Raw genomic sequence first — 55,712 nt, forward strand, 5'->3', positions numbered from 1 at the left:
GACAGAAACTGCCCGTTACAGCGCTGATACGGGCAGTTTCTGTCATCTCGATGGGGCGTTTTGGTCAGGCCACAGGGTTGCTCGTACCGTTGTCCTGCGAACGTACGGGGCTTGTCCTCGGGAGAGGACACCGAAGACATGGGCAATACCCCCACCGCAGGACAGACCCTGGAGCGCACGGCACCGGAGCAGGCACCAACCCGGCGGACGGCATCCGTCCTGTTGGCTGTCTGCATTGTGCTCATTGGCCTGAATCTCCGCACCGTCTTTTCGAGCTTCTCCGCGATTCTTCCGGAGATCACCGCCGCTTCGGGAATGCCTGCCGTCCTGGTGACAGCCCTGACTACCGGGCCGGTTCTCCTGCTCGGGCTGGTGGCCCCCGCAGCACCCGCGCTGGCTCGGAGACTGGGCATCGAACGGACCATACTCGCCGCCATGACCGTCCTGGCCGCCGGCCTGGCAGTCCGGGGCACCGGCGATTTCGCCGCGATGGCCGCCGGAACCGTCGCCGCCGGGGCGGGCATCGGCGTCGTGAACGTCCTGCTCCCAACGCTGGTGAAGCGCGACTTCCAGCACCGCCTGGGCCTCATGAGCGGCCTGTACACAGGCTCCATTTGCGCTGCCGCCGCGCTGGGCGCCGGGTTCACCCAGCCGCTGCTGCAGGCCACCGGTTCCTGGCAGGACGCGCTCGCGTTCTGGACTCTCCCGGCCGCCCTGGTGGTGCTGCTCTTCGCCCCGCTGGCGCTGCGGCGCGGCCGGACGCCGGGGACAGCGCAGGAGGACGCCGGCCCCTCGGTCTGGCGCTCGCCGTTGGCCTGGCAGATCACCGGCTTCATGGCCCTGCAGGCCATGATGTCCTTCAGCGTCTTCGCGTGGCTGGCGCCGATTCTGCGGGAACGGGGGATCGACGGCGCCGTGGCCGGCTACGTGGTGGCCGGATCGATCGTGGTGCAGGTGCTCGGGTCTTTCCTGGCACCGCCGCTGGCGGCCCGGCTGCGCAGCCAGGGCTGGCTGAACGCCGGAATTGCGCTGCTGACCGGTGCGGGGTTCGCGCTCACGATCCTCGGACCGCTGGACCTCATCTGGGTGTGGGCAGGAATGCTCGGCGTGGGGCAGGGCAGCCTGACCGCGCTGGCCCTGACCATGATCGTCCTGCGCACCCGCGACGCCGCCACCGCCGCCCGGGTATCCGGAATGATGCAGTGCCTCGGGTACGGAATCGGCTCCTCCGGCACGCTCCTGGTCGGAGTGCTCTACACGGCCACGGGATCCTTTACGCCCGCTGCGCTGATGTTCCTGGTGATCGGCGCGGCCGCGGCGGGGATGGGGTTCCTCGCCGGACGCAGCCGGTTCGTCGGCAGCTAGGGCTTACGCCACGAAGCCGGGCAGTACCTGGGACAGCGGCGCGCTGAGCGTGAAGCCGTCCAGCGCTCCCGGTTCCTTCAGCCCTGTCAGCGCGCTGGTGACCAGCAGCAGGGGATCCGGGTCCGCCGTGAGGAGCACGCTGGTTGGCTGGCTCACCGGCAGCGGGACAGACCCCAGCAATTGAGCGTCTTCGGCGTACACGTCGATGCGGGCGGCTCCCCACACCGCATTCCAGATCCGCCCGCGGGCGTCCATGTGCATGCCGTCGGGAGACCCGCCGGCCACATCCGCGAACGGCGTGACGGCCGCCGGATCGGCCACTGTGGTGTGCAGGATCCGGCCGGCGTCCGAGTCCGCGACCAGCACACCGGCACCGTTGGGAAGGAATGCCGGGCCGTTGGGTGTGCTGATGCCGTCAAGCAGCTTGACGACGTCGTTGCTCGCCGGGTCCCAGCGCCAGACGGCACCGCAGGGCTCCGATCCGTCGTGCACCATCGTGCCGAACCAAAAGGAGCCGTCCGGGGCGAAAGCGCCGTCGTTCACGCGGTGGCGGACAGGATCCAGTCCGGTATCGGCCAGGACACGCTCCCCGCCGCCGTCGAGAAGCTCGGTGATGCCGGTGCCGGCGGCGGCGATGAGCCGGCCCGCACGGTCCAGTTCAGTGACGCCGAGGGGCCGGTCCAGCTTATGGGTGAGCACCGGCGCGCCACTTCCCGGCGTCCAGGCATAGAGCTCCCCGAACATCAGGTCCACCCAGCGGACTCCGCCCGGCCCGGCGCGCAGTCCTTCGCCCAGTTCCAGGGCGTGGGTGCTGACAGGCGTCCATGCGTCGTGGGGCATGCTGTTCCTTTCGGTGGTCGAATCTGCGACAAACTAACACGCCAACCGAAGCGGGCACACGCCGGGATGTTAGTCTGATCACTGCGAAGGCGGGCACGAACAGGTGCTAACAACCTGGCATTTTCCCGTGCGGAAAGACCGCCGGGGCTTTGACCGCAGGGGGCAGTACCCATGAGAACTGATGCCGATTACCTGGCCCGGGCCATCGACCTGGCCACCGCAAACGTCGCCGACAGCGGCGGACCGTTCGGGGCCGTTATCCTCACGGCGGACGGACAGGCCTTCGACGGCGTGAACCGCGTGACCTCCAGCAACGACCCCACCGCCCACGCCGAAGTCACGGCGATCCGCAACGCCTGCGCTGCGCTGGAGACCTTCGACCTCAGCGGCGCCGTGCTCTACACCAGCTGCGAGCCGTGCCCCATGTGCCTCGCGTCCGCCCTGTGGGCCCGGATCAGCCGCGTCGTTTTCGCCGCGGACCGGCACGACGCCGCGCGCGCCGGATTTGATGACGCAGTCTTCTACGAATACTTCGAGACTCCGATCGAGGAGCGCTCCATGCCGGTGGTCCAGGTCTCCGGAGACACCCGCACCGCGCCCTTCGACGCGTGGAACGCTGCGGTCACCCGGGTCGAGTACTAGGCGGGGTCTTTCCGGGCAGGCGCTCCGGGGAGCGGATCGGCTCCGGCCAGCCACCGGCTGTTGTGCACGGTCATGATCCTCACCTCCTCATCGGTAAAACCCTCCCGGAGCAGCAGGTCCGCGGCGATCGCCAGTCCGTCCTCTACCGGAGGATTGAAGGGCTGGCCCAGATCGCTGCTGATCACGGAGTGCTCAGGCCCGGCGGTGCGGATGTTGGAGAACCACAGGTCCCAGTCGACCTTGCCGGTGAGGGGAGTGGTCAGGCAGCGCTCCAGCAGTGCACCCTGGGCGGCCAGCTCGATCTGCCGGTCCAGGGCCATGCGCTGGGACGTGAATTCCGGGTGGGTAATGACGATGCGCCGCACCCCGCGCTCAAGGGCAGCGGGAACGACCGCCGCCGACTCCGCCGAATGCAGATGTCCGGTGGCCAGGGTGAGGTCATGCTTGGCGATCAGGTCCAGCACCTGCAGCGTTTCGGTCCGCAGGGACCCGTCTTCGGCCAGCGGTTCCACCGCGTCAGCGGCCATGCCGGCGTTCCGCAGGTCCTCCTGGAGCTGCGCCCACATGGGCGGGGTGGCGCCGTCGGGCTCCTCGGCCAGGCAGCTGCGCTGGTTGGAACTGTCCACGGTGGGCAGCCAGACAAACTGCGCTCCGCTCCGCGCTGCTACTTCCACGGCGATCGGATTCATCCCGCCCACCGAGGCGTTGAGGGTGATGGCGCCCAGCACGTCGACACCAGGGCTGACCTTGCGGACCACCGCCGCCCGCTCCGCCGTCGGCACGTAGTGGGACTTCAGGACAAAGCCGGCCATCCCGAGACCGCGGAATCTCAGGGCCAGATCCACATCATCGATCCGCCGCTTCATCACATCCGGGGCAATGTGGACGTGGACGTCGTAACCGCCCTTCACCAGCTCCCGGGCGCGGGTCGACGGTTCAGTAATCTCACGGCGCATCGTTCGTTCCTTCCTGTCCGCCAACCGGAAGCCCGTTCGCTTCGATCCAGGCCAGCCAGTCCAGCGTCCCCTCGGCCATCGGAGACCTGGCACCCACCTCCCGCGCGTAGTCCAGCGCGTCCTGCACCTCGTGCCTGCGGCGCGGGGCATGGGCAGCCGTACCGGAAAACAGCCGCTCCAGCAGGGCCTCGCCGTCGGGCCCCAGTTCGGCTGCCATCTGTTTCCGGATCCAGTCCCCGACGCCGGCGGTGTCCCCTACCTGCGCGGTTTCGATGACCAGGGCCGCCAGCCCTTTCATGAAGATGCTGCGAACCAGCTTCCGGGCGGCGGCGTCGCCGGCCTCGGCCCCGATGAACTCGATGGGGACACCAAGGCGGGAAAAGAGCTCGACGGCGGCTTCCGCACCGTCACCGCTGGCCAGCAGGGGAGTGCGGATCCCGCTGCGGGGAACGGGAGCCAGTACCGCGACGTCGGCGAACCGGATGCCGAGTACCTGAGCGGCGGCAGCCATGGCCTTCTTGGCGAGGGGGGAGGCGGTGTTGAAGTCCGCATAGACGGCAGACGGCGGGGCGAGCTCCAGTGCGTCGGCAGCTACGGCTTCGGCGGCAGCGGCACCCACCAGGCTGATGACGACGTCGGAGCCCGCGAGGGCCTCGTGCAGGGTGCTGCGCTGGTCCACGCCTTCGGCCCGTGCGTCGGCATAGGGGTCGTAGCCCAACACCCGGAATCCCGCCGCAGCGAGACCAGCCGCATAGATCCGCCCGGCTTCGCCGAGACCCAGAACAGTAGCCGTTGTCATAGATGGTCCTTCACAAGGTTCAGAGTGTTTCCGAATACTCCACCGGATTCCGGCGGAGTGCAACGACCCGCGCCCCTCGCAGGACCACCGTTTTCCCCGGATGCTACCTTTTTGTCAACAAGATAGTTGTGAAACTGGGAGAGTGATGGCTCGTACTACGGCGGTATCCACGGACATCGGAGCGGTGGTCGCCGCGATCCGCTCTGCCATCCGCGGGGGTGAGCTCGCACCCAACCAGCGCCTCGTGGAGGCGGACCTCTGCGGCGACTACAACGCCAGCCGGTCCACGGTGCGCTCGGCGCTGGCCGAGCTGACGGTCGAGGGACTGGTGGAACGGATCCAGAACCGCGGAGCACGCGTCCGGGCTGTCTCCAAGGAAGAAGCCATCGAGATCGTCGAGGTGCGTTCCGCCGTCGAAGCGCTGTGCGCGGGCAAGGCGGCCGAGAGGATTACCGGGGAGGGTATCTCCGAGCTCCGCGGTCTGGCACGCCGGATGGAAGAATCCGTGGCTGCCGGGGATCTGTTCGGCTACTCGAAGGCCAACCAGGAACTGCACCAGAGGATCATCGACATCAGCGGCCAGCGCACCGCCGCGGCCACGATCGAGCGCCTGCGCGGACAGAGTGTGCGCTACCAGTTCCGGCTTGCCATGCAGCCCGGGCGCCCGGCCGTCTCGCTGCCCGAACACCTCGCCGTCGTCGATGCCATTTGCTCCCGGAACCGCCCGAGGGCGGAGGAAGCGATGGCAGCCCACCTGGCCAGCGTCGCCCGGGCTATCGAAGGCTCTGACGACGCCGCACGGATGTAGCGCCAACAACGGCGGAAGGCCGGCAAAGCCTGCCACCGGTGCCGGTCCCGCCGTATTCTCCAAGGATGGACCCGGTTCGTGTCTGTCTCTGGATCTTTGCCGCAACCGCACTGGCTACCTGGGTGCTGTCGCTGATCACCCGCGAGTACTCCTGGACCGACCGCATCTGGTCGCTGACGCCCGTGGCCTACGCCTGGGTCTTCGCCGCGGCGTCCGGCTGGGATGCGCGGCTGGTGCTGATGGCCGTGCTGGTGAGCTTGTGGGGTACCAGGCTGACCTTCAACTTCGCGCGCAAGGGCGGGTACGCGCAGGGCGGGGAAGACTACCGCTGGGGCATCCTGCGCCGACGGATGCGTTCCTGGCAGTTCCAGCTGTTCAACCTGGGCTTCATCAGCCTCTACCAGAATCTCATCATCTGGCTGATGACGCTGCCGGCGCTGACAGCGTACGAGCACCCTCGCCCGCTGGGTCCCTGGGACTGGGTCCTGGCTTTCCTCTTTCTTGCTGCCCTGGCGGGAGAGGCGACGGCAGACCAGCAGCAGTGGAACTTCCAGCAGTGGAAGAAAGCGGAGAAGGCCGCCGGAAGAACACCGGAAACAGGTTTCGTGCAGACTGGCCTCTTCCACTTTTCCAGGCATCCCAATTTTTTCTTCGAACAGGCCCAGTGGTGGCTGTTCTACGGCTTCGCGATTGCGGCTTCCGGAACCTGGCTGCACGCCACGATCGCCGGCCCGCTGCTGCTCACGCTGCTCTTTGCCGGGTCCACGGTCTTTACCGAGAGCATTTCGAGGAGCCGCTACCCGGCGTACGCGCAGTACCAGCAGCGGACGTCCCCGATTATTCCCCTGCCGCCGCGCGGGCACGCCCGCCCGCTCGAGGCCAGCTAGAACGCGTCCGGCGAAATCCGCCGCGACGGCCCGACGCCAGGGAAAGAGGTGCTCAGTGCGGTCTGCCGCAGTCCGGGCTCAATCACCTTGGCATAGCAGGTGGAATGCGGCAGGCCGGCGTACGGACCGAAGTTCGGAACCACCAGGTAACCGGCATGCTCGTAGAACTTCCTGCCGTCGGACTGCGCTGATCCGGCCTCCGCGGTGATGACCCCGTAGCCCGCTGCCCGGGCACGGAATTCCAGTGCCGACAGCACAGTCGTCGCGACGCCGGAGCCCCGGGCGTAGGGCAGGACATAGATCCGCTTGACCTCGGCGGTGGACTCGTCGAGCCGCCGCAGCCCGCCGCAGCCCAGCGGTTGTCCGGAGCTGCGTTCGTAGGCAATCACGAAGACCGCCGTATCCGCTTCCGTGGGTGGAGCAGGATCGTGGTCGATTCCACGGAACCGGGCATCCAACTCAGCCTGCTGTGCCCGCCGCAGGTCGGCACCCACCGGGTTGGACCACGGCACTTCTCGGATGCTCAGGCTCGGGGTTAGCGGGAACTGCACATGAACCTCCTGGGGGCTGGTTCACCTCAATCTACGAAGCGCCGGTTTCCTGCGTGTTTCCGCTGTGTGAGAACTGGGCTAAGCCAAAAACGGGATTCCGCGAGGCATGCAAAAATGGAAGGGATGACTTCCCCCAAGAATTTTCCCGCTGCCCCGAGCGCCGGCGCCGTGCCGCAGGTGCGTCCCGCAACTGAAGGCTGGGAGCAGGCCAAAGAACCCGACGGCCGGCCCCTGCTGCAGTTCAAGTCGCCCCGGGTATCCCAGCCGCCGGAACACCTCGCGGACCTGACCCTGGCGGAGCGCCAGGAGAAGCTGAAGTCCCTCGGCCTGCCCGCGTTCCGCGCCAAGCAGCTTTCGGTGCACTATTTCCAGCACTACACCACCGACCCCGAGAAGATGAGCGACCTCCCCAAGGAACGCCGTGATGAGCTGGTCAAGGAAATGTTCCCCACCCTGCTCACCGAGGTAAAGCGCCTGACCACGGACAAGGGGGACACCATCAAGTTCCTCTGGCGGCTCTTCGACGGCTCGCTCGTGGAGTCTGTGCTGATGCGCTACCCGGGCCGGATCACGCTGTGCGTTTCCAGCCAGTGCGGCTGCGGCATGAACTGTCCGTTCTGCGCCACCGGCCAGGCCGGCCTCACCCGCAACATGTCGGCCGCGGAAATCCTGGACCAGATTGTCCAGGCCAACCGGGTCATCGCCGAAGGCGGACTGGGCGGCAAGCGGCGCGACGGCGGCCACGACGCCGAGCGCGTCACCAACATTGTCTTCATGGGCATGGGTGAACCCCTGGCCAACTACAAGCGGGTCATGAACGCGGTCCACAGGATGGCTGCCGAAGCCCCCGAGGGCCTGGGCATGAGCGCCCGCAACATCACCGTGTCCACGGTGGGCCTGGTTCCGGCCATTAAGAAGCTGGCCGACGAGAACATCCCGGTCACCTTCGCGCTGAGCCTGCACGCCCCGGATGACGAGCTGCGTGATGACCTGATTCCGGTCAACAGCCGCTGGAAGGTCGACGAAGCGCTCGACGCCGCGTACCACTACTACCGCACCACCGGCCGCCGCGTCTCGATCGAATATGCACTGATCAAGGACATGAACGACCACCCGTGGCGTGCGGCGCTGCTGGCCAAGAAGCTGAACTCCCGCGGCCGCGGCTGGGTGCACGTGAACCCGATTCCGCTGAACCCCACCCCCGGCTCGATCTGGACCTCCCCGGAACCCGAGGTGATCCAGGAATTCATTGACACCCTGGTCGACGCCGGTGTGCCCACCACGGTCCGCGACACCCGCGGCAAGGAGATCGACGGCGCCTGCGGCCAGCTGGCCGCTGCGGACTAGCCTTCGGCTGTCGCCGCCTCAGGCAACAAAGATGCAGAACGGATGCCCGGCAGGATCGGCGTAGACGTAGAGGGGCTCATCGGGATCGTCCGTGCGGTCCACGAGCAGTTTCGCCCCCAGGGCCAGCGCCCTGGCGTGCTGGTTTGCCAGGGCCTGCCGGTCGGGAACGGTGAGGTCGAGGTGCATCTGCATGGGCACCTCCGGGCTGGGCCAGGTAGTCCGCCGGAGCTGCTCAGCCTCCTGGAAAGCCAGCTTGCTGTTGCCCTGGCGATCCGTGAGGACGAGCCAGTCAGCAGTGTCCTCAGTGCCCTGCGGGACGGGCTCGTCTCCCGCGCGGTACCGGAGGCCGAGGAGCCGGCGGTAAAACTCCGCCAGCCCCCGCACATCGGGAGTGTCCAGAACCGGCTGGAGCAGCTGGGGGAACTCGGTCATGGGCCCACCCTAACGTTCCCGGGCCGGCAGGACGATGGCCACCTAAAGATGACCACATAATAACGACGGGGGGGGGGGGGGGGGGGTACCCCCCCCGGCCCCCCCGCCGTCGTGCCTTGAGGCCTACTTCTTCAGGTGATCCACCAGCGCGTCGGCAATGCCCGTGTACGTGGCCGGGGTGAGCGCGAGCAGGCGTGCCTCGGCTTCGGCGGGCAGGCCCAGGCCGGAGACGAACTCCTTCATCCGCTCTGCATCCACCCGGTGGCCGCGGGTCAGTTCCTTGAGCCGTTCGTAGGGGTTCTCCATGCCCGGGGCGCCGGCAATCGCTTCAGCGCGCATGACCATCTGGATGGCTTCGCCCAGGACTTCCCAGTTGGTGTCCAGGTCCGCTGCCAGGACGTCCTCGGCAACCTTGAGCCGGCCCAGGCCCTTGGCCACATTGGAAATCGCGAGCAGGGAATGGCCGAAGGCGACGCCGATGTTCCGCTGGGAAGAGGAATCCGTCAGGTCACGCTGCCAGCGGGAGGTCACCAGGGTGGACGCCAGCGTGTCCAGCAGCCCGTTGGAGATCTCCAGGTTGGCCTCGGCGTTTTCGAAGCGGATCGGGTTCACCTTGTGCGGCATGGTGGAGGAACCGGTGGCTCCGGCCACGGGGACCTGCGCGAAATAGCCGATGGAGATGTAGCTCCAGACATCCGTGCAGAAGTTGTGCAGGATCCGGTTGAACCGCGCCATGTCGGCGTACAGCTCAGCCTGCCAGTCGTGGGATTCGATCTGGGTGGTGAGCGGGTTCCAGGTCAGGCCCAGGCCCTCGACGAAGGACTTGGCGACCTGCTGCCAGTCTGCGCCGGGAACAGAGGCGTAGTGCGCGGCGAACGTGCCGGTGGCGCCGTTGATCTTGCCCAGGAATTCGGTGCCGGCAACGCGGTCCAGCTGCCGGGTCAGGCGGTGGACGGTGACGGCCAGTTCCTTGCCCAGCGTGGTGGGGGTGGCAGGCTGTCCGTGGGTGCGGGAAAGCATCGGCACCGAGCGGGTGTCCTCAGCCATGGCTGCGATCTGGGCCACCATCTCGCGGGCTGCAGGCAGCCAGACGTCCTCCACCGCACCCTTGACGCCGAGGGCATAGGAAAGGTTGTTGATGTCCTCCGAGGTGCAGCCGAAGTGCACCAGGCTGGTCAGGTCTTCGATGCCGATCGCGGCCAGGCGGCGGCCGATGAAGTACTCCACTGCCTTCACGTCGTGAACGGTGACCTGCTCGATTTCGGCCAGCTCCTGGACGGAAGTGCCGTCGAACCCGGCCACGATTTCGCGCAGCTGTGCCTGCTGTTCTGCCGTGAGCGGTGAGGTACCCGGGAGGACCGAGTTGGAGGTGAGGTGGATCAGCCACTCGACCTCGACGTGGGTGCGGTCGCGGTTCAGGGCGGCTTCGGAGAGATAGTCAACCAGCGGTGCGGTCGCGGAGCGGTAGCGTCCGTCCAGCGGGCCCAGCGCGATCGCTGGGGTTACGGAGGCAAGGGAAACGCGCGGAGCGGGAACAGAATCGGCCATACGGCAATTCTTCCACGTCCGTGCAGTTGCCCTGCTCTGTGACGGCGGGCCGGGTGTTCCCCCACAGCACCGTGCTGCCGGGCTTTCTTTCCACACCTGGTGGTTCCGGCGGTTTGTTCCACGGTACCCGCCCGTAGTTTTGCCTTCGGGACCAGGATGCGGGCGCCTGCCGGGCGCCGGCCGGGCGGGCGCCGGCGGCGCGAGGAGGAAGGCAAGCACGATGGGCGAACCGTGGGAAAAGTGCCTTCCCGGACAGGGGGAGGAAATCCGGCGTGGTGCCCTGCGGCTGGACGGGCTGGCAGAAGAGCTGCGGGACATACAGCGCACCCTGGTCTCCGCAGACGAGGAAGACTGGCGCTCGCCGACCGCCCGGCAATTTGAGGAGTGCGTGCAGCAGGGGTCTCGGGCGCTGGCCTTGTGCCTTGAATCGCTGGCACTTTCGGTGCAGGCCCGCCGGGAAGCGGCCGCTGCAGCCGAGGAGGAGGCGTGGGCATGGAAGTAGGCATGCAGGGCAGCGCCCCGGTCGCGGAATTCCAGGTACGGGGCGGTGCCGGGTCGGTCATGGTGGAATTCGAGTCCCTTGAATCCCGGGCAGCGGTCCTCCGGGGCGCAGTTGAACGGATGGAGGGGATCTCGCGGGAGCTCCGGCGAAGCCAGTTCGCGGAGGACGGATATATCCGGAACAGTGCCACTCCGGCCGCTGCTGCTGCCGTGGAGGAACTCTCCGAGGCCGCCGCACAGCTGGAGCGGTGCCGGCTCACGATCGACGAGGCTGCACAGGATCTGGGAACCGCGGTTGAGCGCTACCGCGAGGTTGAGGGCCAGCTGGAGCGGACGGACCGGCTTCCCTTGATCACCTCGCTTAGCCTGCTCGCCCTGGGGCGGGGAGTCGCAGGATTCCCTGAACGCGCCGTCGCCGAAACCTTGCCTCTGCGCTTCTTCGACGAGGGGGTCCTCAAAGTGCTGGCGGGAGCGGCTTCCCCGGGACGGAGGGGGCTGCGCAGGATCGAGGTCGAAAAATCCAGCCGGTCCGGTGAACAGGTGTACGTGGAAGCGACCGCCGCCGGACTGCTTGAGCGGAGCACCGTCCTCCTGGAGGAGGATGATCCGGGCGTGATCGAGGTGCTGCGGCTGGACGGCCCGGAGGGCCCGGTCTTCGTCGTGACGATCCCGGGGAGCCAGGCCGGCGGACTGACTGCCGGAGAAAACCCCTTCGACGCTTACGGCGTTGTTGAGAGCCGCGCCCATCAGAGCAGGTATGTTGCGGCAGCCGTCGCGGAAGCACTGCGCCAGGCGGAACTTGAGGCCGGGGATGCCGTGGTCCTGGTCGGTTACAGCCAGGGCGGAATCCATGCCGTCAATGCTGCCGGGCCGATCCAGGACGCCACGGGTGCGGAGGTCCGGTATATCCTCACAGCCGCCGCTCCGGCCGGAGATGCCGAGATCCCCGCCGGTGCCCAGGCACTGCATCTGGAGCATGTGCTGGATTGGGTTCCCGGAGCTGACGGCACGTCCAACCCGGACCGGTCCAACCGTGTCACCATGACCCTGGCTGGCCCCGTTCCGGGAGTGGCCGCCGAGGACCAGGGGCTTGGGCCGGCGCACAAGCTCCCGGTCTATGCTGCGGGCGCCTCGGCCGCTGATGCCAGCACGGATCCGTCCCTGCGGGGATCCCTGGACGGGCTGGCGTCAGTGATGGGAGCTGGCGGCGCGGCAACGCGGCAGTTGTACCGGCTCAGCCGGTCGACGCCTCCCGCTGCGGCGGTGGTTCCGAAAGGGACGGTTGGAAAAGCTGCAGGGAGGAAAGACTAGCGGCGTGATCCGGTGAGGGAACCCGCCACCATGGAGACGATGCTGATGATGATCGAGGCGAGTATTGCGGTCCAGAAGAAGGAATCGACCTCGAAATGCACCGGCGTGAAACTGGTGAGCCAGGCGGTGAGCATCAGCATGCCGGCATTGATGATGATGGAGAAAAGCCCGAGGGTCAGGATCGTCAGCGGCAAGGCCAGCAGACGGACGATGGGGCGGACCAGAGCGTTCACCACGCCGAAGACCAGGCCGATGAACAGGTACGCCAGCACCACGTCCAGCGTCTCGTTTCCGGTCATGGTTCCTGATTCACTGACGGTGATTCCGGGCAGGATCCAGCCGGCTACCCAGAGGGCCAGGCCGTTAACGAGGATTTGCAGCAGCAGGCGCATGCCCCCATGCTGGCACAGCCGGTGTTCTGTTCCCAAGACCGGGGAGCAGGGGGCTGTGGAGCACGTCACATTGGCACACCCGTTTGAGCATTAGTCTTAAGCCATGACCACTACCGAGAATGACATCAACACTGCGTCCGTTCCGGCGCCCGGTATCCGTCCGCGCCCTGTCGTGGACCGGTTGCCGCGCTACGCTGCCGGGAAGCCGCCCGTGGTGATTGAAGGGCTCGAGAGCTACAAGCTCTCCTCCAACGAGAATCCCTTCCCGCCGCTGCCGTCCGTGCTTGAGGCCATCAGTGCCCACCCGAACGTCAACCGCTATCCGGATCCGCTGGCCACTGCGCTCCGCACCGAGCTTGCGTCCTTCCTTGATGTTCCCGCAGAAGACATCGTCACCGGCGGTGGCAGTCTTGGCGCCCTGAACCAGCTGCTGGCCACCTTCGCGGGCCAGAACGAGGACGGGGTCCAGGATGAAGTGGTCTATCCCTGGCGCTCCTTCGAGGCCTATCCCATTTCCGTCGGTCTCTCCGGAGCCCGGGATGTCCAGGTTCCGCTGCGCAGCGACGGGCACCACGACCTTGACGCCATGGCGGCAGCGGTGACCGACCGGACCAAGATGGTTCTCCTGTGCACCCCGAACAATCCCACAGGGCCGGTGCTGACCCGGGATGAAGTGGAAGGTTTCCTGGCGAAGGTCCCAGAGGACGTCATCGTCGTGATCGACGAGGCGTACGAGGACTTCGTCCGTGATCCGGAGGCGGTCAACGGTGTCGATGTGTACCGAAGGCACCAGAACGTCGTGGTCCTGCGTACCTTCTCCAAGGGTGCCGGACTGGCAGGGCTGCGGGTGGGGTATTCCATCTCGCATCCCCACCTGACCCAATACCTGCGGGTCGCAGCCGTGCCGTTTGCCGTGTCGCAGATCGCTGAACAGGCCGCCATCGCTTCCTTGCGCCACCACGGCGAACTTGTGGAAAGAATACAAGCACTCGTCGCGGAACGGACCCGGGTCGTGGAGGGACTGAAGGCTCTGGGATGGGACATCCCGCAGGCTGAAGGCAACTTCGTGTGGCTGGCCCTCGGCGAGAATACTCCCGAGTTTGCAGTGCTGGCGGAGCAGCAGGCACTGTCCGTCCGGGCCTTCGGGACCGAAGGTGTCCGGGTGACGATCGGCGAAGCGGAAGCCAACTCCCGATTCCTCGCTTTATGTGCAACCTATACAAAAGGCCCCGGGGTTTCCTAGCGTGTCTTAAGTGCTTGTTGAGGCGCCGCCCTCGTTAGGCTGTGGGAAGTAACTTCCACGTATATGTCATGGCGGGTATGTATTCCTGCTGTGGCATATTTCTAGCGGGGGCAGGGCCTCGGCCCGGCCCGGCGAGGAGAAGTATGGCCCTGGAGCACCTGCCCGCCAGCGAATTCGATTCGGCGGAGCTGGACGAAACCCTCATGCGTGCTGCCGGCAGCGCGCCTGAAGGAATGGTCCAGCTCCTCACACCAGACGGCGAACGGGTTGGCCACCAGCTGTATGAGCAGTACGTCCTGGACGTCGACGCCGAGGTGCTCCGGTCCTTCTACCGGGACATGTTCCTCATCCGGCGCTTCGACGTCGAGGCAACAGCGCTCCAGCGCCAGGGCGAACTGGTGATGTGGGTTCCCCTGACCGGGCAGGAAGGGGCGCAGATCGGTTCCGGCCGTGCCCTGGCCGTCCAGGACTACGTCTTCCCCACCTACCGCGAGCACGGGGTTGCCCTGACCCGCGGGCTTGAGCTCTCCCACCTCCTGCGACGCTTCCGCGGTATCTCCCACGGCGGCTGGGACCCCAGGGAATCCAACTTCCACCTGTACACACTGGTCCTCGCCGCACAGGTGCCGCACGCAGTGGGCTACGCCATGGGCATGGCCCGGGACCAGGCGGCGGACCCCTCGGTCCCCGCCGGAGCCACGGTTGCCTACTTCGGCGACGGCGCCAGCTCGGAGGGCGACGTCCACGAAGGCATGGTCTTCGCCGCCTCCTATGACGCTCCGGTGGTGTTCTTCTGCCAGAACAACCACTGGGCGATTTCCGTTCCGACGGAAGTCCAGTCACGGATCCCGCTGGCAAACCGTGCCCAGGGTTACGGATTCCCGGGTATTCGAGTGGACGGCAATGACGTCCTGGCCGTGCATGCCGTAACCCGCTGGGCGCTTGAACACGCCCGCTCCGGCAAGGGCCCTGTGCTGATCGAAGCGTTTACCTACCGGATGAGCGCCCACACAACAGCTGACGACCCCACCAAGTACCGTCTCTCCGCGGATGAGCAGGCGTGGACCTCGCGTGACCCGCTGATCCGGCTGGAAAAGTACCTCCGTTCCAGCGGTGGCGGTGACGACGCTTTCTTCTCCGCGCTGGCTGCGGAGGGCGACGAGCTTGCGGTAAAGCTTCGCGCGGACGTCCAGGCGATGGAACCGCCGGTGTTCGAGGATTCCTTTACGGACGTCTACGCGGACCCCCACCCCTTGATCCGTGAGGAGCTGGCGTTCCACCAGGCCTACGAAGACGGATTTGCCGACGATGACGAGGAAGACGCAGAGGAAGCCGGCGCATGAGCACCATGACCATGGCGAAGGCCATCAATGCCGGGCTGCGCGCCGGCCTGGCTGACAACCCGAAGGCGCTGCTCATGGGGGAGGACATTGGTTCCCTGGGCGGGGTCTACCGGATCACTGAAGGACTCAAGGCGGAGTTTGGCGCCGACCGCGTGGTTGACACGCCGCTCGCTGAATCCGGCATCATCGGCACGGCGATCGGCTTGGCGCTGCGGGGCTACCGGCCCGTCTGCGAGATCCAGTTCGACGGCTTCGTCTTCCCGGGCTTCAACCAGATCACCACGCAGCTGGCCAAGATGCGCTCCCGCAGCGAAGGGGCGCTGAGCGCTCCCGTGGTCATCCGCATTCCCTACGGCGGCGGCATCGGATCGATCGAGCACCATTCCGAATCTCCGGAGGCGCTTTTCGCGCACACCGCGGGGATCCGGATCCTCACGCCGTCCAACCCGCAGGACGGCTACTGGATGATTCAGCAGGCGATGTCCGGCCAGGATCCGGTCATCGTCTTCGAGCCCAAGCGCCGCTACTGGCTCAAGGGTGAAGTGGATACCGCAGCCCCGGCGGGCGATCCCTTCTCCGCGCACGTGGTGCGCCCGGGCACCGACGCCACCATCGTCGCCTATGGGCCGCTGGTGCCAGTTGCCCTGGCAGCCGCAGAGGCAGCGGCGGAGGACGGCCGCAGCATCGAGGTGATCGACCTGCGGTCCATCTCGCCGATCGACTTTGACACCGTCACGGACTCTGTCCGCCGCACCGGACGCCTGATCGTCACCCACGAAGCCCCCACCTTCGGCGGGATCGGCGGAGAGATCGCGGCCCGCGTGAGTGAACGGGCCTTCCTGCACCTGGAGGCACCGGTGATCCGGGTGGGAGGCTTCCACATGCCCTACCCGGTGGCTGCCGTGGAGGAACACTACCTTCCGGATATCGACCGGCTCCTGGACGCCGTCGACACCGTGTTCTCCTACTGACCGCGTCCCTGACAGATTCCCGCCCGCCGGTCCGCCGGCCATCGCCAGATCGAGATCTTCCATGACAGAGAAAACATTCAAACTGCCCGACGTCGGTGAAGGACTCACTGAGGCCGAAATCGTCCAGTGGAGGGTCAAAGAGGGCGACACTGTCGCTGTGAACGACGTGATTGTCGAGATCGAGACGGCGAAATCACTCGTAGAGCTTCCCTCACCGTTCGCCGGGACGGTCAGCAGCATCCTGGTTGAGGAGGGCCGGACCGTCGAAGTTGGGACGCCTATCTTCCAGGTTGCGGTGGGCGCCGGGGGCAAGGCGCCGGCGAAAAAGGCTGCCAAGGCCACCAAGCGAAACCAGGGGGCAGAGCAGGCTGCTGAATCGGACGGCCCGCCGGCGTCGTCCCTGACCGGGACCGGGCCGAAGGCCGACGCCGTTAAGCGCCGTCCGCGGCGCAGCGGGCTGCGTGCCTCCGCGGGACAGTCGCCCGCCCCCGGCGCGTCCGCGATCCCCAGCGCGCCAGCGGCCCCCAGCGCGCCCGCGGCTTCCGCTTCGCCTGCCCGGCCGGAACCGGTGCCCGTGCCCCCGCGGCACGATCCCCGCAGCCAGGCAGTCGCCGCGGCGGGTGCAGCCGTCCAGGACCGCTTCAACCAGCTGCTTCAGCGGGTTCTGGCCAAGCCTCCCGTGCGGAAGGCAGCCAAGGATCTTGGCATCAACCTCGCAGACGTACCGGCCACCGGTGCCGGCGGCGAAGTGACCAAGCAGGACCTCATCAGCTACCAGGCCCAGCGTGAGTCCGAAGTGGACTCCGCGGACACGTTCTGGACTCCGGCTGCGGGCCCCGAAGACACCCGGATTGAACGGATCCCCGTGAAGGGCGTCCGGAAAGCCACCGCCAAAGCCATGGTGGACAGCGCGTTCAGCGCCCCGCACGTGAGCATTTTCGTGGACGTGGACGCTTCCCGGACCATGGAGTTCGTCAAGCGGCTCAAGGCCTCCCGCGACTTTGAGGGCATCAAGGTTTCCCCACTGCTGATCCTGGCCAAGGCAGTCATTTGGGCAGCCGCCCGCAACCCTTCGGTCAACGCCACCTGGGCGGGCGACGAAATCCACGTCAAGCACTTCATGAACCTGGGCATTGCCGCGGCAACGCCCCGGGGACTGATGGTTCCCAATATCAAGGACGCGCAGGACCTGTCCCTCAAGGAGCTTGCGCTTGCGCTGAATAACCTGGCGGGCACGGCCCGGGCAGGGAAGACGCCGCCGGCTGACATGCGCGGAGGGACGCTGACGATCACCAACATCGGCGCCCTGGGCATCGACACCGGAACGCCGATCATCAACCCCGGCGAAGTCGCGATCGTGGCGTTTGGAACTATCAAGCAAAAGCCGTGGGTGCTCGACGGCGAGGTCATCCCGCGGTGGATCACCACCCTCGGCGGGTCATTTGACCACCGGGTGGTCGACGGCGACCTTTCGGCCCGTTTCATGGCCGATGTTGCCGCCATCCTGGAAGAACCCGCACTGCTTCTGGACTAGTCTCGAAGGAGGACAACGATCGGAGAAGCATGGCTATGAATCCCGGACCGGGCAACGGCGGCGGCGGCCCCCAGATTGACTGGAAGCGTACAGCCTGGATCCTGGTTGGCGCGTTCATCGTGTCCAGCCTGCTCATCATCCTGTTTCCGAACCTCGGCATGCTGTGGCGGCTGGCGATCATGGCCCTGCTGTTCGTGATCGTTGTCCCCTTCTTCGACCGGCGGCGCCGCAAGTAGCGGGGACCGGCCGTCCGGCGGCCAGGGCGTTCGCTCAGCCGTCCCCGACCGCACGGCGGATCACGGGCGACAGGCGGCGCACGCCCTCCTCGATGTCTTCGGGGGAGACTGCGCTGAACGCCAGGCGCAGCCGGGAACTCGGTTCATCTCCGGGGGTGAAGGCTGCTCCCGGAATGAACACAGTCCCCGCCTCGATGGCCTCTGTGAGGAGCGGGTACGTGTCGATTCCTTCCGGCAGGGACACCCAGACAAAAAACCCGCCGTCAGGCACGGTCCAGGTGACGCCGTCGGGCATCTCGTTTTCCAGGGCGGAGAGCATGGCAGCGCAGCGGTCCGCATAGAGTTTCCGTGAGTCGCGGATACGGCCCATCCAGTCGAAATCGCGCAGGTACGCAGCGGTGATCATCTGGGTCAGCGGCGAGGGGCAGAGCACCACGGCTTCGCAGGCAAGATAGAAGCGGCGGAACAAGTGCTTCGGCACAAGGGCCCAGCCCAGCCGCAGGCCCGGCGCGAAGATCTTGGAAAAGGAACCCAGGTACAGCACGTCCTCCGGGTGCGCGGCGCGCAGGGGCGTCAGCGGCTCGCCGTCGAACCTGAGCAGGCCATACGGATTATCCTCCAGCACCAGGATGTTGTTCTCGCGGCAAATGCGGACCACCTCGTCCCGCCGGTCTGCTGAGAGGGTGATTCCGCTGGGATTGTTGAAACTGGGGATCGTGTACAGCATCTTGATTCGTTTGCCCGCAGCCTTCAGGGACTGGATCCGTTCTTCGAGGGCTTCGGGAATGAGCCCGTTGGCGTCCATCGGTACGGGCTGCATATCAACTTCGTAAGCCTCGAACGCGTTGAGGGCGCCCACATAGGTTGGGTCTTCGCACAGCACGACATCGCCGGGGTTGCAGAACACCTTCGCGGCAACATCCTGGCCGGACTGCGAGCCTGTGGTGATGACTACGTCCTCGGGATCGGCGCCCGTGATCCCCTCGGCGGCCATGACCTCGCAGGCCAGCTCGCGCAGTTCCTGGAGGCCCTGGCCCGGTCCGTACTGCAGGGCTGCCAGCCCCTGGGTGCGGATGATGCCGGCAGCGGCGTCGGCCAGGCCGTCAAGCGGAAGGGACTGGAGGTACGGGCTGCCGCCAGCGAGCGAAATAAGTCCCGGGCGGATGGAGATATCAAAAACGTCCCGCACCGCCGACTGTTTGATGTGGAAGGCCCGGTCTGAAAGCAGCTCGTGGTGCCGATGGGCCGATCCCGTTGCGCGGTCCAGGGCTACCTGTGCTTCCGGGGTCAGCACCGACCCCGTGGTTTCCTCAAAAGTCATGCCACATCATGGCACCCGAGTTGACCGCTAAGCAACACAGGTTTCCTAAATCCAGCCTGCCTTGTGGGCCTTGATCCCCGCCTGGAACCTGCTTTCGGCCTTCAGCTCCTCGAGCATCCACGCGATGTGGCGGCGGCAGGTCCGCACGCTGATGCCGACGCGGCGGGCGATGACCTCGTCCGAGTGCCCTGCCGCAAGCCCGGCCAGGACGGAACGCTGAGTGCTGCTCAGCACCGCTTTCCGCGGTTCCTCATCGAGGAAGGGATCCGCCAGGCTCCAGGCGAATTCGAAGAGCATGGAAAAGAGGGCGATGAGGTTTGGGTCGCGGATGACCAGACCGGCGCGGTCGTAGCTGTGCAGCTGCCGGGCCACCACGGCTACTTTGTCGTCGAAGATGAGCGTGCGCAGCGGAACGTAGGGGAGGGTCCGGAACTCCCCGCCGGCGTGGCTGATCATTTCCACGGCCTTGCGCGTTGGGACATGGTCCCTCGTGCTGGCGTGGTACAGGGTCTGGCGCTTGACTCCTCCCCGGAGCAGGTCCAGGTCCTTCTGGACGCTTTCTTCCTGAAAATCGGCATTCGAGCCTTGTCCCGGACGTGCAATCAGCACCCGTTCGGAAGCCGAGCGGCCATACTCGATCAGCACCCGCTGGACCTGCTCCGGGTCCTCCAGGACCTCGACGGAGGCATCGGCTTCGACCTGGCGGCGCGCCTCGGCGAACGTCGGCACCAGGCTGGCGAGTTCCCGGCGTTTGGCGCCAATGCGGGTGCGCAGTTCCAGCATGGCCCGTTCGTCGGGGTCCACGAGTTCGGCCAGGGCAACATCCGGGGATACTGCGGTGTAGATCGGAGTGTCCGATCCTTCGATAAACAGCAGGCAGCGGGAGCGCAGCTCCTCGACTGCGCGGTCTATCGCACGCGTTGTATATCCGAGCGCGTCCGATGCCTCCGCCGGCGTCCAGCCTGGGTGCGAGACTGCATAGCGGTAGACCTCAACCGACACCTGATCGAGCAAATCTTCCTCCTGGACCGCGGATCGCCCCGCGGGTAACTGGTACCTTATCCGTCTGCCGGCCGGGATGGCGGGCCCCCGGGGGAATTCGTTCCGTGTCGAAATTGGAACCCGGAGAAACTGACATGGCAGGTTAATGCCATTGTCCACGGAAACCGGCTGTTTCGGCACCCAAAGAACACAAAACCGCAGTTCAGGGCCATTTCCGGGGGTATTTCCGGGTGTCTTCGGGGCTCCTTCGGGCAGCATCCGGACATGACAGGAAGCTGAAATTGGTAACTGTGGACAGCCCTCCGCGGGGCGGGGGAAGCTTTCGGAGTCAAACACGACCGGCTGTGCAACCAGCCGAACAATAAGAGGGGATACGACATGAAGAAGACCACGGCATCGACGGTTTCCACCAAGAGCTGGGAGTGGTTCTAGTACTGACCCCTCGTATTGGGGGAAGAACCAACCAGTAGCACCTCTTTAGACCCGCCCCAGTGGGGTAACCAGCTTTGAACCCGGAGGAAGAAAGCCATGAGCCAGCTAACAGCAGTTCGAAACGCCTCGCGAACTAATGCAAGCACTCATTGGTGGACACTTTCCATCTATACCGGCGGCTTCGATGTAGCGGACGGCATCATTGGAGAACTGGTTACCCCACTGGCGGCGCAGGCGCAGGTTTGGGGCGCGCAGCGGTGGTTCTACACCCGATGCTCCGAACCTTCCAATGCCCATGTGCAGATGAAGATCCTGGCGCCGCAGGAGACGCTGGACCGGCTGCACTCGCTGCTTGGTGCACTGCAGGAGCAGGCCAGCGGAGTCATTGGGCACCTCACCATTACGCATGCGTTCGGTGAGCCGGCTTCGGACCGCCTTGGTCCCGGGGGAGCTGAACAGCAGGACCCGCGGGTTGAAGCCGCCCTGGCCAAGTACGGCGGAGTCGAGGGCCTCGCCCTCGCGGAAGAAGTCTTCGAGCTCTCCTCGGATCTCGGTACCTGGGCTACTGCCCGCTTCCCGAAGGTCCAGAACAGATGGGCACTGGGCTCCCTGCTCCTGTTCGATTCGGCGCGCAGCATGATGAAGGGCCCCCGTGCTTCCAGCTGGCCCGATCGGCGGCGGCTTTCGTGGGACTACTACTGGGACAGCCACCTGCGCAGCTGCACTGCGGGGTTTGGCCCCCGCGCCGCAAGCGTCCGACAGGCCATGACGGTCCAGGTCAGCGCGAAAGTCATGCCCACCCACCGGCTGATGGCGGCAACGGCCGCAGAATCCGCCGTGGAGAACTGGCGCCGTCGTTGGTTCCGCACCATGGACACCTACCTTTACCGGGCAGACAAAGCCAGGGTAAGCCGCAGTGCCCAGCACCTGACGGTTTATCAGGCTCACATGCTCCTCAACCGCCTTGGTTTATCCCTGCGCGAAGAGGCAGCTATGGGCCTCTACGCCAGGACGTGGAGCACTGAGCGCGAAGCCATGCTCCTGGACAAGCACTAAGGCCTTCCGGATGGACCGGGGGGAGCCCGAACAGGATCAGGAGGTCGTCATGGGAACGCGGCACGAAGTCGTTCTGGTGGGGGACGGCAAAGACTTGGGAACGGTTCTTGGCTGCAGCGAAGACACCGTCGAGGACATGCGGGACATGGGGTACGTCGAGTCCCGCGGAGAACTCTGGAGCGTCGGCCCGGCCCGGGATTACCTTCGGGACCAGGCATGGGCAGACGGCTTGTGGGACTAGACCGGCCCTGCGCAGGAGAGATTTCGGGACGAGCGGCGCAGGGGCCGCTCGAACCCGGTGAGGATGTCCATCCGGGACGGTGCCCATGGCGGCAACGGCCGGATGGCAGGGGCTAGCGCCCCGTAAGGACGGATTTGCCTGTGCCCCCCCTACAGGCAGATCCGTCCTTTTATTGTGCCCCCCGACCACCCGGCACGACTGGTCCGCGCGCCGGGTGTTAAGTACCCTTACTAATTTTTCGATATGGTGGTGGCGGGGCAGCGCCTGAAGCGCGGCCAGCATGTTCGACGAGATGGAGACCTTATGCCTGATCAGAGCACACCCACCAACGAAGTTCCCATCCCCGGGGTACCAGCACCCCAGGCACCATCGCTAGCGGAACCCACCGAACCCCACGATCCGATGCCGCCAAAGCCGGACCAGGATGCCCCGGAAACGGTTTCACCCACGGGTGTTCCCACTGGTGCGCCCAAGACATCAAACGCGCAGTCCGGACGGTACCTGACTACCGCGCAGGGCGTCCGGCTGCAGGACACCGACCATTCGCTCAAGGCAGGCCCCCGCGGCCCGGTGCTGCTGCAGGACCATCACCTGCGGGAGAAAATCACCCACTTCGACCATGAGCGGATTCCGGAGCGCGTGGTGCATGCCAGGGGTGCGGCAGCCCATGGCGTTTTTGTCGCGAACGGTGCCGCCGAGGGCATTACCCGCGCAGGATTCCTCGCCAAGGACGCCCAGACCCCTGTGTTTGTTAGGTTCTCCACGGTGCTCGGCTCCCGCGGATCCGCCGACACCGTGCGTGATACCCGTGGCTTTGCCACGAAGTTCTACACGGACGAGGGAACCTTCGACCTGGTAGGCAACAACATCCCGGTGTTCTTCATCCAGGACGCCATCAAGTTCCCGGATGTCATCCACGCCGGCAAGCCCCACCCGGACCGGGAAATCCCCCAGGCGCAGAGCGCCCACGACACCTTCTGGGACTTCGTGTCACTGCACACCGAGGCCCAGCACCACACGATGTGGAACATGTCCGACCGCGGCATCCCCCGCTCCTACCGGACCATGGAGGGCTTTGGCGTCCATACGTTCCGAGTAGTGAACGCCAAGGGCGAGACGTCCCTGGTCAAGTTCCACTGGAAGCCCCGGCTGGGCGTGCACTCCCTCGTGTGGGAGGAAGCACAGATCATCAACGGCATGGATCCCGACTACCACCGCCGCGACCTCGCCGATGCCATCGAAGCCGGCGCCTACCCCGAGTGGGACCTGGGTGTGCAGGTCTTCCCGGATACCGAGGAAGAGATGTTCGCGGGTATCGACCTGCTGGATCCGACCAAGATCGTTCCCGAAGAACTGGCCCCCGTCCAGATCATCGGCACGATGACACTGAACCGGAACACCACGAACTACTTCGCCGAAACGGAGCAGGTCGCGTTCCATCCGGGTCATCTGGTTCCGGGGATCGACGTCACCAACGACCCGCTGCTGCAGGGCCGGCTGTTCTCGTACATTGATACCCAGCTGACCCGGCTTGGCGGACCGAACTTCCACCAGATCCCGATCAACCGTCCGCACGCGCCGGTCAACGACATGCAGCGTGAGGGCTTCCACCAGGATGCCGTGCACAGCGGGGTGGCTCCTTACCAGCCCAACTCACTCGACGGTGGATGTCCCTTCCTGGCGGGCGCTGACATGGGTGCCTTCATCGATGTTCCGGTGCCGGTGGCTGAGTCCCGCAAGGTCCGCCAGAATCCGGCAACGTTTGATGACCACTACAGCCAGCCGCGGCAGTTCTTCCGCTCTCTCACTCCGGTGGAGCAGGACCATGTGATCCAGGCGTACACGTTCGAACTCGGCAAGTGCTACGAGGAGAACATCAAGGTCCGCCAGCTCCAGGCGCTCGCAAACATCGATGAGCGCCTTTGCGCGGAGGTCGCCGCAGGCCTGGGCCTTCCGGCACCGGCACCCACCATGCAGCCCGAAGACACGGACCCGAGCCCGGCGCTGCGCCAAGTGGGCCGGACCTGGCCCGTGGACGGCCGCATCATTGGGATCCTTGCTGATGACAGCACGGATCTGGCGGAGCTGGAACACCTCCGGACGGCCGTCGACGCGGCAGGCATGGTCCCGCTGGTCATCGCACCCAAGGGCGGCATGCTTGGCGGTCAGGTGCCGGTCCAGCGGACCTACCTGACCGCCCGGTCCACGGAGTTCGACGCCGTGATCGTCGCCGGTGCAGGTGCGCATGGGCCCGATGCCTTGGACAGCCTGGATGCCAAGGCCGGGAACCCGGTTGGACATCCGGCTATCGACCCGCGCGTTGCCATCCTCCTCACGGAGGCCTACCGGCATTCCAAGGCCCTGGCGGCCTGGGGCAGCGGCGCAGCTGTGCTGGCCGCGTCCGGGATCCCGGAGGAAGCCCCGGGCGTGCTGGTCGAAGCCGCGGACTCGCTGGTTCCCCACCTGACGGAGCTCCTCGCCCAGCACCGGGTCTGGGAGCGTTTCCCGGTCGCGCAGTCCGCCTAGCGGCACAGACAGAACAGCAGGTCCGGAGGGTCTTCCGGACCTGCTGTTCGTTCGTTCAGGGCCCTAAGCAGGATCCGGGAGGCTCGTGTCCATGGATTGGATCAGCAGGAGAAGCGCCCTGCGCAGATCAGACTCATCTGTTCGCTCGGAACAGGCTTCATGCAGCTTCTCCAGCACCTGTGCTCCGGAGGAGGTGCGGGCCCATCGTTTCCTCGGAGCGGTCCGGACATAGCCTGCGCCGAGCAGGGCCGCGAGGGCGAAAGCTGTCTCCTGGAGTCCCATTCCTGCCTGCCAGGCGATCTCCGGCAGCAGTGCTTCCTCCGCCGGTATGGCGTTCAAGACCAGCAGGGTCTCCTCCGTGAGGGCAAGGTCATCAAGGAGGCGGCGGTCGGCCAGCTGTCTGAGGTGTGCTGCCGCTGACAGCAGCCAGGCCAGTTCTCCGGCGGGGGCGGGCGGTTCAGTGCCCAACACGCCACCCTGGAGGAGACCAGCCGGCCGGAACTTCGTGACCCGCAAAGGTTTCACACGCTGAACAGGTGTAGCTCACCATTCCCGGAGCGTCATCGGAGGGAGCAGTGTAGAACTCGTAGATCAGATAGTCGTCAACACCGCAGTGGTGGCAGAACGGCAAATGCGCCGGTAGGCCCATGGTTACTCCATCAGGGTACGAAAGAAGCCATGGCCGCGTCTTGACCGTCTCCAGTTATCGTAGTATCTAAGCTCAGACACGACAATCAGGGGGACCGAGTGCCTGCAACAGGGCAGGAAACCGACGTGGACGACCTCAGGTCTGCCACCGCTACGGCATCGCAGCTGCAGGACCTTCTGGTACATCACGAAGACGTTCTGGAGTTCCTGCAGCAGCTGGCCCGGCTCAGCGCATCGTCGCTGTCTTCCCGGGGCCAGGTCTTCTGCGGAATCACGCTCCAGCGTTCCAGGGAGCACAGCTACACCGTCGCCAGCAGCGACAGCACCGCTCTGGAAATGGACGAAATGCAGTACGCCTTCGACGACGGCCCGTGCCTGCACGCCCTCCGCGTCCACGAGGCCGTGTACGTTCCCGACACCTCGGCCGATGAGAGGTGGCCGCAGTACCTGCAGCATGTCGTCGCGCAGGGAGTCCGGTCAATGTACGCGGTGCCGCTGAGGCTGGAAGGCCACGCCCGCGCCGCGCTGAACCTGTACTCACGCTCGGCCGGCACCTTTGACGAGGACTTCCAGCGGGCGGCCCGCACCTACGGCGAGGAGGCTTCCCTGGCCCTGCGCCTGGCCGTTCGGATGTCGCAGCGGGCCTCCACAGTCGAAGACCTGCAGGCGGTCCTGCAGTCCCGCACTGACATAGACCTTGCCATCGGCATCATCATGGGCCAGAACCGCTGCTCCCAGCGTGAAGCTTTCGAAACGCTGAAACGGGCGTCCAACAGCCGCAACCTCAAGATCAAGGTTCTCGCCGGCGAGATTGTGGCCCGGCTGAACGGCGCTCCTTCCGAAACGCACTTCCAGAACTCGTGAGTTCTCCACCGATCCGCGCCGTCCTCTTCGGCTACGGCCTGGGCGGCCGGGTTTTCCATGCTCCCCTGATCGCCCGGGACCCGCGGTATTCACTGGATGTCATTGTCACGGCCGATCCCGCGCGCGCCGCAGCCGCAGCGGCTGCATACCCAGCCGCCGTCGTTGTTCCCACTGTTGAAGCCGCGCTCCAGCGTGCCAAGAGCCTGGATCTGGCTGTCGTCAGCACTCCGCCGGCCACCCATGGGCCGGTCGCCTCCAAGGCGCTGGAATCCGGGCTCGCCGTGGTGGTGGACAAGCCCTTTGCCCACTCGGCCCAGGCCGCAGCGGACCTCATTGCCGCAGCGAAGTCCCGCGGACTGGTTCTCTCGGTGTTCCAGAACAGGCGCTGGGACGGGGACTTCCTCACCCTGCGCAGGCTCGTGGAACAGGGATCCTTGGGAACCGTGAGCCGCTTCGAGTCCCGGATGGATTCTTACAAGCCCGCGGTCGCCAAGGAATGGAAACGCAAAGCAGGCGCAGACGACGGCGGCGGCATCCTCTTCGATCTGGGCCCGCACCTGATCGACCAGGCACTCGCCCTTTTCGGCCCGGGCGAGCCGGTGTATGCCGAAGTCCGCGCCCGGCGGGTGCCGCAGGGACCGGATGACGACGTGTTCGTGGCCCTCCGGCACGACTCGGGTGTGATGTCCCATCTGTGGATGAACTCGCTGGCGCCGCAGCCGGGGGAGCGGTTCCGTGTTGTTGGCTCTGATGCGTCCTGGGTAAAGAGCGGAATGGACCCGCAGGAAGGACAGCTGGACGACGGACTCCTGCCCGGCGATCCCGGGTACGGGGCGGAGGACCCGGCACTGTGGGGCCTGCTGGGCACCGGCGCGGATGCTGCTGCGGTTCCCACCGAAGCCGGGCGGTACCAGGACTACTATTCCGGCCTGGCGGGGGCACTGCTGCACGGAAGTGCGGTACCGGTTAACCCGGCCGAGTCCCTGCGCGGGCTGGAAATCATCCAGCGGATCCACGCCGGGCTCTAACCGCCCGGCCGGCTCCCGCCTCCATGTCGCAGAGCGACCCAAATCACGTTGTGGGCCTCGTCTCCTTTATTATTTGAGGAATGCACCTCAAAGACCGGATCGAAGATTCCACCCTGAGCCGGCGGCAAGTCGGAATCATTGCAATTTGTACAGCCCTCTACATGATCGACGGATTCGACGTCCTGGTCATGGCCTTCAGCGCAGCGGATGTGTCCCGGGAGTGGGACCTTAACGGCGCGGAACTTGGTTTCCTCCTCAGTGCGGCCCTTGTGGGCATGGCGGTTGGCTCCATTTTCGTGTCCACCATCGCAGACGTGATCGGCCGGCAAAAGACACTGCTGATCGGAGTCTGCGTCGTCGCGGCCGGAATGCTGGCCTCGGTCTTTGCCCCGTCCTACGCAGTCCTGCTGATTCTGCGCCTGATAACCGGCGTGGCCATCGGTACCCTGCAGGCGACCATCAACGTTTTCGCCTCCGAGTTCTCCAATGCCAAGCGCCGCTCGACGGCCCTGGCGATCGTCAGCATCGGCCAGCCGATCGGCGGCGTCCTGGGCGGACTCGTCACCGGGGTGCTGATTGCCTCCTTCGGCTGGCGCTCCGCGTTCCTTTTCGGGGCCGCAGCCACGGTCCTGATGATCCCGCTTGTCATGAAGGTCCTGCCTGAATCGATCGACTATCTCTCTGTCCGCCGGCCGGAGAACGCCCTGGAACGCATCAACAAGACCCTCCGTTCCATCGGCCAGGAACCTGTCACCGAACTCCCTGATCCGGCGCCGCGCACGGAGAAGAAGTCCCGCTTTGCGGACGTCCTGACAGGCAGCAACGCCCGCCGGACCATCCTGCTTTCGCTGGCGTACTTCATCCTCATGGCCAGCTTCTACTTCGCGAACTCGTGGACCCCGAAGCTGATCACCGCCAGCGGCTTCAGCGCCCAGGACGGCATCAACGCCGGTGTGCTGTTCAGCGTAGGTGCCATCACCGGCGCCGTCGTGCTGGGCGTTTTTGGATCGCGCTTCGACATGCGCCGCGTCCTGGCCGTCTTTTTCCTCATTGGTGCTGCGACCTTCGTCGTCTTCGCCAACTCCACCCAGGGCTCCCTGCCACTGGCACTGTTCGCTGCGGCACTCGTTGGCTTCGGTTCCAACGCCCCGATCGCCGGCATGCTCGCGATCAGCCCCACGTATTACGATTCGGAGGTCCGCGGCACCGCACTCGGCCTGGTCATCGGCATGGGCCGCGTTGGCGCAATCATCTCTCCGATTCTCGCCGGCGGACTGATCGACGGCGGCTGGACACCGGGAGACCTGTACTTCCTGTTCGTTATCCCCATGGCGATGGGCGCCGTCGTGATTTCGCTGCTGGGTGCCCCCGTCCTGCGGGGTGCAGCAGCAAAGGTACCGGCGGCCCACTAGCGGCACAGTCCCGGACAGACCGGAGGCCGGCAGCTCCTTCGACGGAGCTGCCGGCCTCCGGCGTTGCTGGGAACTACGGAGCCACGAGCTCCAACCAGCCGTCAGCGAGTTCCAAGCCGTGGGCATCGGAGACGGAGTGGTGCGTCACCGCGCCGTTGGCGATGTTCAGGCCGCGGGCCAGCGCCGGACTGTCCTCGAAGGCCTGGCGTACGCCCTTGTCCGCCAGGGCGACGGCGTAGGGCAGGGTGACGTTGGTCAGCGCGTAGGTCGAAGTGTTCGGCACTGCGCCCGGCATGTTCGCCACGCAGTAGAACAGCGAACCGTGCACCCGGAAGGTCGGGTCCTCATGGGTCGTGGGGCGGCTGTCCTCAAAACACCCGCCCTGGTCCACGGCAATGTCCACCAGGACACTGCCTGGCTTCATGCGGGCGACCATGGCGTTGGTGACCAGCCTGGGAGCACGTGCCCCCGGAACCAGGACCGATCCGATGACCAGGTCCGCATCCAGCAGGGCGCGTTCAATTTCGAACGCGTTGGATGCGACGGTCTTGATCCGGCCGGCGTACTGGGCATCCAGTTCGCGCAGCCGGTTGATGTTGATGTCCAGCACGGTGACGTCCGCGTGGGCTCCGACGGCGATCGCCACGGCGTTGGTGCCGGCCACACCGGCACCCAGCACCACGACCTTGGCCGGACGGACGCCGGGAACCCCGCCGAGCAGCAGGCCGGGCCCGCCGGCCGGAGCCATCATGCACTGGGCGCCGACCTGCACTGCCAGCCGTCCCGCAACCTCGGACATGGGTGCCAGCAGCGGCAGGGCCCGGCCTTCCTGGACCGTCTCATAGGCGATGGCCGTAACGCCGGCGTCCAGCAGCTCCCGGGTCAGCTCTTCGGTGGCGGCAAGGTGGAGATAGGTAAAGAGGATCAGGCCCGGCCGGAAATACCGGTACTCGGAAGCGATCGGCTCCTTGACCTTCATGATCATGTCCGAGCGGGTCCAGACATCCTGAGCTGCAGCCACGATTTCGGCGCCGGCAGTCGTATATTCCTCGTCGGTAATATTCGATCCCAGGCCGGCTCCCGCTTCTACCAGGACCGTGTGGCCGCGGCCGGTCAGTTCATGCACGCCGGATGCCGTTATGGCGACGCGGAATTCGTTGTTCTTGATCTCTTGGGGAATGCCGATAATCACGTGGGTAACTCCGTCTTCAGGGTGAAAGTGGTGGGACTAATACAGTGCTGGAAAGCAGATGGGGCGAGCCCGCGGTCCTGCGGTGCTCCTATGTATCAGTCCCCCCTGAAAATTCCGGTGTTGCGTGGCCTGCAGCCTTTGCGGCAGCCGCCGCACGCTGGGCGTGAAGCCAGGACTCGATGTCGGACATGCGGATGCGCCGGTGCGTTCCACGGTATTCCACCGGGATCACGCCCGCGTCCGTCAGGTTCCGAAGGTAGGTGTGGGAAATCCCTGCCGCTGCCGCTGCCTGTGACGTCGTCAGGAGGGGGTTGTGGACCGGGGACGGCGCGGGCTCTGCCGAAGCTGAGCTGACACTGACCGAGTCACCGGCGGCCAGTCTGCCGAGCAGATCCAGGACGGCGTCCCTCGCTGCAGGCGGGAGGCGAAGCGCGGTGCCGTCAACGAAGACCGTGACATCTCCCGCGGCCAGCGCACGGACGAGCGCCTTTGCCTCTTTTCCGGGAAGCGCCGGAGTGGTCACGGTCGTCCTTTGGGTCATGCAGAACATCTTGCCAAATGAAATGAGAAGGAAACACACCACCGCGTCACAGATTTGCAGGCGCGTCGCCGCCGGGGTCCTTTTCGAGATGCAGGGTCCGTGCTGGAATGGGTGCCAGCGCCCGCCGGGACCCCTCGCGCGTGCCGGTAAGCGACGGATTCGAAGGGGAAACCATGAGCAGCAGAACCATCCGCGGAGCAGTCCTGGAACGCACCGGGGCACCGGGTCCCTACTCCCGGACACGGCCGATCACGGTGTGCAGCCTGGAACTGGACCCGCCGGGGCCGGGGGAAGTGCTGGTGCGGATCGAGGCCGCGGGGGTCTGCCACTCGGACCTCTCTGTGGTGAACGGCAGCCGGGTCCGCCCGGTGCCCATGCTGCTTGGCCATGAAGCCGCAGGGCGGATCGAGTCGCTGGGACCTGACGTGCCGGGCCTGGAAGAAGGGCAGCGGGTGGTGATGGCCTTCCTGCCGCGCTGCGGAACCTGCGATGCCTGCCGGACCGACGGGAAAATGCCCTGCACCCCCGGAAGCGCGGCGAACAACGCCGGAACCCTGCTCGGCGGCGCGCGGAGGCTGCACCGCAACGGGGAAGAAGTCCATCACCATCTCGGGGTGTCCGCCTTCGCGACCCACGCCGTCGTCAACTACCGCTCTGTGGTGCCGGTCGATGACGACGTTCCACCCGCCGTGGCCGCGCTGCTCGGCTGCGCCGTGCTCACCGGAGGCGGGGCAGTCCTCAACGCCGCCCGCCCCGGTCCGCAAGACGACGTCGCGGTGGTGGGGCTTGGAGGAGTGGGCATGGCTGCCCTGCTGACAGCCCGTTCGCTGGGGGTACGCAGTGTCATGGGGATCGACGCGGTGGAGGCAAAGCTCAAGCGCGCGCTGGAACTGGGGGCAGACACGGTCTACACGCCACGGGAGGCGCTCGACGCCGGCATCCGGCCGGCACTGGTGGTGGAGGCAGCGGGCCATCCGCGTGCGTTCGAGACCGCCGTCCAGCTCACCGCTCCCGGCGGAACCACCGTGACGGTGGGATTGCCGGCGCCGGAGGCTCAGGCTGAGGTCACACCGCTGACGCTCACTGCCGAGGCACGCACGATCATCGGCAGCTACCTGGGCTCGGCTGTTCCCTCGCGTGACATCCCGGTCTACGCAGACCTGTGGCGCCAGGGAAAACTCCCCGTCCAGGAGCTGGTCTCCGCAGAGATGGGCTTGGAGGACATCAACGGGGCCATGGACACCCTGGCGGATGGACAGGCCATCCGCCAGGTCATCCTGTTCGATTGAACCGCTAGTCGATCAGCTCGTAGGCGGGGAGGGTGAGGAAGTCGGGGTAGTTCTCGGCCAGGCTGATGCGGCCAATCAGCTCGCTGGCCGGGGCGTAGTACTTCTCGAAGGCTTCCTCCCCGACTTCCCCGCGCAGGCGTTCGGCTTCCTCGGCCAGCAGGCGCTTGACCAGATCCTCCGTCACGGTTTCGCCGGTGTCTTCCAGCGTGACTGAGTTGCGGACCTGCTGCCACACCTGGGAACGGGAAATCTCCGCGGTTGCGGCGTCTTCCATCAGGTTGTGGATGGCGACGGCGCCGTTGCCCGAGAGCCAGACGGCGGTGTAAGCCACCGCGACGTAAAGGTTGGAACGCAGCCCCGCTTCGGTGATTGCACCTTCCGCGGTGGTGACGTCCAGCAGGTCCTTTGCCGTAACGGAAACTTCCTCGCGGAGCTTGTCCACCTGGTTCGGCTTCTCACCGAGGACGGAGTCGAAGACCTCTCGGCAGGTGTCCACCATGTCGGGGTGCGCCACCCAGGAACCGTCGAAACCGTCGTTGGCTTCGCGGGTCTTGTCCGCCGTGACCTTCTCGAAGGCCTTGGCTGTGATCTCGGGTTCGCGCCGGTTGGGGATGAAGGCCGCCATGCCGCCCATGGCGAAGGCGCCGCGCCGGTGGCAGGTCTTGACGAGCAGTTCCGTGTAGGCACGCATGAACGGAGCGGTCATGGCAACGTCGGCGCGGTCCGGGAGCAGGAAGTCCTTCCCGGAGTCACGGAAGACCTTGATCATGCTGAACAGGTAGTCCCAGCGTCCGGCGTTCAGGCCGGCGGCATGGTCGCGCAGTTCGTAGAGGATTTCCTCCATTTCGAAGGCCGCCGGAATGGTCTCGATCAACACCGTGGCGCGGACCGAACCCTGCGGCACACCGACGTACTCCTCAGCGAAAGTGAACACGTCGTTCCACAGCCGGGCCTCGAGGTGGCTCTCCATCTTGGGGAGGTAGTAGTACGGTCCGTGTCCGTTCTCCAGCAGCTGCTTGGCGTTGTGGAAGAAGTGCAGGCCGAAGTCGACCAGGGCGCCCACTGCGGGTTCGCCGTCGATCATCACGTGCTTTTCCGGCAGGTGCCAGCCGCGCGGCCGCATCACGACGACGGCGAGCGGCGCGTCCGTGCGCAGCGCGTACTCCTTGCCCTCGGGTGAGGTGAAGGAGAGGTCACCGCGGGCAGCCCGGTACAGGTTGTATTCCGCATCCACCACGTTGTGCCACGTGGGAGTAGAAGCATCTTCCAGGTCGGCGAGCCAGACCTTGGCGCCGGAGTTCAGGGCATTGATCGCCATTTTGGCAGGTGATGCCGGGCCGGTCATCTCCACCCGCCGGTCCTGCAGTGCGGGCGGCGCGGGCGCGACCTTCCAGTCGCCCTCCCGGATTTCGGCGGTCTCGGGCAGGAAATCCAGGGACTCCCCGGCGGCTATGGCCTCGCGGCGTGCGGTGCGGGCAGCGAGGAGGTCGTTGCGGGTGGACGCGAAGCGCCGGTGGAGTTCTTCCACAAAGGCAAGCGCTTCCGGAGTCAGGATGGTTTCGGCACCATCTGCGGGACGCGGATCGGTTAGTTCAATGGCCATGGCGTTTCTCCCTCTTGCAGGTCTGCTTCTTTGCGGTTCTCCGCCGGTGAACGTCATCAGGTCGGAATCAGAAGGCTGAAATCCGTCAAAAATGAAAAAGTTCTTTCGTATCGTGAATATTATGGTCCGTCCGGGGTAAGGGCAAGGGTAGCGCAGCGAGCCCGGCTTCCGCGGCAGAGATGGGCGGCGGGGCTGCGTCGCAGGCGGGAGAGGAAGTGCCTTCTACTGCGCAGGGAATCTTGCCGCCGGCGGCATAAATAATGAGGGGAAGGGTAACGCTACGGGCGCCGCGCCGTCTTAATGGAAGTACGTGATCCGATTCCGGACACCATTTTTCAGGAGATGAGTGCGATGTCAGAATCCGCAAATAACCCTGGACATTCTTCCTCCACAACAGCGCAGCCTGCATCCAGCAGCATTCCGGGCAGCACTGAGAGCGCAATCGGAGACGAACGCCGTTCGGGTCCGCTCCACACGCCGCGGGGAGATACGACCATAGAAGAAACGGTGGTCCAGAAGCTGGCCGGTATCGCGACCCGGGAGGTACCCGGCGTCGCTGCCATGGGCAACGCGGCCAGACGCGCGTTCAGCGCCGTCACGGACCGGATCCCCGGTTCGCAGACCAACGTCAGCAACGGCGTTTCGGTGGAGAAAGGGGAGCGGCAGACAGCCATCGACGTGAGCATCGTCGTCGAGTACGGCTACTCCATCGTCGAGGTCAGCCAGGGAATCCGCCGCAATGTGATCCGCTCGGTGGAGAATGCCACCGGCCTGGAAGTACTGGAAGTGAACGTGAACGTTACCGACGTGCGGCTCCCCGGTGAGGAGAGCGAAGACGACGGCAGCGGGAGCCACGGCCAGAAGTCTTCGGACCGCCTCCAGTAGGCGGTGCCCCCGGCCCGCAAGTACGGGCCGTACCCACAAACGTACTAAGGAGAGCGACCATGTCTGCAACGAGATGGTGCTTGGCAGTTGGTGTGGTCTTGGGAATTGTCCTGGCTTTCGGCGGGTGGTTCGCCTTCCTGGTGACTGTCCTGTTCGGACTCATCGGCCTGCTGGTCGGAATGGCAGCTGACGGGAAGCTGGACATGGCGGGGATGTTCGGCAGGGCGTCCAGCAGATGACCACAGCGCAGGTCCAGGCCGCCCGGCGCCCGCGCCGTGATGTCGGAGACCGCGGCAGCACTTCCATGTCCCGGAAGGTGCTGGAAAAGATCGCGGCCCAGGTGGCCAGGGACGAGACACAGGCGGGCGGCACTTCGGGCGGGTTCCTGGGAATGGGCGCCCGCGCGGACTTCGGAGCGCGCCCGGATGCGACTGTCGTGCTGGCGGGGAACATCGCCAGCCTGAAGGTGACCGCGGGGCTTCCGTATCCCTTGCCGCTGCGCCGGGCCACGGATCAGTTGCGCCAGCGGATAGCCGAGCGCGTGACCGAACTGACCGGTGTCCAGGTCCGGCAGGTGGATATCACGGTGGCGTGGCTTCTGCCCAGGAACCGGTCCTCGGGACAGAGGAAGCTGCTGTGAGCCGGCCGGAGAGACCGCCGGTCGCGCTGCGGCAGCGCCCCAGCCGTTCGGGTCCGGCCACCACCTGTGCGGTTCTGCTCGTGGCACTGGGGGTAGCCCTGGTGTGGAGCGCAGTATTCCGTCTCACCACCGGGTCATGGTCCCAGGCCTTCACCGAACCGTTCACCTGGTTCTCGGAACAGGCGTGGAACAGCAGTGCCGTCTGGACCATAGGTGCGCTGGTGGCCGCGGCCGGGCTGATCCTGCTGCTTGCCGGTGTCCTTCCCGGGCGGTTCCATGCCCTTTCGGTCCGGGTGCCGGAAGCTGAAGGGTCCTCTTCCGCCCTCAGTGTGAGCGGGGAGCCGGAAGCCGTGATGTCCCGCCGGGCGGTGGCGCAGCTTGCTGCTGCAACTTGCGAACACATTGACGGCGTCTCCTCCGCTTCCGCCACGGCTACGGACCGCGAAGTCCGGGTGACCGCGTCGACGGCGCTGCATGACACTCGCGATCTCCACCGCTGGGTAGGGGAGGGCGTACGGTCCCGGCTGGAAGCATCCGGCCTGGACCCGGTTCCCGGCGTCAAGGTCTTCATCCGCTCCAGTGACTGAAAGGACGCGCCATGCGACACCATGCAGGAGCGACGAACCGGACGTGGCTGATCATCATCGGAGCGGTGCTGCTGGCCGCAGGAATCCTTTCGCTGCTGCTCTCGGCAGGTGTCCTCGGCGGCGTCATGCCCGGACCGGACAGCGCCGTGCTGCAGGACGGGCCCGAAACCCTGCTCCAGCCGGACTGGGTAGCGCCCTCTGTGCTGATCGGAGGGATCATCCTGGGGATCCTGGGACTGTGGTGGCTCCTCGCGGAAGTTCCGCGCAAGAAGGGTGCCTCGGGATTCCGGCTGCAGGAGGACCCTGCCCGCGGCATCACCACCTGTGAGCCCGGTGTCCTGGCCCGCGCCGTCGAGCACGACGCCAACAGCGTTCCGGGGGTGGTCGATTCATCGGTGCTGCTGCGCGGAACGGCGGATTCACCGGACCTCGCCATGCGCCTGACGGTGAACGAACGGAGCGACATTCAGGAGTCCCTGCGGCGTGTCTGCTCTGACGTCCTGCCCAACCTGAGCCAGGCACTGGAAACCCCGCTGCATACTGTGGGGATCACCCTGGAGGTCAGCGCCCGGCGGGCGCAGCTGGGCAACACCGTGGAATCCACGGGCACAGTGGTCTACTGAGGTTACGGAATCGTTATCGCGAAAAGGGTGCTGAACCCGTTGGCCGCGGTGTCGCAGGCAGCCGCAGCCCGGTAGCCTGACGGGCTTCGGACACCTGCTCATGAACGGGTTACTGACGATGGTGCAGCACTTTAGGGAAGCACTCCCGCCAAACGACTATCCGATCTGCGTCACCTGCGGGACGCAGTACTCAGGGCCGCGCCCCGACTGCCCTGTCTGCGAGGACGAGCGCCAGTACGTCCCGCAAACCGGACAGGAATGGACCACCCTGACCCGGCTCCGGTCCGGCGCCCGCCGAGCCAGCGTGCATCCGCAGGGGCCCGGTGTTCTCGGCGTGGGCTGCGAACCGAAGTTCGCGATTGGCCAGCGGGCCCTGCTGGTCAAGGGGGCGGACGGCAACGTGCTCTGGGACTGCGTGCCGTACCTGGATGAGGAACTGATCGACTACATCAACGCCGAAGGCGGGCTGACGGCCATAGCCATCAGCCACCCCCACTACTACTCCACCATGGTGGACTGGGCCCGGGAGTTTGGCGTCCCGGTCTACCTGCACACTGCGGACCGGGAATGGGTAGGCCGCAGCGATCCCGCCCTCCAGTTCTGGGACGGCGACCGGCTGGACCTTGCCACGGGACTGGTCCTGTACCGCCCGGGCGTCCATTTCCCCGGCGGGACGGTCATGCACTGGGCAGACGACCCGGACGGTGCCGGAGCGCTTTTCAGCGGGGACATTGTCCAGGTCATCCCGGACTTCAACCATGTCGCCTTTATGTACAGCTATCCCAACCTCATCCCGGAGCGCCCGGACGTGGTGGAAGCAGCGGCGGAACTGCTGGCACCGCTGTCCTACGAACGGCTCTACGGAGCGTGGTGGGACTACATCCTGCCCCGCGGGGCGGACCGGATCGTGCAGGATTCGGCCCGCCGCTACCTCAAGTTCACGCGCGGTTGAGCGACTTCACGGCTTCCCGTTCGGCCTCGGCCATGGCCTTGTACTCGGCAACCCGCGCCTGGTGGAGCGGCGTGCGGCGCAGCACGGCGTACACGGCGCCCAGGAGCACGAACCAGATGGGTGTCACGAGCAGGGCCGTGAGCGTGTCCGGCTGCGTCGTCAGGGCCCAGACAATGAAGACGAAGAACGCCAGGACCACGTAGACCATGGGCCGGCCGCCGGGCAGCTTGAACTTCGACTCCCGGTGCAGGTGGGGACGGCGGCGCCGGTAGGCCAGGTAGCTGAAGAGGATGATCGTCCAGACGAACATGAAGCACAGCGCCGAAATGGTGGTCACCATGGTGAACGCCGCACTGACCGACTCGCCGGCATAGAGCAGGACGACGCCGGCCAGCAGGAAGGTGCAGGAGAAGAACAGTGCGTTCTGGGGGACCTTGCGGCGGGACAGGCGGCCAAACGCCTTGGGGGCGTCGCCGTCGTGCGCCAGGCCAAAGACCATCCGCGAGGTGGAATAGATGCCCGAGTTTGCGGAGGAGGCAGCGGACGTCAGGACCACAAAATTGACGACGGCGGCGGCCGTCCCCAGCCCGGCGAGGGCGAACATGCCCACGAAGGGACTCTCGTCGGCACTGAATTCGGTCCACGGAATGACTGCCATCAGGATCACCAGCGCGCCTACGTAGAAGAGCATGATGCGCAGCGGAATCGAGTTGATCGCCTTCGGCAGGTTCTTCGTCGGATCCTTTGTTTCAGCTGCGGCGGTGCCCACCAGCTCAATGCCCACGAAGGCGAAGACGGCAATCTGGAAACCGGCGACGAAGCCCATGGGACCGGTGGGGAAGAACCCGCCGTTTTCCCAGAGGTTGCCGAAGCTGGCTGTCTCACCCGGCTCTGATTCGAAGCCGGTGAGGATCATGGCAAGACCCACGACGATCAGGGTCAGGATGGCGATGATCTTGATCAGGGCGAACCAGAACTCGGTTTCACCGAAGGCCTTCACGGTGGGAAGGTTCAGCGCCACCAACAGGAGGATGCACGCCAGTGCCGGAATCCACAGCGGGATCTCGGCCCACCAGAAGGTCACGTAGTGGGCAATCGCCACCACGTCGGCGATGCCGGTAACCACCCAGCAGAACCAGTAGGTCCAGCCGGTAAAGAACCCGGCCCAGGGACCGAGCAGGTCGGCGGCGAAGTCGCTGAAGGACTTGTAGCGCAGGTTGGAAAGGAGCAGTTCGCCCATCGCCCGCATCACGAAGTACAGCATGAAGCCGATGACCATGTAGACGAAGATGACCGACGGCCCTGCGACGGAGATGGTTTTTCCGGAACCCATGAACAGGCCGGTGCCGATGGCTCCGCCAATGGCGAGGAGCTGGATGTGGCGGCTGGAAAGCGAACGCGAAAGGTTCGGGTCCTGGGAACTGGAAACTGCGGGGGACTGCGCCGTGCTGGAGACGGGGGTGGAGCTACCTGGCATGGAGTTCTTTCTCATAGGCACCGAATCGGCACGCCGCCGCCAAGACACGCTGCTTACACCGGTTATCAATGAGCCTCATGAGATGTGTGGCGAAACCGCCGACAATTCAGTTTCTGCAGTGCTCGCGGCCATGTCAATTTAGGTCCGGCCACAGTGGCCGGTGTGATTGGTGTGGCCGGAAGCACACGATTCCTGCGGATGGCCTGTCGTGTGTGTCTGGTTTGTTGCGTGGTGGGGATCCCACCGCTGGCAGCAGGAAGCCTCAGCGCATGTTCCAAGTCATACCTTGAAGCGGTCTTGGGGGCAGGCTAGAGTCAGGAATGCAGTCCCAACTGAATATGCCTTTTGCAGCCGTGGCGGGAGAGTCCCGCGAATCAACGTTGACGCGGGCGCCGTAGGAGCAAACCCTCCCCGGGAATCTCTCAGGCCCCTGTACCGCCATGGCGAGGCAACTCTGGAAAGCAGGACCGGCATTAGCCCGGACCTCACCGACGGTGCAAGCGGATCACACCCGCGGAATCTCTCAGGTCCAATACAGAGCGGGGAGGAACCAATCGTCTTATTGGCGTACCCTCGCCCGCCTTTTGGAGCCTCTCATGACAGCAGTCCCGTTCACCGCAGCCTTCGTAGACCGCCATATCGGCGCCCGTGCCACAGAAACCGACGCCATGCTCAAGGCCGTCGGCTACGACACCCTGGATAACCTCGTGGACACCGCGGTCCCCGCAGCCATCCGGCAGGACGCTCCGCTGGTGCTTAACGCGGCGCAGAGCGAGCAGGAAACCCTCGCCGCACTGCGGAAGATCGCAGCCAAGAACAAGACCGCCGTGCAGATGATCGGCCAGGGCTACTACGACACCCACACCCCACCGGTGATCCTGCGCAACGTCGTCGAAGATCCCGCCTGGTACACCGCCTACACCCCGTACCAGCCGGAAATCTCGCAGGGCCGCCTCGAAGCCCTGCTGAACTTCCAGACCATGGTCCAGGACCTCACCGCCCTGCCGGTGGCCAACGCATCGCTGCTGGACGAAGCCACCGCCGTCGCCGAAGCCGTGTTGCTCATGCGCCGCTCGAACAAGGCCAAGTCCGAGGGCAAGATCGTCCTTGACGCCGACGCCCTGCCCCAGACCATTGCGATCGTCCGCGGCCGGGCCAAGGCCCTGGGCTTCGACGTCGAGGTTGTGGACCTTGCTGCCGGCCTGCCCGACGGCGAGCTCACCGGCGTCGTGCTCCAGCAGCCCGGCGTTTCCGGCGCCGTCCGGGACTTCTCCGGTGTTATTGCCGACGCCAAGGAACGCGGCGCCCTCGTCACCGTCGCCGCTGACCTGCTGGCCCTGACCCTGCTGACCCCTCCGGGGGAGCAGGGGGCCGACATCGCCGTCGGCTCCGTGCAGCGCTTCGGCGTTCCGCTGTTCTTCGGCGGACCGCACGCCGCGTACATGGCAGTCCGCAAGGGGCTGGAGCGCTCGCTGCCCGGCCGCCTGGTCGGCGTCTCCAAGGACTCCGCCGGAACTCCGGCCTACCGCCTGGCACTGCAGACCCGTGAGCAGCACATCCGCCGAGAGAAGGCGACGTCCAACATCTGCACAGCGCAGGCACTGCTGGCGATCGTGGCTTCCATGTACGCCGTTTACCACGGCCCCGAGGGACTGAAAGCGATTGCCCTGCGCGCTCACGGCCACGCCCGCGCGCTCGCCACCGCGCTCTCCAAGGCCGGAATCGAACTGGTCTCGGACACCTTCTTCGACACCGTCACCGCGCGGGTTCCCGGCCGTGCCGCGGAGGTCGTGGCTGCCGCTGAAGCCAAGGGCATCAACCTGCGGCAGATCGACGCTGACACCGTGGGCGTATCGGCTGACGAAACCACTACGGACGCCGTGATCGCCGACGTCGCCGGCGCCTTTGGTGCTTCCCCCGCCGAGGCTGCCGGGTTCGATCTGCCCGCTGAACTGCTGCGCACCTCGGATTACATGACCCACCCGGTGTTCTCCTCCTACCGGTCCGAAACCCAGATGCTGCGTTACCTGCGCCGCCTCTCGGACCGGGACCTTGCCCTGGACCGCACCATGATTCCGCTTGGCTCCTGCACCATGAAGCTCAATGCCACGGCCGAGATGCAGGCCATGACCTGGCCGGAGTTTGCGTCCATCCACCCGTTCGCCCCGGATTCCCAGACCGAGGGCTGGCGCGAACTGATCGCCGACCTGGAAGCGCAGCTGGCCACGATCACCGGCTACGACCAGGTTTCCATCCAGCCCAATGCCGGCTCGCAGGGCGAACTCGCCGGCCTGCTCGCCATCCGCGGTTACCACCACTCCCGCGGCGAGGAGCAGCGCAATATCTGCCTGATCCCCGCCTCCGCCCACGGCACCAACGCTGCCTCCGCCGTGCTGGCCGGCATGAAGGTGGTTGTTGTTGGCACCGCCGGCGACGGCGCGATCGACCACGCTGACCTGCGCGCCAAGATCGACGCGCACCGCGAGAACCTGGCCGCGATCATGATCACCTACCCCTCCACCCACGGCGTGTACGACGACGACGTCCGCGACGTCTGCGAAGCTGTGCACGAAGCGGGTGGCCAGGTCTACATCGACGGCGCCAACCTCAACGCCCTGGTGGGGCTGGCCCAGCCCGGCGAGTTCGGCGGCGACGTCTCCCACCTGAACCTGCACAAGACCTTCTGCATCCCGCACGGCGGCGGCGGTCCCGGCGTCGGCCCGGTTGCAGCCAAGGTGCACCTGGCACCGTTCATGCCCGGCAATGCCGCAGCCTGGGACGGCGGGGATGACATTCCGATTTCCGCTTCCCGCTTCGGCTCGGCCGGCGTGCTGCCGATCTCCTGGGCCTACGTCCGCCTGATGGGCGGCGAAGGGCTCACCGCTGCGACCAAGAGTGCCCTGCTGGCTGCCAACTACGTGGCAGCCCGCCTGAACGACTACTTCCCGGTGCTGTACACGGGCAAGGGCGGCCTGGTGGCGCACGAGTGCATCCTGGACCTGCGCGAGCTGACCGCGAAGACCGGCGTCACCGCCGAGGACGTGGCCAAGCGGCTGGTGGATTACGGTTTCCACGCCCCGACCCTTTCCTTCCCGGTGGCAGGCACCCTGATGGTGGAGCCCACCGAGTCCGAGGACCAGGGCGAAATTGACCGGTTCATCGACGCGATGATCGCCATCCGCGGCGAGATCGACCAGGTGGCAGCCGGCGACTTCCCTGTGGAGGAGAGCCCGCTTCGCAACGCGCCGCACACTGCCACCGTCGCCGCCGGCAACGAGTGGAACCGCCCCTACCCGCGCGAACAGGCCGTCTTCCCGCTGAAGAGCCTCCGCATGGACAAGTACTTCCCGCCGGTGGGCCGCATTGACGGAGCAGCCGGGGACCGCAACCTGGTGTGCTCCTGCCCGCCGATCGAAGACTTCGAGAACTAAGGGGATCGCCGCTATGACTGAGCAGTACACCGCGCTTTACGAGGAGCACAAACGCCTCGGCGCCTCCTTCACCGACTTCGGCGGCTGGCAGATGCCGCTGAAGTACAGCTCCGAACTGGCTGAGCACCATGCAGTCCGCAAGGCCGCCGGCCTCTTCGACCTCTCCCACATGGGTGAAGTCGAAGTCACCGGCCCGGATGCCGCAGCCTTCCTGGACTACGCCCTGACCGGCAAGCTCTCCGCCGTGGCGGTTGGCCGCGCCAAGTACTCGCTGATCACGAACGCCGACGGCGGGATCATCGACGACCTGATCAGCTACCGGCTCGACGAAGAGTCCTACCTGGTGGTTCCGAACGCGGGCAACGCCGCCGTTGTTGCGGCCGAGCTGGCGGCCCGCGCCGAAAGGTTCGACGTTGCTGTGCAGGACAAGACGGCCGAGACGTCGCTCGTGGCCGTTCAGGGACCCGTTGCCGAGGCGATCCTCTTGGATCTGGTGCCTGCCGGTTTCCGGGACGCGGTCACTGGAATGAAGTACTACGCCGCCGCGCCTGTTGAGCTGACCGTGGGGGGCAGCTCGCACAGGCTGCTGGTGGCCCGCACCGGTTACACCGGTGAGGACGGTTTCGAGATCTACGTCCCGAATGACGACGCCGCTGCCCTGTGGCAGGCGCTTCTTGCCGCCGGGGAACGCCGCGGACTGGTTCCGGCGGGCCTCGCCTGCCGTGACTCGCTGCGCCTCGAAGCGGGGATGCCGCTCTACGGCAATGAGCTCTCCCTGGAGGTGGATCCGTACGCTGCCGGGCTGGGCGGCGTCGTCGCTCTGTCCAAGGACGGCGACTTTGTGGGCCGCGAAGCCCTCGCCGCCAAGAAGGAGCAGGTCCCGGCCCGCAAGCTGGTAGGCCTGAAGGGGTCCGGCCGCCGGTCGGCACGCTCGCACTACCCGGTGCTCAAGGACGGCCAGACCGTTGGCGAAGTCACCTCCGGCGCTCCCAGCCCCACCCTCGGCTATCCGATCGCCCTGGCCTACGTCGATGCCACCTACGCCGAACCCGGCACAGCCTTGGACGTCGACCTCCGCGGCAAACCCGAACCCTTCGAGGTCGTCTCTCTCCCCTTCTACAAGCGCAGCAAGTAGCTCCTAATGAAATGACACCGAGGCCGGACCGGACCCGGCGGTGGCGGGGTGTTTCGTGTAGCCCCGCATCGCCGAGCGAGGAACGAGCGAGGTGTCTAAGGGGCGGCGAAACGTCCCGTCAACGCCGCCCCGCCTACACTCGAACCAACAACTCCATGCTTCCGAAAGGCACATCCCAATGAGCAAAGTTGACTCTTCCCTCCGCTACTCCGCCGAACACGAGTGGGTGGACGCATCCAGCCCGGTAAAGGTCGGCATCTCCGCCGTTGCCGCTGACGCCCTGGGCGACGTCGTCTACGTCGACCTTCCCGCCGTCGGCGACACCGTCACTGCAGGCGAGACCTGCGGCGAAGTCGAATCCACCAAGTCCGTCTCAGACCTCTACGCCCCGGTTTCCGGCACCATCGTGGAGATCAACCAGGAAGCCGTGGACAACCCGGCCATCCTGAACGAAGACCCGTACGGAGCCGGCTGGCTGTTCACCGTTGAGGTCACGGAGGAGGGTGAGCTGCTGAGCGCTGCCGAATACGCAGAGAAGAACGGCGGCGAGCTGTGACCGATTACCTGAACTCCCACCTCGCGGAGATCGATCCCGAGGTTGCCGAGCAGATCGACAACGAGCGCCGCCGCCAGCAGGAGGGGCTGGAGATGATCGCCTCCGAGAACCACACTGCGGTGTCGATCATGGAAGCCCAGGGCTCCGTGCTCACCAACAAGTACGCCGAGGGCTACCCCGGACGCCGCTACTACGGCGGCTGCGAGTTCGTGGACGTGATTGAGCAGCTGGCCATCGACCGCGCCAAGGCACTGTTCGGCGCAGGTTTCGCCAACGTCCAGCCGCACTCCGGTGCGCAGGCCAACGCCTCGGTGATGCACGCGCTGATCCGGCCGGGTGACACCGTGCTGGGGCTTTCCCTGGCCGACGGCGGCCACCTGACCCACGGCATGAAGATCAACTTCTCCGGCCGGCTGTACAACATCGTTCCCTACGGTGTGGACGAAACCACCCACACCGTGAACATGGACGACGTCGCGCGCCTGGCCCGCGAGCACAAGCCGAAACTGATCGTCGCCGGCTGGTCCGCGTACGCCCGCCAGCTGGACTTTGAGGCATTCCGCGCCATCGCCGACGAGGTGGGTGCCTACCTCATGGTGGACATGGCGCACTTCGCCGGACTGGTCGCGGCCGGTCTGCATCCCAGCCCGGTTCCGCACGCCCACGTGGTCACTTCCACGACGCACAAGACCCTGGCCGGTCCGCGCGGCGGCATCATCCTCTCCAACGATGCGGACATCGCCAAGAAGATCAACTCCGCTGTGTTCCCCGGCCAGCAGGGTGGTCCGCTGGAACACGTGATCGCGGGCAAGGCGACTGCGCTGAAGATCGCAGGAACTCCGGAGTTCCGCGAACGCCAGGAACGCACCCTTGCCGGTTCACGGATCCTGGCCGAGCGGCTGCTTTCCGAGGACGTCGCTGCCAAGGGAATCTCCGTGGTTTCCGGGGGCACTGACGTGCACCTGGTCCTGGTGGACCTGCGCCACGCTGAACTGGACGGCCAGCAGGCCGAGGACCGCCTCGCGCAGATCGACATCACGGTCAACCGCAACGCCGTACCGTTCGATCCGCGGCCGCCGATGGTCACCTCGGGCCTGCGGATCGGCACTCCGGCGCTGGCCACCCGCGGCTTTGACGAGAAAGCGTTCCGTGAAGTCGCGGACATCATCGCACTGGCCCTCATCGCCGGGAACGGCGAGGATCTCAGCGCACTCAAGGACCGCGTCCACACCCTGGCCGCGGCCCACCCGCTCTACCCGCAGGTCGCCGACCTGGCCGGAGCACCCGCCCGCGCCTGATCGGCGCGAACCAAAGGACACCGCATGGCTGTAGGCGTTTTCGACCTCTTCACCGTAGGCATCGGCCCCTCGAGTTCCCACACCGTGGGGCCGATGAGGGCAGGCGCGGCCTTCGCCTCGGAGCTCGCCGACGCCGGTGTCCTTGCCTCCGTGGCCGGTCTCCGCGTGGATCTTTACGGGTCCCTCGCGGCGACCGGCCGCGGGCACGGCACCTTTCCTGCCGTCCTCCTGGGGCTGGAAGGCTTTGCGCCGGAGGAAATCCTCCCGGAGCAGATGGAGGAACGGCTCGCGGAGATCGAAGCGAGCGGCAAGATCCAGCTGGGCAGCGAGTTTGAGGCTTCCAGCGGCGTCGGCGTGGTCCTTGAATACGGGATCGAGGACATGGTGCTGCATCCGCTCACGGTCCTGCCCCGCCACACCAACGGCATCCGGTTCGCCGTCAGCGGCGCCGACGGCGAAGTCCTCCATGAAGCCACGTTCTTCAGCGTGGGCGGCGGGTTCATCGTTCGCGACGGCGAGGAGGAGACTGCCGCCGTCGAACTCGAAGCCTCCAAACAGGCCCTGCCGTATCCCTTCCGCACCGCCGTTCAGCTGCTGGAACACTGCACTGCCAACGGACTCTCCATCAGCCAGGTGATGCTGGCGAACGAGCTTGTGTCCCGGTCCGAAGAGGAGGTTCGAGCCGGGCTGCTGCACATCCGCGACGTGATGGACCAATGCAAGGATTCCGCGATCGCCCGCTCCGGCCTGCTGCCGGGAGGGCTCAAGGTCCGGCGTCGGGCACCGCAGTGGCACACGCGGCTGCGCGAAGAAGACCCTAACCGTGACCCGCGCTTCTGGCAGGAGTGGGTCAATCTGGTGGCGCTGGCCGTGAATGAGGAAAACGCGTCCGGCGGCCGGGTGGTCACCGCACCCACCAACGGCGCTGCCGGAATCATCCCGGCGGTGCTTTTCTACGCTACGCACTACGGCCCCGGCATGGAGACTGCCACCCCGGAACAGAAGGACGACGCCGTCGTCCGCTTCCTGCTCGCTGCCGGCGCGATCGGGGTGCTCTATAAGGAGCAGGCCTCCATCTCCGGTGCGGAGGTGGGCTGCCAGGGTGAGGTGGGCTCGGCGTCGTCCATGGCCGCCGCAGGGCTGGCGGAGATCCTGGGCGGATCGCCTGAGCAGGTGGAAAATGCAGCCGAGATCGCGATGGAGCACAACCTCGGCCTGACCTGCGATCCGATCGGCGGGCTGGTGCAGGTTCCGTGCATCGAGCGCAATGCGATCGGCGCCGGCAAGGCCGTGAATGCCGCCAAGATGGCGCTGTGGGGCGACGGTGAGCACCGGGTCTCGCTCGATGAGGTCATTGTGACCATGCGGGAAACCGGACGGGACATGAGCTCCAAGTACAAGGAAACCGCCATGGGCGGCCTCGCCGTCAACGTTGTGGAGTGCTGAACCGGCACACTCGACGCCGGCCCGGCCGGTATGACAGGTGCGCGGACACGCCCGGCCCCATGCGACACGCCTGAGCGTGCAACTCATTGCTAAGCCTGCTTACCATATTGGCTCACGCGGCGGTCTCTGAGGCTGCCGAAACACTCTGAGGGAACGGAGAACTGTATGACTGAGACCAATACTGGTTCTGCGCAGAACCGCGGACGCACGAATATCCAGAAAGCTTCCCTGGCTTACGGGGTGGTTTTCCTCCTGGTGGGTGTCATGGGATTCATCCCGGGCATCACCACTAACTATGAGTCACTCGCCGGCGCCGGGCACCACTCCGAGGCGCTCCTGCTGGGTATCTTCCAGGTGTCCATTCTGCATAACGTTGTTCACCTGCTCTATGGTGTCGCCGGCCTGCTGCTGGCACGCAGCGCCGGCGGGGCGCGTGCCTTCATGCTCTGGGGAGGCGTGGTCTACCTTGTGCTGTGGATCTATGGCCTGGTGATCGACGGCGAATCCACTGCCAACTTTGTCCCGCTGAACAATGCGGACAACTGGCTGCACCTCTTCCTGGGGGTCACCATGATTGGCCTCGCTCTTCTTCTCACGCGCAGCCGGGACCGCGCTGGGCGCCCGGCCTAGCGCCGGACCCGGCGCCGGCAGCCGGTCTGCGCATCGGCTGCCGGCCCGGGGTTGAGCACTCGTCCCCCCGATGGTAGACAGTAAGGACGCTTAGTAAGTCGCCGACCGGAAGGAACGCATCATGGCCGAACGCGGAAACAGCACCCATGGACGCCGCCTCGATGAGGAAATGAAGCAGGAGACACAGGGCCTGACCCGAAATGCCGTCCCGGACCACGTGGAGGAATGGCGCCAGCCGGAGCCGATGGCCGATGACACCGACAGCGCCGAAGTGCAGGATGCTATGGGGGTCGCTCAGGAAGCCGAAGCTACCGCGCTCCCGTCCGAGGGGGATGACTGAGAATGCCCAAGACCACCAAAACCGGCAAGGCGAAAAAGAGCGAACTGCCTTCCACCCTTGAACGCTCAGATAAAAAGGCACAGGACACCTTCGCCAAGACCTACGACTCCGCGCTGGAGGAGTATGGCGACGAGCAGCGGGCGGCGCAGACTGCTTACGCCTCGCTGAAGCGCACGCATGAGAAGGTGGGCGACCACTGGGAGCCCAAGGACTCCAGCGGACCGTCGGACAAAAAGGCCGAACAGGGCCGGAAGTCCAATGCCAAGACGGCCGGGGGAGTGGATGCCAATGCGTCGAAGGAGCATCTGTATGACGTCGCGTCCAAGCTGGACATCAGCGGCCGCTCGAAGATGAACAAGGACGAGCTGGTGGATGCCATCCAGAAAGCGAACCAGAAGGAAACCAGGAAGAGCCGGTCCTGAGGCTGCCTAAAGTGTGACTTGTGTTACCCCCGGGGCTTAAGTAAAGCTGTACTGCAGATCAGTCAGCTTGCTTATAGTCCCGGAGGTGCCGCATGGCAGCAAACACCCGTTTCCCGCTGTCGACCGAGTCCGGAATCCTCGGCACCATAGACACATCCGTGAACGAGTTCATGGAACCCATTGCCACGGCGTTCAACGACATCGTCTTTTTCCCGCTCACTATTGGGGACTTCAGCTTCCCCATCGTTGTGGCCTGGCTGATCATCGCCGGCATTGTCATCACCTGCTATTTCGGGTTCATCCAGTTCCGCGGGTTGAAAGTCTCCGTCGAGGTGGTCCGGGGCAAGTTCTCCACCAGGCAGGACCCCGGGGAAGTACCGCACTTTCATGCGCTGACCTCCGCGCTGTCCGGCACGGTGGGCCTGGGCAACATCGCCGGCGTCGGTGCGGCCATGGCACTCGGCGGGCCGGGAGCGACCTTCTGGATGATTCTTGCCGGCCTGCTGGGCATGGCCACCAAGTTCGCCGAATGCACACTGGGCGTCAAATACCGGGAGGTCCATGAGGACGGCACCGTCAGCGGCGGGCCGTTCAAGTATCTTCCCGTGGCCTTTCGGCGGTTCGGTTCACTGCCCGCCAAGGTGCTGACGGGCGTTTTTGCCGTGGCGATCCTGCTTTTCGGCGTAGCCGGAGGCAATATGTTCCAGGCCAACCAGACCTTCGCGCAGGTCCGCAACGCCACCGGCGGCGACGAAGGATTCATGGGGTCCGACGGCGCCGCGCTGGTCTTTGGCGTTATCCTCGCCGTCCTCGTCGCCGTCGTCATCCTGGGCGGCATCAAGTCCATCGGTGCCACCACATCCAAGCTGGTTCCGGCCATGGCAGCCGTCTACATCCTGGCCTGCGGTGCGGTGATTGCCGCGAACTTCGAGAACGTCCCCGCTGCCTTCGGTGCCATTATCGAGGGTGCGTTCCGGCCGGAGGGCTTTGCGGGTGGAATCCTCGGTGTCATGATTGTCGGTTTCCAACGGGCGTCCTTCTCCAACGAGGCCGGCGTGGGCTCAGCGGCGATTGCGCACTCTGCCGTCAAGACCCGCCGTCCCGTCAGCGAAGGGTTTGTGGCTATGTTCGAGCCGCTCGTGGATACCGTCCTGATCTGCACCATGACCGCCCTGGCGATCATCATGGCAGGCGCCCCCAGCCTGCAGGCAGGTATCGACCAGGTGCAGGGCGGCGGGGGAGCGCCCGACGGCGTCATCCTCACCTCCGACGCCTTTGCCACCGTCCTGCCGTGGTTCCCGGTTGTCCTGGCGATCGCCGTCGCGCTCTTCGCCTACTCAACGCTGATCACGTGGTCCTATTACGGGCTCAAGGCCTGGGAATACCTCTTTGGCCGGGGACGGAAGCGTGAAATCACGTACAAGGTCATCTTCCTGACGTTCACCGTTGCCGGCTGCATCCTCTCCTTCAGCCAGGTCATCAGCTTCACCGACGCGGCACTGTTCATCTGCGCCTTCGTGAACCTGCTGGGCGTGTACCTGCTCCTGCCGGTGATCAAGCGGGAGATGAAGAAGTACCTCGCCGACCGCAGGAGCGGGAAGCTGGACATCCTGGGCCTCGAGGATGAGGACATTGAGGACGCCGCTCCCGCGCGGTAGGCGTTTGTCCTAGCCGCGGCCGAGGAAAGGCATGCCAGCTGCCGTGAGCACCACGGAGCCGGGATTGGCCGACGCCGGCAGCTGGGCCATGAACAGCACCGTGCGCGCCGCCTCTTCCGCCGGGAAGGTCGGTTCGTGCCGGCGCGTGCCGTCGGGCTGGAGTGCCCCGCCGTTCGCAATGCCTGCGAGCAGCTCGGTCGCGGCGTTGCCGATGTCGATCTGCGCGCAGCTGATCCCATACGCCCGGCCGTCCAGGTCGATCGATTTCGTCAGTCCCGTGACGGCGTGCTTCGTGGCGGTGTATGCGGCCGCGAGCGGGCGCGGGGCGATGGCGGAAATGGAGCCGTTATTGATGATCCGGCCGCCCTGCGGATCCTGGGCCTTCATTTGCCGGACGGCCGCTGCCGCGCACAGCATCGTTCCGGTGAGGTTGACGGCGATCGTGGTGTTCCAGTCGTCCAGGCTCAGCTGGTCCACGGATCCGGAGGGGCCGAAGCTCCCGGCATTGTTGAACAGCACGTCCACGCGGCCGAAGACTTCAGCGGCGGTCCGAAAGAGGTGTTCAACGTCGTCGGGCCGGGTGACGTCCGCAGGTACCACCAAAGCGCGGGAATCGCCGTCGGCCGTCTGCTGCAGCGCCGCTTCCCGGCGGCCCGTCAGCACGACCTGCCAGCCGGCTCCGAGGAACGCCCGGGCAGTGGCCCGGCCGATGCCTGAGCCCGCCCCGGTGATGACAGCTGTCCGCAATCCCTCAAAACTCATGACCATATCCTCCCGCATCACCCGAGATAGCAGAAAGTGCCCGTTTCGCCGCGGAAACGGGCACTTTCTGCTATCTCGAGGAAAGGGCAGGGCTTCACCGTTGACCGTGCCGAACCCTCGGGCCTAGGGTCGACCCAACTTATGCACCAGCAGGACCGGGGAGATCCGGCCCGCCAAAAACAAAGGGGTTTTTGTGCATCTTCCGGCAGCGCAGTATGAACAGGTCCTCGATCCAATCGGCGATTCCCTGGTGCTTTCGGCCATTCTCGCCGCCCTTCCACTGCTCCTGTTGTTCGTGATGCTGGGGGTTTTCCGACTCAAGGCCTACCAAGCCGGCATTATTGCCCTGGTGCTCTCCATCCTGCTGGCCCTCTTCGGCTGGGGGATGCCGCTGGACCAGACACTCTCCGCCACCGGGCTGGGCGCTTTCTACGCCATCTTCCCGATTCTCTGGATCCTCATCAACGCGCTGTGGATCTACAACCTGACGGTGGCCACTCCGTGGTTCGACGTGCTGGGACGCACCATCCGCTCAATCTCCGACGATCTGCGGATTCTCTCCATCCTGATCGCGTTCTGTTTCGGCGCGCTGCTGGAGTCCCTGGCCGGATTCGGCGCCCCGGTGGCCATCGCCGCAGCCATGCTCATGGCCGCCGGCATGAAACCGCTGAAGTCGGCGATTGTGGCGCTGCTGGCCAACACCGCGCCGGTGGCGTTCGGGGCCATGGCCGCTCCGATCATCGCCTTGAACGGAGTTACCGGCATTCCGCTGCAGGAACTGTCCTCGATGACGGGCCGGCAGACACCCTTCATTGCCCTGGTGGTGCCGCTGATCCTGGTCTTCATCGTGGACGGGAAACGCGGGGTCCGGCAGACCTGGCCCGTGGCCCTGGTGGCCGGATTCGTGTTCGGACTGGCCCAGTTCGTTGCCTCGAACTTCTTCGTGGTGGAGCTGACTGACGTGGTGGCCGCAGTGGCAACCGTGATCGCCGTGCTGGTCATGCTGCGCGTCTGGCAGCCGAAGGAACTGATCGGAATGTCCGGGGAGGCAATGAACGACGACGCCGCCGGGGTCCGCAGCAGCAGCGCCGCCGTCGGCGGCGAAAGCTCGGACACCCTCACCAAAACAACCGGCAGCAGTGACTCCGGCGGGGCCGGAGACGGACAGGGGCAAGAAAAGGCCGGCTCCGGCATCCCCATTGGGGGAGGCCTTGATTCTGAAGGCAATCAGCAGGAACCGCGGGATAACACCCGTCCGGACGGGCGCAGCGTCTGGCTCTCCGTTGCTCCGTACCTGATCATTATTGTGGTTTTCTCACTCGCGCAGATCCCGCCGATCAAGGCGTGGCTGACCCAGGTGGGCGGGGTGACGTTCCACTGGCCCGGCCTGGACGTGGTGAACTCCTCCGGCGATCCGGTGGGCGCCCAGAACCTGCGCTTTGACCACCTCAAGGCCACCGGCACGCTGCTGCTGATCTCCGGCATCCTGACGATGATCCTCTACCGCATCGCACCGGCGAAGGGAGTCCGGATTTACGGGTCTACTCTGAAGACCCTGCGCTGGACGATCGTCACGGTGTGTTCTGTGCTCGCCCTGTCCTTCGTGATGAACCTGTCCGGGCAGACCACCACCCTGGGTGTCGCGCTCGCCTCCGCCGGCGGCTTTTTTGCCCTGCTGTCGCCGCTCCTGGGTTGGATCGGGGTAGCGCTGACCGGATCGGATACGTCGTCGAACTCCCTGTTCGGCCAGCTGCAGGTGGCCGCCGCCGAGGAGACCGGGCTCTCGCCCACCCTGATGGCGGCGTCGAACTCCTCCGCCGGTGTGCTGGGCAAGATGCTGTCGCTGCAGAACCTGGCCATTGCGGCAGCCGCAGTGGGCCTGAACGGGGTGGAAGGCACGCTGTTCCGCAAGCTGATCGGCTGGTCCCTGGGTCTGCTGGTCCTGATGACCCTGCTGATCTGGCTGCAGTCCACGCCGGTGCTCGGCTGGATGGTTCCTTAAGTTGTCCATGCAAGGAGAGTCTGTGAGTACTGAGTCCGTGAACGCGCCCGGAACCACGCTGGCGGAAGGACATGCTGCAGTACTCGGTGCAGCGGCCCGGTCTTCCGTGGAGCACGAGCACCGGTTGAAAGCCAGCACGGACCGTTCCGGATTTGTGGCTGCCAGCCTGCCCGAAGGCGTGGTTTTTGCCCAGGACGCCGAAGAGGTAGCGGAAGTCCTGCGCCGGGCGAGCGCCCACCGGGTGCCGGTGGTTCCGCGCGGAGCCGGGACAGGCCTGGCGGGAGCGTCCTCAGCCAGGCAGGGCGAAATCGTCCTGGATGTCTCCGGCATGAACCAGATCCTGCGCATTGACCCCGAGGAACAGCTGGCCGTCGTGCAGCCCGGGGTGCTCAACGCGGAACTGAACGCAGCTGCCGCGGAATACGGGCTGTTCTACGCCCCGGATCCGGCCAGCACCGCCATCTGCTCGATCGGCGGGAACATCGCGACCAACGCCGGCGGCATGCGCTGCGCCAAATACGGCGTCACCCGCGAAGCGGTGCTGGCGCTGCGGGTGATCCTCGCGGACGGCCGCGAGCTGCGCACCGGGCGGGAAACCATCAAAGGGGTTAGCGGTTACGACCTGAATGCCCTGATGATCGGATCCGAGGGCACGCTGGGGATCGTCGTCGAGGCAACGCTGCGGCTGCGCCCGCTGCCGGTGCAGACCGCCACGGTTGCCGCGTTTTTCCCGAACGTCGAGCAGGCGGCCCGGGCGGCGTCGGCCGTTGTTGCAGCCCGGATCCAGCCCTCCATGATGGAGCTGATGGATGGTCAGACCCTCGAAGCGGTCGATGCCGCACTCGGTACCGATTACCGCTCCCGCGGAGCGTCCTTCCTATTGGTTCAAACCGACGGGCACGGCGCGTTCCTGGAGCAGGACGTGGTGATGGAGGCTGTCTCGCCTTTTGGTATTTGCGAGCGGGCGGTCGACGACGAGCAGGCCGCAGCCCTGGTAACCGCACGCCGGGAGGCCATTCCCTCGCTGGAAAAAATCGGCCGGGTTTCGATCGGGGATATCGGGGTGCCGCGCGGGAAGCTGGCCCACGTCGTCGCCGGACTGGAAGAGATCGCCGAACGCACCGGGGTGCGCATCTTCACGATCGCGCACGCCTCCGACGGGAACCTGCACCCGATGATCGTGATGGACCCCGAAGAGTCCGTGACCGAGGGTCCGCCCAAGGTGGCGCTGGGGGAGATGTTCCACCTGGCCAAGTCCCTGGGCGGAACCCTCACCGGAGAACACGGCATTGGCCTGCTCAAGCGGGACTGGCTGCAGGAAGAGCTGGGCGATGTGTCCCTGGAGACCATGCACACCATCCGAGCCGCCCTGGACCCGCTGGGCATCCTCAACCCGGGTAAGGCGATCTAGTGCTGCGATTGAACCTTTGAGAGGATTCCAGTGCTACGGGCGCGGGGGGAAGACGCCCTGGGTCGCGATGATGAAGTTCACGGGCAGATACGGGGGCATGTTGTTGTGGGCCATTCCGCCGCCGGTCGGCCCGCTCTGAACCATGTTTATGCCGGACGCGACGGACCCGTAACTGCCCCCTTGGGCGGGCGCTGCGCCGGCAGGCCGGTCCGTCGTCTGACCGGCCGCAGCAGGCAGCGTGTGCGCATGGTACGGGAGCTGCTGCGTCGTCAGCGTGACGTTTTCCTCCCCTCCGCTCCTGCCGAGGTTGAACTCCCAGCGGGAGTCGTGAGCATGGAGGGGGAACCTCCCTCGCAGGTCGGGAAGGGCGAACGTCGTCACGCCGTTGCCGCCGTACGCTGTGCCCAGCAGGGAAAACAGCGCTGAGTTCTGCTGGATCGGAATTAGCTGCCCGTTGCACAATTCCCAGCCGGGCGGGGCGAAGGTGAACCCAACCATGATGATCTGTCCGACAAATGGGTTCGTGGTCACAGGGGGTGTCCTTCGGGTAGGTGCGTGATGATTGCCAGTGCGTGCCCGCCATGGGCAGACATAAAGAGTGCAACGGGGCCGGAATCTGGATGCTCAACGGTGTAGATACCGTCCGTGTCGACAGCTCCACCGACGTCGAAGCGCAGTCCGAATCCGAGGGAGAGCCGGTCAATCGCCGTCAGGCGAATCCTGCCGGTGCCGACGGCCAGGGTGCTGTCCAGGAGAGGCTCCCAGAACTCGAGCGAGTAGGGATTTCGGGCCTGGGCGGCCTCGGCCCGAGGCAGGATGCCATTCGCTGCAGTTGTGGCAGCCCCCACGGCCAGGGCCGTGGTTCCTGCCAGGAAGAGGCGGCGGTTCAGCGCCTTAGCTGCCGGCATGGCTAGGACCCGCCGAAGAAGGCAATGGAGTGGCGCAGGTTCGTCACCGGATCGGTTCCCGTAGCAGAGTAGCCATATGCCACTTTGTCCCCTTCCCTGATCTGCACCGCTGGTTGCCCTGCAGTGGTACAGGAGGTCGTGAGGTCAGAAACCCTGCAGGAAAGTCCGGAGGCAACACCGTTAACCCACAGGGTGAGGGTCACGGATCCGGCGCGCGGGGTCGCTGCGCCGTTAAGTCCTGCCATGCTGCCATCGCGCGGCATGGCGATTTGCGCATCAGCAATCGAAGACACGAGTGCTCCGCCGGACACAGAAAGGAACCCGGAGGCGTCAGCCTTGTCGATGAAGGAAACCGTGCCTGTGAACACCGGAGCCGGACCTGCGGGTCCGGCTGGTCCCGTCGCGCCTGCGGGTCCGGCTGGTCCCGTCGCGCCTGCGGGTCCGGTTGGCCCCGTCGCGCCTGCGGGTCCGGTTGGCCCCGTCGCGCCTGCGGGTCCGGTTGGCCCCGTCGCGCCCGCGGGCCCAACCACGCCGGCAGGCCCCGTTGCGCCTGCGGGTCCGGCGTTGCCCTGAATCCCTTGGAACCCCTGGTTGCCTTGGAGCCCCTGGATTCCTTGTGGCCCAATCGGTCCTTGTGGCCCGATGAGGCTTTGCGCGCCTCCGGGCCAGGACCCGGAAACCTTGGGTCCGTAGACGGTGAATGCGGTGGTGTCCAGGTAAAAGTCGCCGTCGATGCCCAGTGAGCTGCCCGGAGCGCCAGTTCCGTTGTGGATGCTGTTGCCGTCACGTCCGGGGATCCCTGCCGGGCCGGGCGCGCCCGCTGGGCCGCGTGCTCCGTCAGTTCCGGTTGCTCCGTCAGCTCCGTGCGTGCCGGCCGCCCCGTCCGCGCCCTGGGCTCCGGCCGCCCCGTCCGCGCCCTGGGCTCCGGCCGCGCCAGCGTCCCCGTCCGCCCCGTCTGCGCCTGGTGCACCGGGCGCGCCGTCCTTACCGGCTGCGCCGTCTTCACCGTCTTCGCCGTCTGTCCCAGCCGCACCCTTTTCACCCTTCTCGCCGGTGGACGGCGAAGCGGTCGCCGCGAACGTGGACACCGTCGAATCGAGGGGAGCTGCTGCCAACCAGGAGACCGGCACCTCGTCGGGGCCGCAGGAAAGCTCGTCGGCAGTCGTGGCAATGGTCGCAAACTGAAGCGACGGGGCGTCAAGGCAGGCGTGGAAGGCTGCAGCGTCGTCGGCGGATGAGCCGGGGGTACAGGCACTGAGCGCCAGGACTGCTGCGGCCGCTGCGGCAACTGCCGTAAGGCGTGCGGGTTTGGAACGGTTCACGGTATCTGTCTCCTGGGTCATCTCAACGGGGTCACCCGGGATGAGAATGCCAAGAAATCCTTCAGGCGCGGATCAATTCCCCCGGGCATCCACGACCTGGTTCTACATGTTGGACACAGACCAATAAGAAACTCAGTCCAACAGCCCCATCGTGGAGGAAATGGACTGAGTCCCAAAGTTTGTTTCTTTCAATCCCGCAATATGACGGCTCAGCTGGGCGGGCGGCCCCCGCCCAGCGCAGCCCAGACGACTGCTGTGCCGCTCCCGCGTTGCAGAAGCGGCACAGCATGGATTGAGCTAGGCGGTCCGTGAGCCCTCCACATATGACTTCAGCCCGGCCAGTCCCGGTTCGAAGTTCTGGGTGCC

At 65.8% G+C, this 55,712-nt stretch carries 55 protein-coding genes and 1 riboswitch (1 of these 56 running past the window's edge); of the genes, 36 read left to right on the forward strand and 19 right to left on the reverse strand.

Translation table 11 applies throughout. The annotated features are described in order from the left end of the window. Nucleotides 1–138 precede the first annotated feature (138 nt). On the forward strand, nt 139–1,365 hold the full coding sequence (locus tag TVB01_RS11080; protein WP_422456016.1) for an MFS transporter: 1,227 nt from the start codon (nt 139–141) through the stop codon (nt 1,363–1,365). 3 nt (nt 1,366–1,368) lie between these two features. Here TVB01_RS11080 and TVB01_RS11085 read toward each other — a convergent pair whose 3' ends face one another. Further along, nucleotides 1,369–2,205, reverse strand: a complete 837-nt coding sequence (locus tag TVB01_RS11085) for an SMP-30/gluconolactonase/LRE family protein (RefSeq protein ID WP_422455961.1) — start codon at nt 2,203–2,205, stop codon at nt 1,369–1,371. Nucleotides 2,206–2,376: 171 nt separating this feature from the next. On the opposite strand from TVB01_RS11085, the gene TVB01_RS11090 reads away from it, so the two are divergent. After that, nucleotides 2,377–2,847 (forward strand): nucleoside deaminase, encoded by a 471-nt coding sequence (locus tag TVB01_RS11090; protein WP_422455962.1) that lies wholly within the window; start codon nt 2,377–2,379, stop codon nt 2,845–2,847. Here TVB01_RS11090 and TVB01_RS11095 read toward each other — a convergent pair. Both TVB01_RS11095 and TVB01_RS11100 read right to left on the reverse strand, forming a co-directional pair. After that, on the reverse strand, nt 2,844–3,803 hold the full coding sequence (locus TVB01_RS11095) for a DUF6282 family protein (protein WP_422455963.1): 960 nt from the start codon (nt 3,801–3,803) through the stop codon (nt 2,844–2,846). The two genes, TVB01_RS11090 and TVB01_RS11095, sit on opposite strands and share 4 nt — an antisense overlap. Next, nucleotides 3,793–4,665 (reverse strand): DUF1932 domain-containing protein, encoded by an 873-nt coding sequence (locus TVB01_RS11100; RefSeq protein ID WP_422455964.1) that lies wholly within the window; start codon nt 4,663–4,665, stop codon nt 3,793–3,795. The genes TVB01_RS11095 and TVB01_RS11100 overlap by 11 nt, the downstream gene beginning before the upstream one ends. A gap of 82 nt (nt 4,666–4,747) precedes the next feature. Here TVB01_RS11100 and TVB01_RS11105 point away from each other — a divergent pair, with 82 nt between their 5' ends. Together TVB01_RS11105 and TVB01_RS11110 are read left to right on the forward strand one after the other, a co-directional pair. Then, nucleotides 4,748–5,410 (forward strand): GntR family transcriptional regulator, encoded by a 663-nt coding sequence (locus TVB01_RS11105; protein ID WP_422456017.1) that lies wholly within the window; start codon nt 4,748–4,750, stop codon nt 5,408–5,410. Nucleotides 5,411–5,475: 65 nt separating this feature from the next. Beyond that, nucleotides 5,476–6,297 (forward strand): DUF1295 domain-containing protein, encoded by an 822-nt coding sequence (locus TVB01_RS11110; RefSeq protein WP_422455965.1) that lies wholly within the window; start codon nt 5,476–5,478, stop codon nt 6,295–6,297. On the opposite strand, the gene TVB01_RS11115 is transcribed toward TVB01_RS11110, so the two are convergent. Beyond that, nucleotides 6,294–6,809 (reverse strand): GNAT family N-acetyltransferase, encoded by a 516-nt coding sequence (locus tag TVB01_RS11115; RefSeq protein ID WP_422455966.1) that lies wholly within the window; start codon nt 6,807–6,809, stop codon nt 6,294–6,296. The genes TVB01_RS11110 and TVB01_RS11115 overlap by 4 nt on opposite strands. A gap of 162 nt (nt 6,810–6,971) precedes the next feature. Here TVB01_RS11115 and rlmN point away from each other — a divergent pair, with 162 nt between their 5' ends. Beyond that, nucleotides 6,972–8,195 carry a 23S rRNA (adenine(2503)-C(2))-methyltransferase RlmN gene (gene rlmN / locus TVB01_RS11120; protein ID WP_422455967.1) on the forward strand — a complete coding sequence of 408 codons (1,224 nt, stop codon included), beginning with the start codon at nt 6,972–6,974 and terminating at the stop codon, nt 8,193–8,195. Nucleotides 8,196–8,213: 18 nt separating this feature from the next. Here rlmN and TVB01_RS11125 read toward each other — a convergent pair whose 3' ends face one another. Both TVB01_RS11125 and purB read right to left on the reverse strand, forming a co-directional pair. After that, nucleotides 8,214–8,627 (reverse strand): VOC family protein, encoded by a 414-nt coding sequence (locus TVB01_RS11125; protein WP_422455968.1) that lies wholly within the window; start codon nt 8,625–8,627, stop codon nt 8,214–8,216. Between the two features lie 123 nt (nt 8,628–8,750). Beyond that, nucleotides 8,751–10,175, reverse strand: a complete 1,425-nt coding sequence (gene purB, locus TVB01_RS11130) for an adenylosuccinate lyase (protein WP_422455969.1) — start codon at nt 10,173–10,175, stop codon at nt 8,751–8,753. A 220-nt stretch (nt 10,176–10,395) separates the two neighbouring features. On the opposite strand from purB, the gene TVB01_RS11135 reads away from it, so the two are divergent. Together TVB01_RS11135 and TVB01_RS11140 are read left to right on the forward strand one after the other, a co-directional pair. Next, nucleotides 10,396–10,677: a hypothetical protein gene (locus tag TVB01_RS11135; RefSeq protein ID WP_422455970.1), complete on the forward strand. Its 282-nt coding sequence runs from the start codon at nt 10,396–10,398 to the stop codon at nt 10,675–10,677. Further along, the gene (locus tag TVB01_RS11140) at nt 10,662–11,987 is read left to right on the forward strand and encodes a hypothetical protein (RefSeq protein ID WP_422455971.1); all 1,326 of its coding nucleotides are present in this window, start codon (nt 10,662–10,664) and stop codon (nt 11,985–11,987) included. The genes TVB01_RS11135 and TVB01_RS11140 overlap by 16 nt, the downstream gene beginning before the upstream one ends. On the opposite strand, the gene TVB01_RS11145 is transcribed toward TVB01_RS11140, so the two are convergent. After that, complete coding sequence (locus TVB01_RS11145; protein ID WP_422455972.1) at nt 11,984–12,379, reverse strand: phage holin family protein; 396 nt, start codon at nt 12,377–12,379, stop codon at nt 11,984–11,986. The two genes, TVB01_RS11140 and TVB01_RS11145, sit on opposite strands and share 4 nt — an antisense overlap. 103 nt (nt 12,380–12,482) lie before the next feature. On the opposite strand from TVB01_RS11145, the gene TVB01_RS11150 reads away from it, so the two are divergent. From TVB01_RS11150 to TVB01_RS11170, 5 genes are all read left to right on the forward strand, one after another. Next, nucleotides 12,483–13,622, forward strand: coding sequence for a histidinol-phosphate transaminase (locus tag TVB01_RS11150; RefSeq protein WP_422455973.1), 1,140 nt, complete (start codon nt 12,483–12,485; stop codon nt 13,620–13,622). A gap of 143 nt (nt 13,623–13,765) precedes the next feature. Then, on the forward strand, nt 13,766–14,965 hold the full coding sequence (gene pdhA / locus TVB01_RS11155; RefSeq protein WP_422455974.1) for a pyruvate dehydrogenase (acetyl-transferring) E1 component subunit alpha: 1,200 nt from the start codon (nt 13,766–13,768) through the stop codon (nt 14,963–14,965). After that, nucleotides 14,962–15,936, forward strand: a complete 975-nt coding sequence (locus tag TVB01_RS11160) for an alpha-ketoacid dehydrogenase subunit beta (protein WP_229972575.1) — start codon at nt 14,962–14,964, stop codon at nt 15,934–15,936. The genes pdhA and TVB01_RS11160 overlap by 4 nt, the downstream gene beginning before the upstream one ends. Before the next feature lie 61 nt (nt 15,937–15,997). Next, nucleotides 15,998–17,470, forward strand: coding sequence for a dihydrolipoamide acetyltransferase family protein (locus TVB01_RS11165; protein WP_422455975.1), 1,473 nt, complete (start codon nt 15,998–16,000; stop codon nt 17,468–17,470). A 29-nt stretch (nt 17,471–17,499) separates the two neighbouring features. Then, the gene (locus TVB01_RS11170; RefSeq protein ID WP_422455976.1) at nt 17,500–17,706 is read left to right on the forward strand and encodes a hypothetical protein; all 207 of its coding nucleotides are present in this window, start codon (nt 17,500–17,502) and stop codon (nt 17,704–17,706) included. A 34-nt stretch (nt 17,707–17,740) separates the two neighbouring features. On the opposite strand, the gene TVB01_RS11175 is transcribed toward TVB01_RS11170, so the two are convergent. Together TVB01_RS11175 and TVB01_RS11180 are read right to left on the reverse strand one after the other, a co-directional pair. After that, nucleotides 17,741–19,027, reverse strand: coding sequence for a PLP-dependent aminotransferase family protein (locus tag TVB01_RS11175; protein ID WP_422455977.1), 1,287 nt, complete (start codon nt 19,025–19,027; stop codon nt 17,741–17,743). A 45-nt stretch (nt 19,028–19,072) separates the two neighbouring features. Beyond that, complete coding sequence (locus tag TVB01_RS11180; protein ID WP_422455978.1) at nt 19,073–20,041, reverse strand: helix-turn-helix transcriptional regulator; 969 nt, start codon at nt 20,039–20,041, stop codon at nt 19,073–19,075. A gap of 516 nt (nt 20,042–20,557) precedes the next feature. On the opposite strand from TVB01_RS11180, the gene TVB01_RS11185 reads away from it, so the two are divergent. The 3 genes from TVB01_RS11185 to TVB01_RS11195 all read left to right on the forward strand — a co-directional run bounded on the left by TVB01_RS11185 (nt 20,558) and on the right by TVB01_RS11195 (nt 24,284). Continuing rightward, entirely contained in the window at nt 20,558–21,517 is a 960-nt protein-coding gene (locus TVB01_RS11185) for a lantibiotic dehydratase C-terminal domain-containing protein (RefSeq protein WP_422455979.1), read from the forward strand. Nucleotides 21,518–21,566: 49 nt separating this feature from the next. Beyond that, nucleotides 21,567–21,758: a hypothetical protein gene (locus TVB01_RS11190; protein WP_422455980.1), complete on the forward strand. Its 192-nt coding sequence runs from the start codon at nt 21,567–21,569 to the stop codon at nt 21,756–21,758. Between the two features lie 303 nt (nt 21,759–22,061). Then, complete coding sequence (locus TVB01_RS11195; protein WP_422455981.1) at nt 22,062–24,284, forward strand: catalase; 2,223 nt, start codon at nt 22,062–22,064, stop codon at nt 24,282–24,284. 63 nt (nt 24,285–24,347) lie between these two features. On the opposite strand, the gene TVB01_RS11200 is transcribed toward TVB01_RS11195, so the two are convergent. Further along, nucleotides 24,348–24,752, reverse strand: a complete 405-nt coding sequence (locus tag TVB01_RS11200) for a hypothetical protein (protein ID WP_422455982.1) — start codon at nt 24,750–24,752, stop codon at nt 24,348–24,350. 279 nt (nt 24,753–25,031) lie between these two features. On the opposite strand from TVB01_RS11200, the gene TVB01_RS11205 reads away from it, so the two are divergent. From TVB01_RS11205 to TVB01_RS11215, 3 genes are all read left to right on the forward strand, one after another. Further along, nucleotides 25,032–25,796, forward strand: coding sequence for a GAF and ANTAR domain-containing protein (locus TVB01_RS11205; RefSeq protein ID WP_422455983.1), 765 nt, complete (start codon nt 25,032–25,034; stop codon nt 25,794–25,796). Continuing rightward, complete coding sequence (locus tag TVB01_RS11210; protein ID WP_422455984.1) at nt 25,793–26,824, forward strand: Gfo/Idh/MocA family protein; 1,032 nt, start codon at nt 25,793–25,795, stop codon at nt 26,822–26,824. Before TVB01_RS11205 ends, TVB01_RS11210 begins: the two co-directional genes overlap by 4 nt. Nucleotides 26,825–26,904: 80 nt before the next feature. Further along, the gene (locus TVB01_RS11215; protein WP_422455985.1) at nt 26,905–28,236 is read left to right on the forward strand and encodes an MFS transporter; all 1,332 of its coding nucleotides are present in this window, start codon (nt 26,905–26,907) and stop codon (nt 28,234–28,236) included. A 73-nt stretch (nt 28,237–28,309) separates the two neighbouring features. On the opposite strand, the gene ald is transcribed toward TVB01_RS11215, so the two are convergent. Then, nucleotides 28,310–29,428: an alanine dehydrogenase gene (gene ald / locus TVB01_RS11220; RefSeq protein ID WP_422455986.1), complete on the reverse strand. Its 1,119-nt coding sequence runs from the start codon at nt 29,426–29,428 to the stop codon at nt 28,310–28,312. Between the two features lie 88 nt (nt 29,429–29,516). After that, nucleotides 29,517–29,969, reverse strand: coding sequence for a helix-turn-helix domain-containing protein (locus TVB01_RS11225; protein WP_422455987.1), 453 nt, complete (start codon nt 29,967–29,969; stop codon nt 29,517–29,519). Nucleotides 29,970–30,142: 173 nt separating this feature from the next. On the opposite strand from TVB01_RS11225, the gene TVB01_RS11230 reads away from it, so the two are divergent. After that, complete coding sequence (locus tag TVB01_RS11230) at nt 30,143–31,258, forward strand: alcohol dehydrogenase catalytic domain-containing protein (protein WP_422455988.1); 1,116 nt, start codon at nt 30,143–30,145, stop codon at nt 31,256–31,258. Between the two features lie 4 nt (nt 31,259–31,262). Here TVB01_RS11230 and aceB read toward each other — a convergent pair whose 3' ends face one another. After that, nucleotides 31,263–32,861 carry a malate synthase A gene (gene aceB, locus TVB01_RS11235; protein WP_422455989.1) on the reverse strand — a complete coding sequence of 533 codons (1,599 nt, stop codon included), beginning with the start codon at nt 32,859–32,861 and terminating at the stop codon, nt 31,263–31,265. A 351-nt stretch (nt 32,862–33,212) separates the two neighbouring features. Between aceB and TVB01_RS11240 the strand changes: the two genes are divergently transcribed. The 6 genes from TVB01_RS11240 to TVB01_RS11265 all read left to right on the forward strand — a co-directional run bounded on the left by TVB01_RS11240 (nt 33,213) and on the right by TVB01_RS11265 (nt 36,548). Next, the gene (locus TVB01_RS11240; protein WP_422455990.1) at nt 33,213–33,746 is read left to right on the forward strand and encodes an Asp23/Gls24 family envelope stress response protein; all 534 of its coding nucleotides are present in this window, start codon (nt 33,213–33,215) and stop codon (nt 33,744–33,746) included. A gap of 59 nt (nt 33,747–33,805) precedes the next feature. Then, nucleotides 33,806–33,985, forward strand: a complete 180-nt coding sequence (locus TVB01_RS11245; protein ID WP_422455991.1) for a hypothetical protein — start codon at nt 33,806–33,808, stop codon at nt 33,983–33,985. Continuing rightward, a complete protein-coding gene (locus tag TVB01_RS11250; protein ID WP_422455992.1) occupies nt 33,982–34,386 on the forward strand; it encodes an Asp23/Gls24 family envelope stress response protein in 405 nt (134 codons plus the stop codon). The genes TVB01_RS11245 and TVB01_RS11250 overlap by 4 nt, the downstream gene beginning before the upstream one ends. Next, entirely contained in the window at nt 34,383–34,973 is a 591-nt protein-coding gene (locus tag TVB01_RS11255) for a DUF6286 domain-containing protein (RefSeq protein WP_422455993.1), read from the forward strand. Before TVB01_RS11250 ends, TVB01_RS11255 begins: the two co-directional genes overlap by 4 nt. A gap of 11 nt (nt 34,974–34,984) precedes the next feature. Continuing rightward, nucleotides 34,985–35,596, forward strand: coding sequence for an alkaline shock response membrane anchor protein AmaP (locus TVB01_RS11260; RefSeq protein ID WP_422455995.1), 612 nt, complete (start codon nt 34,985–34,987; stop codon nt 35,594–35,596). Nucleotides 35,597–35,696: 100 nt separating this feature from the next. Then, a complete protein-coding gene (locus TVB01_RS11265; protein ID WP_422455996.1) occupies nt 35,697–36,548 on the forward strand; it encodes an MBL fold metallo-hydrolase in 852 nt (283 codons plus the stop codon). Here the strand turns inward: TVB01_RS11265 and cycA are convergent. Next, entirely contained in the window at nt 36,535–38,025 is a 1,491-nt protein-coding gene (gene cycA / locus TVB01_RS11270) for a D-serine/D-alanine/glycine transporter (protein WP_422455997.1), read from the reverse strand. The two genes, TVB01_RS11265 and cycA, sit on opposite strands and share 14 nt — an antisense overlap. 347 nt (nt 38,026–38,372) lie before the next feature. Beyond that, a riboswitch (glycine riboswitch) is annotated at nt 38,373–38,473 on the forward strand. A 148-nt stretch (nt 38,474–38,621) separates the two neighbouring features. On the opposite strand from cycA, the gene gcvP reads away from it, so the two are divergent. The 9 genes from gcvP to TVB01_RS11315 all read left to right on the forward strand — a co-directional run bounded on the left by gcvP (nt 38,622) and on the right by TVB01_RS11315 (nt 48,941). Continuing rightward, a complete protein-coding gene (gene gcvP, locus TVB01_RS11275) occupies nt 38,622–41,456 on the forward strand; it encodes an aminomethyl-transferring glycine dehydrogenase (RefSeq protein WP_422455998.1) in 2,835 nt (944 codons plus the stop codon). Nucleotides 41,457–41,469: 13 nt separating this feature from the next. Further along, on the forward strand, nt 41,470–42,591 hold the full coding sequence (gene gcvT, locus TVB01_RS11280) for a glycine cleavage system aminomethyltransferase GcvT (protein ID WP_422455999.1): 1,122 nt from the start codon (nt 41,470–41,472) through the stop codon (nt 42,589–42,591). Nucleotides 42,592–42,769: 178 nt separating this feature from the next. After that, the gene (gene gcvH, locus TVB01_RS11285; RefSeq protein ID WP_422456000.1) at nt 42,770–43,147 is read left to right on the forward strand and encodes a glycine cleavage system protein GcvH; all 378 of its coding nucleotides are present in this window, start codon (nt 42,770–42,772) and stop codon (nt 43,145–43,147) included. Beyond that, nucleotides 43,144–44,445 carry a serine hydroxymethyltransferase gene (gene glyA / locus TVB01_RS11290; protein WP_422456001.1) on the forward strand — a complete coding sequence of 434 codons (1,302 nt, stop codon included), beginning with the start codon at nt 43,144–43,146 and terminating at the stop codon, nt 44,443–44,445. The genes gcvH and glyA overlap by 4 nt, the downstream gene beginning before the upstream one ends. Nucleotides 44,446–44,469: 24 nt before the next feature. Then, a complete protein-coding gene (locus TVB01_RS11295; RefSeq protein WP_422456002.1) occupies nt 44,470–45,891 on the forward strand; it encodes an L-serine ammonia-lyase in 1,422 nt (473 codons plus the stop codon). Between the two features lie 165 nt (nt 45,892–46,056). Then, on the forward strand, nt 46,057–46,521 hold the full coding sequence (locus TVB01_RS11300; protein ID WP_422456003.1) for a DUF4383 domain-containing protein: 465 nt from the start codon (nt 46,057–46,059) through the stop codon (nt 46,519–46,521). A 121-nt stretch (nt 46,522–46,642) separates the two neighbouring features. Continuing rightward, entirely contained in the window at nt 46,643–46,861 is a 219-nt protein-coding gene (locus tag TVB01_RS11305; protein WP_422456004.1) for a hypothetical protein, read from the forward strand. A gap of 2 nt (nt 46,862–46,863) precedes the next feature. Beyond that, nucleotides 46,864–47,283 (forward strand): ChaB family protein, encoded by a 420-nt coding sequence (locus TVB01_RS11310; protein WP_154579687.1) that lies wholly within the window; start codon nt 46,864–46,866, stop codon nt 47,281–47,283. Between the two features lie 92 nt (nt 47,284–47,375). After that, nucleotides 47,376–48,941, forward strand: coding sequence for an alanine/glycine:cation symporter family protein (locus tag TVB01_RS11315; protein ID WP_422456005.1), 1,566 nt, complete (start codon nt 47,376–47,378; stop codon nt 48,939–48,941). 9 nt (nt 48,942–48,950) lie between these two features. Here TVB01_RS11315 and TVB01_RS11320 read toward each other — a convergent pair whose 3' ends face one another. Then, on the reverse strand, nt 48,951–49,703 hold the full coding sequence (locus TVB01_RS11320; protein ID WP_422456006.1) for an SDR family oxidoreductase: 753 nt from the start codon (nt 49,701–49,703) through the stop codon (nt 48,951–48,953). Nucleotides 49,704–49,896: 193 nt separating this feature from the next. Here TVB01_RS11320 and TVB01_RS11325 point away from each other — a divergent pair, with 193 nt between their 5' ends. Further along, complete coding sequence (locus tag TVB01_RS11325; RefSeq protein ID WP_422456007.1) at nt 49,897–51,705, forward strand: L-lactate permease; 1,809 nt, start codon at nt 49,897–49,899, stop codon at nt 51,703–51,705. Between the two features lie 22 nt (nt 51,706–51,727). Beyond that, entirely contained in the window at nt 51,728–53,116 is a 1,389-nt protein-coding gene (locus TVB01_RS11330) for an FAD-binding oxidoreductase (RefSeq protein WP_422456008.1), read from the forward strand. A 33-nt stretch (nt 53,117–53,149) separates the two neighbouring features. Here the strand turns inward: TVB01_RS11330 and TVB01_RS11335 are convergent, their stop codons facing one another. The 4 genes from TVB01_RS11335 to TVB01_RS11350 form a co-directional block, all read right to left on the reverse strand. Next, nucleotides 53,150–53,647, reverse strand: a complete 498-nt coding sequence (locus TVB01_RS11335; RefSeq protein WP_422456009.1) for a phage tail protein — start codon at nt 53,645–53,647, stop codon at nt 53,150–53,152. Further along, the gene (locus TVB01_RS11340) at nt 53,644–54,024 is read right to left on the reverse strand and encodes a hypothetical protein (RefSeq protein ID WP_422456010.1); all 381 of its coding nucleotides are present in this window, start codon (nt 54,022–54,024) and stop codon (nt 53,644–53,646) included. Before TVB01_RS11340 ends, TVB01_RS11335 begins: the two co-directional genes overlap by 4 nt. 2 nt (nt 54,025–54,026) lie before the next feature. Then, nucleotides 54,027–55,367, reverse strand: coding sequence for a hypothetical protein (locus tag TVB01_RS11345; RefSeq protein ID WP_422456011.1), 1,341 nt, complete (start codon nt 55,365–55,367; stop codon nt 54,027–54,029). A gap of 276 nt (nt 55,368–55,643) precedes the next feature. Further along, a protein-coding gene (locus TVB01_RS11350; protein WP_422456012.1) for an SRPBCC family protein crosses the window boundary here: on the reverse strand, nt 55,644–55,712 show its end. 387 nt of this gene lie beyond the right edge of the window; only the last 69 of its 456 coding nucleotides appear in the window; the start codon falls outside the window, past its right edge; the stop codon is at nt 55,644–55,646.

Source organism: Arthrobacter sp. 7Tela_A1, assembly GCF_049311065.1.
Taxonomy (GTDB): domain Bacteria; phylum Actinomycetota; class Actinomycetes; order Actinomycetales; family Micrococcaceae; genus Arthrobacter_B.

Coding starts and splice junctions, on each gene's coding strand:
- gcvP (WP_422455998.1), top strand. CDS start 38,622: ATGACAGCAGTCCCGTTCACCGCAGCCTTCGTAGACCGCCATATCGGC.
- TVB01_RS11195 (WP_422455981.1), top strand. CDS start 22,062: ATGCCTGATCAGAGCACACCCACCAACGAAGTTCCCATCCCCGGGGTA.
- TVB01_RS11165 (WP_422455975.1), top strand. CDS start 15,998: ATGACAGAGAAAACATTCAAACTGCCCGACGTCGGTGAAGGACTCACT.
- TVB01_RS11225 (WP_422455987.1), bottom strand. CDS start 29,969: ATGACCCAAAGGACGACCGTGACCACTCCGGCGCTTCCCGGAAAAGAG.
- TVB01_RS11295 (WP_422456002.1), top strand. CDS start 44,470: ATGGCTGTAGGCGTTTTCGACCTCTTCACCGTAGGCATCGGCCCCTCG.
- cycA (WP_422455997.1), bottom strand. CDS start 38,025: ATGCCAGGTAGCTCCACCCCCGTCTCCAGCACGGCGCAGTCCCCCGCA.
- pdhA (WP_422455974.1), top strand. CDS start 13,766: ATGGCCCTGGAGCACCTGCCCGCCAGCGAATTCGATTCGGCGGAGCTG.
- TVB01_RS11150 (WP_422455973.1), top strand. CDS start 12,483: ATGACCACTACCGAGAATGACATCAACACTGCGTCCGTTCCGGCGCCC.
- TVB01_RS11315 (WP_422456005.1), top strand. CDS start 47,376: ATGGCAGCAAACACCCGTTTCCCGCTGTCGACCGAGTCCGGAATCCTC.
- TVB01_RS11190 (WP_422455980.1), top strand. CDS start 21,567: ATGGGAACGCGGCACGAAGTCGTTCTGGTGGGGGACGGCAAAGACTTG.
- TVB01_RS11260 (WP_422455995.1), top strand. CDS start 34,985: ATGCGACACCATGCAGGAGCGACGAACCGGACGTGGCTGATCATCATC.
- TVB01_RS11170 (WP_422455976.1), top strand. CDS start 17,500: ATGGCTATGAATCCCGGACCGGGCAACGGCGGCGGCGGCCCCCAGATT.
- TVB01_RS11145 (WP_422455972.1), bottom strand. CDS start 12,379: ATGCGCCTGCTGCTGCAAATCCTCGTTAACGGCCTGGCCCTCTGGGTA.
- TVB01_RS11310 (WP_154579687.1), top strand. CDS start 46,864: ATGCCCAAGACCACCAAAACCGGCAAGGCGAAAAAGAGCGAACTGCCT.
- TVB01_RS11340 (WP_422456010.1), bottom strand. CDS start 54,024: ATGCCGGCAGCTAAGGCGCTGAACCGCCGCCTCTTCCTGGCAGGAACC.
- gcvT (WP_422455999.1), top strand. CDS start 41,470: ATGACTGAGCAGTACACCGCGCTTTACGAGGAGCACAAACGCCTCGGC.
- TVB01_RS11245 (WP_422455991.1), top strand. CDS start 33,806: ATGTCTGCAACGAGATGGTGCTTGGCAGTTGGTGTGGTCTTGGGAATT.
- gcvH (WP_422456000.1), top strand. CDS start 42,770: ATGAGCAAAGTTGACTCTTCCCTCCGCTACTCCGCCGAACACGAGTGG.
- TVB01_RS11230 (WP_422455988.1), top strand. CDS start 30,143: ATGAGCAGCAGAACCATCCGCGGAGCAGTCCTGGAACGCACCGGGGCA.
- TVB01_RS11090 (WP_422455962.1), top strand. CDS start 2,377: ATGAGAACTGATGCCGATTACCTGGCCCGGGCCATCGACCTGGCCACC.
- TVB01_RS11240 (WP_422455990.1), top strand. CDS start 33,213: ATGTCAGAATCCGCAAATAACCCTGGACATTCTTCCTCCACAACAGCG.
- TVB01_RS11305 (WP_422456004.1), top strand. CDS start 46,643: ATGGCCGAACGCGGAAACAGCACCCATGGACGCCGCCTCGATGAGGAA.
- TVB01_RS11135 (WP_422455970.1), top strand. CDS start 10,396: ATGGGCGAACCGTGGGAAAAGTGCCTTCCCGGACAGGGGGAGGAAATC.
- TVB01_RS11080 (WP_422456016.1), top strand. CDS start 139: ATGGGCAATACCCCCACCGCAGGACAGACCCTGGAGCGCACGGCACCG.
- TVB01_RS11095 (WP_422455963.1), bottom strand. CDS start 3,803: ATGCGCCGTGAGATTACTGAACCGTCGACCCGCGCCCGGGAGCTGGTG.
- TVB01_RS11160 (WP_229972575.1), top strand. CDS start 14,962: ATGAGCACCATGACCATGGCGAAGGCCATCAATGCCGGGCTGCGCGCC.
- TVB01_RS11320 (WP_422456006.1), bottom strand. CDS start 49,703: ATGAGTTTTGAGGGATTGCGGACAGCTGTCATCACCGGGGCGGGCTCA.
- TVB01_RS11085 (WP_422455961.1), bottom strand. CDS start 2,205: ATGCCCCACGACGCATGGACGCCTGTCAGCACCCACGCCCTGGAACTG.
- TVB01_RS11250 (WP_422455992.1), top strand. CDS start 33,982: ATGACCACAGCGCAGGTCCAGGCCGCCCGGCGCCCGCGCCGTGATGTC.
- aceB (WP_422455989.1), bottom strand. CDS start 32,861: ATGGCCATTGAACTAACCGATCCGCGTCCCGCAGATGGTGCCGAAACC.
- TVB01_RS11110 (WP_422455965.1), top strand. CDS start 5,476: ATGGACCCGGTTCGTGTCTGTCTCTGGATCTTTGCCGCAACCGCACTG.
- TVB01_RS11265 (WP_422455996.1), top strand. CDS start 35,697: ATGAACGGGTTACTGACGATGGTGCAGCACTTTAGGGAAGCACTCCCG.
- rlmN (WP_422455967.1), top strand. CDS start 6,972: ATGACTTCCCCCAAGAATTTTCCCGCTGCCCCGAGCGCCGGCGCCGTG.
- TVB01_RS11175 (WP_422455977.1), bottom strand. CDS start 19,027: ATGACTTTTGAGGAAACCACGGGGTCGGTGCTGACCCCGGAAGCACAG.
- TVB01_RS11215 (WP_422455985.1), top strand. CDS start 26,905: ATGCACCTCAAAGACCGGATCGAAGATTCCACCCTGAGCCGGCGGCAA.
- TVB01_RS11185 (WP_422455979.1), top strand. CDS start 20,558: ATGAGCCAGCTAACAGCAGTTCGAAACGCCTCGCGAACTAATGCAAGC.
- TVB01_RS11105 (WP_422456017.1), top strand. CDS start 4,748: ATGGCTCGTACTACGGCGGTATCCACGGACATCGGAGCGGTGGTCGCC.
- TVB01_RS11300 (WP_422456003.1), top strand. CDS start 46,057: ATGACTGAGACCAATACTGGTTCTGCGCAGAACCGCGGACGCACGAAT.
- purB (WP_422455969.1), bottom strand. CDS start 10,175: ATGGCCGATTCTGTTCCCGCTCCGCGCGTTTCCCTTGCCTCCGTAACC.
- TVB01_RS11345 (WP_422456011.1), bottom strand. CDS start 55,367: ATGACCCAGGAGACAGATACCGTGAACCGTTCCAAACCCGCACGCCTT.
- TVB01_RS11125 (WP_422455968.1), bottom strand. CDS start 8,627: ATGACCGAGTTCCCCCAGCTGCTCCAGCCGGTTCTGGACACTCCCGAT.